General features: G+C 73.4%; 53 protein-coding genes (1 of these 53 cut by a window edge). 27 read left to right on the top strand and 26 right to left on the bottom strand.

What is annotated here, in order from left to right; genetic code table 11:
• The first annotated feature begins 349 nt into the window (after positions 1–349).
• On the top strand, positions 350–1,117 hold the full coding sequence (locus VK501_RS22385) for a DUF4839 domain-containing protein (protein WP_324341392.1): 768 nt from the start codon (positions 350–352) through the stop codon (positions 1,115–1,117).
• A gap of 344 nt (positions 1,118–1,461) precedes the next feature.
• Here VK501_RS22385 and VK501_RS22390 read toward each other — a convergent pair whose 3' ends face one another.
• Positions 1,462–1,983: a hypothetical protein gene (locus VK501_RS22390; RefSeq protein ID WP_324341394.1), complete on the bottom strand. Its 522-nt coding sequence runs from the start codon at positions 1,981–1,983 to the stop codon at positions 1,462–1,464.
• A 242-nt stretch (positions 1,984–2,225) separates the two neighbouring features.
• Positions 2,226–2,549 carry a hypothetical protein gene (locus VK501_RS22395; RefSeq protein ID WP_324341396.1) on the bottom strand — a complete coding sequence of 108 codons (324 nt, stop codon included), beginning with the start codon at positions 2,547–2,549 and terminating at the stop codon, positions 2,226–2,228.
• Between the two features lie 15 nt (positions 2,550–2,564).
• Between VK501_RS22395 and VK501_RS22400 the strand changes: the two genes are divergently transcribed.
• Together VK501_RS22400 and VK501_RS22405 are read left to right on the top strand one after the other, a co-directional pair.
• Complete coding sequence (locus VK501_RS22400; protein ID WP_324341398.1) at positions 2,565–3,071, top strand: DUF2171 domain-containing protein; 507 nt, start codon at positions 2,565–2,567, stop codon at positions 3,069–3,071.
• Positions 3,072–3,237: 166 nt separating this feature from the next.
• On the top strand, positions 3,238–3,462 hold the full coding sequence (locus VK501_RS22405) for a hypothetical protein (RefSeq protein WP_324341399.1): 225 nt from the start codon (positions 3,238–3,240) through the stop codon (positions 3,460–3,462).
• A gap of 406 nt (positions 3,463–3,868) precedes the next feature.
• Here the strand turns inward: VK501_RS22405 and VK501_RS22410 are convergent, their stop codons facing one another.
• From VK501_RS22410 to VK501_RS22420, 3 genes are all read right to left on the bottom strand, one after another.
• Positions 3,869–4,849, bottom strand: coding sequence for a YihY/virulence factor BrkB family protein (locus tag VK501_RS22410; protein WP_324341401.1), 981 nt, complete (start codon positions 4,847–4,849; stop codon positions 3,869–3,871).
• A 219-nt stretch (positions 4,850–5,068) separates the two neighbouring features.
• Entirely contained in the window at positions 5,069–6,511 is a 1,443-nt protein-coding gene (locus VK501_RS22415) for a DUF2252 domain-containing protein (RefSeq protein ID WP_349261053.1), read from the bottom strand.
• Between the two features lie 101 nt (positions 6,512–6,612).
• On the bottom strand, positions 6,613–7,056 hold the full coding sequence (locus tag VK501_RS22420; RefSeq protein WP_324341402.1) for a DUF7144 family membrane protein: 444 nt from the start codon (positions 7,054–7,056) through the stop codon (positions 6,613–6,615).
• A 368-nt stretch (positions 7,057–7,424) separates the two neighbouring features.
• On the opposite strand from VK501_RS22420, the gene VK501_RS22425 reads away from it, so the two are divergent.
• Entirely contained in the window at positions 7,425–9,005 is a 1,581-nt protein-coding gene (locus VK501_RS22425; RefSeq protein WP_324341404.1) for an MFS transporter, read from the top strand.
• A 47-nt stretch (positions 9,006–9,052) separates the two neighbouring features.
• On the opposite strand, the gene VK501_RS22430 is transcribed toward VK501_RS22425, so the two are convergent.
• From VK501_RS22430 to VK501_RS22460, 7 genes are all read right to left on the bottom strand, one after another.
• Entirely contained in the window at positions 9,053–11,089 is a 2,037-nt protein-coding gene (locus VK501_RS22430) for a phage holin family protein (RefSeq protein WP_324341406.1), read from the bottom strand.
• Positions 11,090–11,179: 90 nt separating this feature from the next.
• Complete coding sequence (locus VK501_RS22435; protein ID WP_324341408.1) at positions 11,180–12,526, bottom strand: chloride channel protein; 1,347 nt, start codon at positions 12,524–12,526, stop codon at positions 11,180–11,182.
• A 27-nt stretch (positions 12,527–12,553) separates the two neighbouring features.
• Entirely contained in the window at positions 12,554–12,949 is a 396-nt protein-coding gene (locus tag VK501_RS22440; RefSeq protein WP_324341410.1) for a DUF7144 family membrane protein, read from the bottom strand.
• A gap of 113 nt (positions 12,950–13,062) precedes the next feature.
• Positions 13,063–14,976 carry a glycoside hydrolase family 15 protein gene (locus VK501_RS22445; protein ID WP_324341412.1) on the bottom strand — a complete coding sequence of 638 codons (1,914 nt, stop codon included), beginning with the start codon at positions 14,974–14,976 and terminating at the stop codon, positions 13,063–13,065.
• A 70-nt stretch (positions 14,977–15,046) separates the two neighbouring features.
• Positions 15,047–15,841, bottom strand: a complete 795-nt coding sequence (locus VK501_RS22450) for an MBL fold metallo-hydrolase (protein WP_324341415.1) — start codon at positions 15,839–15,841, stop codon at positions 15,047–15,049.
• Entirely contained in the window at positions 15,772–16,599 is an 828-nt protein-coding gene (locus tag VK501_RS22455; protein WP_324341417.1) for a YhjD/YihY/BrkB family envelope integrity protein, read from the bottom strand. Before VK501_RS22455 ends, VK501_RS22450 begins: the two co-directional genes overlap by 70 nt.
• A 1-nt stretch (position 16,600) precedes the next feature.
• Positions 16,601–17,014: a hypothetical protein gene (locus VK501_RS22460; protein ID WP_324341419.1), complete on the bottom strand. Its 414-nt coding sequence runs from the start codon at positions 17,012–17,014 to the stop codon at positions 16,601–16,603.
• Between the two features lie 110 nt (positions 17,015–17,124).
• On the opposite strand from VK501_RS22460, the gene VK501_RS22465 reads away from it, so the two are divergent.
• The 8 genes from VK501_RS22465 (at position 17,125) to VK501_RS22500 (ending at position 25,178) form a co-directional block, all read left to right on the top strand.
• Positions 17,125–17,547 (top strand): DUF6325 family protein, encoded by a 423-nt coding sequence (locus VK501_RS22465; protein WP_349261054.1) that lies wholly within the window; start codon positions 17,125–17,127, stop codon positions 17,545–17,547.
• A gap of 16 nt (positions 17,548–17,563) precedes the next feature.
• Positions 17,564–17,839: an SHOCT domain-containing protein gene (locus VK501_RS22470; RefSeq protein WP_324341423.1), complete on the top strand. Its 276-nt coding sequence runs from the start codon at positions 17,564–17,566 to the stop codon at positions 17,837–17,839.
• A gap of 168 nt (positions 17,840–18,007) precedes the next feature.
• Positions 18,008–20,167 (top strand): LuxR C-terminal-related transcriptional regulator, encoded by a 2,160-nt coding sequence (locus VK501_RS22475; RefSeq protein ID WP_324341425.1) that lies wholly within the window; start codon positions 18,008–18,010, stop codon positions 20,165–20,167.
• Between the two features lie 86 nt (positions 20,168–20,253).
• Positions 20,254–20,691: a DUF7144 family membrane protein gene (locus tag VK501_RS22480; protein ID WP_324341427.1), complete on the top strand. Its 438-nt coding sequence runs from the start codon at positions 20,254–20,256 to the stop codon at positions 20,689–20,691.
• Between the two features lie 131 nt (positions 20,692–20,822).
• Positions 20,823–22,661, top strand: a complete 1,839-nt coding sequence (locus tag VK501_RS22485) for a sensor histidine kinase (protein ID WP_324341429.1) — start codon at positions 20,823–20,825, stop codon at positions 22,659–22,661.
• Positions 22,658–23,818 (top strand): PAS domain-containing protein, encoded by a 1,161-nt coding sequence (locus tag VK501_RS22490; RefSeq protein WP_324341431.1) that lies wholly within the window; start codon positions 22,658–22,660, stop codon positions 23,816–23,818. The genes VK501_RS22485 and VK501_RS22490 overlap by 4 nt, the downstream gene beginning before the upstream one ends.
• A 174-nt stretch (positions 23,819–23,992) precedes the next feature.
• Positions 23,993–24,673, top strand: a complete 681-nt coding sequence (locus VK501_RS22495) for a hypothetical protein (RefSeq protein ID WP_324341433.1) — start codon at positions 23,993–23,995, stop codon at positions 24,671–24,673.
• 118 nt (positions 24,674–24,791) lie between these two features.
• The gene (locus tag VK501_RS22500) at positions 24,792–25,178 is read left to right on the top strand and encodes a DUF1622 domain-containing protein (RefSeq protein WP_324341436.1); all 387 of its coding nucleotides are present in this window, start codon (positions 24,792–24,794) and stop codon (positions 25,176–25,178) included.
• 14 nt (positions 25,179–25,192) lie between these two features.
• Here VK501_RS22500 and VK501_RS22505 read toward each other — a convergent pair whose 3' ends face one another.
• Positions 25,193–26,347 (bottom strand): hypothetical protein, encoded by a 1,155-nt coding sequence (locus VK501_RS22505; RefSeq protein ID WP_324341438.1) that lies wholly within the window; start codon positions 26,345–26,347, stop codon positions 25,193–25,195.
• Positions 26,344–27,063: a hypothetical protein gene (locus tag VK501_RS22510; RefSeq protein ID WP_324341440.1), complete on the bottom strand. Its 720-nt coding sequence runs from the start codon at positions 27,061–27,063 to the stop codon at positions 26,344–26,346. Before VK501_RS22510 ends, VK501_RS22505 begins: the two co-directional genes overlap by 4 nt.
• A gap of 4 nt (positions 27,064–27,067) precedes the next feature.
• On the opposite strand from VK501_RS22510, the gene VK501_RS22515 reads away from it, so the two are divergent.
• Positions 27,068–27,298, top strand: coding sequence for a hypothetical protein (locus VK501_RS22515; protein WP_324341442.1), 231 nt, complete (start codon positions 27,068–27,070; stop codon positions 27,296–27,298).
• A 118-nt stretch (positions 27,299–27,416) separates the two neighbouring features.
• On the opposite strand, the gene VK501_RS22520 is transcribed toward VK501_RS22515, so the two are convergent.
• The 4 genes from VK501_RS22520 to VK501_RS22535 are packed head-to-tail and all read right to left on the bottom strand — an operon-like array spanning position 27,417 to position 31,249.
• A complete protein-coding gene (locus VK501_RS22520; protein ID WP_324341444.1) occupies positions 27,417–28,040 on the bottom strand; it encodes a TetR/AcrR family transcriptional regulator in 624 nt (207 codons plus the stop codon).
• A gap of 19 nt (positions 28,041–28,059) precedes the next feature.
• Positions 28,060–29,208: an acyl-CoA dehydrogenase family protein gene (locus VK501_RS22525; RefSeq protein WP_324341446.1), complete on the bottom strand. Its 1,149-nt coding sequence runs from the start codon at positions 29,206–29,208 to the stop codon at positions 28,060–28,062.
• The gene (locus tag VK501_RS22530; RefSeq protein WP_324341448.1) at positions 29,205–30,431 is read right to left on the bottom strand and encodes a lipid-transfer protein; all 1,227 of its coding nucleotides are present in this window, start codon (positions 30,429–30,431) and stop codon (positions 29,205–29,207) included. The genes VK501_RS22525 and VK501_RS22530 overlap by 4 nt, the downstream gene beginning before the upstream one ends.
• Entirely contained in the window at positions 30,428–31,249 is an 822-nt protein-coding gene (locus VK501_RS22535) for an SDR family NAD(P)-dependent oxidoreductase (RefSeq protein WP_324341450.1), read from the bottom strand. Before VK501_RS22535 ends, VK501_RS22530 begins: the two co-directional genes overlap by 4 nt.
• Positions 31,250–31,372: 123 nt before the next feature.
• Between VK501_RS22535 and VK501_RS22540 the strand changes: the two genes are divergently transcribed.
• Positions 31,373–31,834: an FAS1-like dehydratase domain-containing protein gene (locus VK501_RS22540; RefSeq protein WP_324341452.1), complete on the top strand. Its 462-nt coding sequence runs from the start codon at positions 31,373–31,375 to the stop codon at positions 31,832–31,834.
• Positions 31,831–32,262 carry a MaoC/PaaZ C-terminal domain-containing protein gene (locus VK501_RS22545; RefSeq protein ID WP_324341454.1) on the top strand — a complete coding sequence of 144 codons (432 nt, stop codon included), beginning with the start codon at positions 31,831–31,833 and terminating at the stop codon, positions 32,260–32,262. The genes VK501_RS22540 and VK501_RS22545 overlap by 4 nt, the downstream gene beginning before the upstream one ends.
• Before the next feature lie 12 nt (positions 32,263–32,274).
• On the opposite strand, the gene VK501_RS22550 is transcribed toward VK501_RS22545, so the two are convergent.
• Complete coding sequence (locus VK501_RS22550) at positions 32,275–33,972, bottom strand: AMP-dependent synthetase/ligase (RefSeq protein ID WP_324341456.1); 1,698 nt, start codon at positions 33,970–33,972, stop codon at positions 32,275–32,277.
• A 101-nt stretch (positions 33,973–34,073) separates the two neighbouring features.
• Between VK501_RS22550 and VK501_RS22555 the strand changes: the two genes are divergently transcribed.
• Complete coding sequence (locus VK501_RS22555; protein WP_324341458.1) at positions 34,074–35,222, top strand: helix-turn-helix domain-containing protein; 1,149 nt, start codon at positions 34,074–34,076, stop codon at positions 35,220–35,222.
• Between the two features lie 6 nt (positions 35,223–35,228).
• Here VK501_RS22555 and VK501_RS22560 read toward each other — a convergent pair whose 3' ends face one another.
• The gene (locus VK501_RS22560; RefSeq protein WP_324341459.1) at positions 35,229–36,443 is read right to left on the bottom strand and encodes an alpha/beta hydrolase; all 1,215 of its coding nucleotides are present in this window, start codon (positions 36,441–36,443) and stop codon (positions 35,229–35,231) included.
• Between the two features lie 182 nt (positions 36,444–36,625).
• Here VK501_RS22560 and VK501_RS22565 point away from each other — a divergent pair, with 182 nt between their 5' ends.
• From VK501_RS22565 to VK501_RS22605, 9 genes are all read left to right on the top strand, one after another.
• Entirely contained in the window at positions 36,626–37,051 is a 426-nt protein-coding gene (locus VK501_RS22565) for a hypothetical protein (RefSeq protein ID WP_324341461.1), read from the top strand.
• Between the two features lie 40 nt (positions 37,052–37,091).
• A complete protein-coding gene (locus tag VK501_RS22570) occupies positions 37,092–38,627 on the top strand; it encodes an ABC transporter substrate-binding protein (RefSeq protein ID WP_324341508.1) in 1,536 nt (511 codons plus the stop codon).
• A gap of 15 nt (positions 38,628–38,642) precedes the next feature.
• Complete coding sequence (locus tag VK501_RS22575) at positions 38,643–39,584, top strand: ABC transporter permease (RefSeq protein ID WP_324341463.1); 942 nt, start codon at positions 38,643–38,645, stop codon at positions 39,582–39,584.
• Positions 39,581–41,506 carry a dipeptide/oligopeptide/nickel ABC transporter permease/ATP-binding protein gene (locus VK501_RS22580; RefSeq protein ID WP_324341465.1) on the top strand — a complete coding sequence of 642 codons (1,926 nt, stop codon included), beginning with the start codon at positions 39,581–39,583 and terminating at the stop codon, positions 41,504–41,506. Before VK501_RS22575 ends, VK501_RS22580 begins: the two co-directional genes overlap by 4 nt.
• The gene (locus VK501_RS22585; RefSeq protein ID WP_324341467.1) at positions 41,503–42,357 is read left to right on the top strand and encodes an ATP-binding cassette domain-containing protein; all 855 of its coding nucleotides are present in this window, start codon (positions 41,503–41,505) and stop codon (positions 42,355–42,357) included. The genes VK501_RS22580 and VK501_RS22585 overlap by 4 nt, the downstream gene beginning before the upstream one ends.
• 29 nt (positions 42,358–42,386) lie before the next feature.
• The gene (locus VK501_RS22590; protein ID WP_324341469.1) at positions 42,387–43,337 is read left to right on the top strand and encodes an alpha/beta hydrolase; all 951 of its coding nucleotides are present in this window, start codon (positions 42,387–42,389) and stop codon (positions 43,335–43,337) included.
• A 115-nt stretch (positions 43,338–43,452) separates the two neighbouring features.
• Complete coding sequence (locus VK501_RS22595; RefSeq protein WP_324341471.1) at positions 43,453–44,202, top strand: SRPBCC family protein; 750 nt, start codon at positions 43,453–43,455, stop codon at positions 44,200–44,202.
• Positions 44,202–44,543 (top strand): YciI family protein, encoded by a 342-nt coding sequence (locus VK501_RS22600; RefSeq protein ID WP_324341474.1) that lies wholly within the window; start codon positions 44,202–44,204, stop codon positions 44,541–44,543. The genes VK501_RS22595 and VK501_RS22600 overlap by 1 nt, the downstream gene beginning before the upstream one ends.
• 5 nt (positions 44,544–44,548) lie before the next feature.
• Positions 44,549–45,787: an RNA polymerase sigma factor gene (locus VK501_RS22605; RefSeq protein ID WP_349261055.1), complete on the top strand. Its 1,239-nt coding sequence runs from the start codon at positions 44,549–44,551 to the stop codon at positions 45,785–45,787.
• An 80-nt stretch (positions 45,788–45,867) separates the two neighbouring features.
• Here the strand turns inward: VK501_RS22605 and VK501_RS22610 are convergent, their stop codons facing one another.
• The 5 genes from VK501_RS22610 to VK501_RS22630 all read right to left on the bottom strand — a co-directional run bounded on the left by VK501_RS22610 (position 45,868) and on the right by VK501_RS22630 (position 52,488).
• A complete protein-coding gene (locus VK501_RS22610; protein ID WP_324341476.1) occupies positions 45,868–46,215 on the bottom strand; it encodes a hypothetical protein in 348 nt (115 codons plus the stop codon).
• Positions 46,216–46,309: 94 nt separating this feature from the next.
• A complete protein-coding gene (locus tag VK501_RS22615; RefSeq protein WP_324341478.1) occupies positions 46,310–46,993 on the bottom strand; it encodes an FHA domain-containing protein in 684 nt (227 codons plus the stop codon).
• A 6-nt stretch (positions 46,994–46,999) separates the two neighbouring features.
• A complete protein-coding gene (locus VK501_RS22620) occupies positions 47,000–48,304 on the bottom strand; it encodes a heme peroxidase family protein (RefSeq protein ID WP_324341480.1) in 1,305 nt (434 codons plus the stop codon).
• A gap of 97 nt (positions 48,305–48,401) precedes the next feature.
• A complete protein-coding gene (locus VK501_RS22625; protein WP_324341482.1) occupies positions 48,402–48,722 on the bottom strand; it encodes a hypothetical protein in 321 nt (106 codons plus the stop codon).
• Between the two features lie 10 nt (positions 48,723–48,732).
• Entirely contained in the window at positions 48,733–52,488 is a 3,756-nt protein-coding gene (locus VK501_RS22630; protein WP_324341484.1) for a protein kinase domain-containing protein, read from the bottom strand.
• Between the two features lie 73 nt (positions 52,489–52,561).
• Here VK501_RS22630 and VK501_RS22635 point away from each other — a divergent pair, with 73 nt between their 5' ends.
• Complete coding sequence (locus tag VK501_RS22635) at positions 52,562–53,482, top strand: NADP-dependent oxidoreductase (protein ID WP_324341486.1); 921 nt, start codon at positions 52,562–52,564, stop codon at positions 53,480–53,482.
• A gap of 3 nt (positions 53,483–53,485) precedes the next feature.
• Here the strand turns inward: VK501_RS22635 and VK501_RS22640 are convergent, their stop codons facing one another.
• Entirely contained in the window at positions 53,486–55,834 is a 2,349-nt protein-coding gene (locus VK501_RS22640; protein ID WP_324341488.1) for a sensor domain-containing phosphodiesterase, read from the bottom strand.
• 217 nt (positions 55,835–56,051) lie between these two features.
• Here VK501_RS22640 and VK501_RS22645 point away from each other — a divergent pair, with 217 nt between their 5' ends.
• Positions 56,052–56,233: the start of an alpha/beta hydrolase gene (locus tag VK501_RS22645; RefSeq protein WP_324341490.1), read on the top strand. The gene runs 643 nt beyond the window's last position; 182 of the gene's 825 nt are visible here — the first part of the coding sequence; it begins with the start codon at positions 56,052–56,054; its stop codon lies beyond the right edge, outside the window.

A 56,233-nucleotide genomic window follows, 5' to 3' on the forward strand; every position in this document is an offset into this window, starting at 1 on the left:
CCCCACCGAGACGGTCTGAACCGGCCCCCGCGCACACGCCCACGACTCCGACCTACTCACACACCCGCGACAAGACGGCCAACCGGCCGATCACGCCGCCCACCCCGCCCACGCGCGATCAAACGGTGGATCGAGGCTTAGGTTGTCTGCTCAAGGAAGCGTGCGGTGCGGTCGATGTCTTCGATTGCCAGAAATCTTGGAGTCCGTGCGCTTAGGCGCGGTCGAAAACTCAGGAGCTCCGTCCCGAATGTCAATCCCGCCGCCTGGCTACGAGACGCCCCAGGCGTCGCCGCCGCCTCCTCTTCCCCCTGCGCCGCACGGTGCTCCGCTCCAGTACGAGTTCAAGTCCGTGCAAGCGCTGCGCGGCAGGGAGAGCAGCGCGAAGGCAAAGTCGCAGGACCAAGGCTGGGAACTCGTCTCCGAGAATCAGGGGACGCTCCGGACGGAGCTCAACTTTCGCCGGGTGAAGCCAAAGACGTTCGGCGCCCACCTCCTGAGCATCGCCGCGACCTTCCGCCGATTGCGGCCGAAGACGCAGTCGGTCTTGGTCGCGTCATTCGCACTGATCTTGGTTGCCGGCATCATCGGCGTCGTTGTCGGGACACAAGGCGGAGGCGACACCCCCAATCCGAGCGCGGAGCAGACCACGGTTTCTACCGCGCCACCCGCCGAACCGACGTCCGAAACCTCGGAGCTCGACGCATCTCGGTCAAGTGGGCTTGCCGACGAGCAGGTCTTGACTGCCGACAACAGTGAGAAGTTTGCGGCGCTGCTGGGGGTCCCGGACTACTGCGATGAGAGGGTCGCATCATTTGCGACCGAGTACGGCGGCAGGACCATCGAGTTCGACGGTTCCATCGCAAACATGGCGAATCACGGCGACTACGACACGCGATACGACATCCTCATCGCCCCCGGGAACAGGGGACCGCAATCGACGGTGGGGCCGGCCTTCAAGTTCGAGGATGTGAACGTCTTCGACCTGAATCTCACCGGCGCCAAGACCTCGGACCCCGTCGGCGAGGGCGACCGTTTCCGCTTCGTCGCTCAGGTCGTCGAGTACAACCCGAACTCATGCCTGCTCTTCCTTGAGCCGGTTTCCACCGGAGTCCGTTAGCTCGGCGTTCGCAACCCTGCCGTACACCCCTCGCCATCCTCACCACTTGACAGCATCGAGCTTGCGGTGGGTAGGGGCCGAGGCGGCCACCTGAACTGCCGCGTCCCCGACCGTTCCTTGTTCAACCAGCGGGATGTCATCCCGGCGAAGTAGCTGCGCTTCCGCTTTCCATGCCCGGCGACACTCCGGGCCGGCGCCAGTCGCCGCTCCCGGATATGCCTCAAAGCGACAGGCCCTGGGCCCGCGCTCGGGGGCTGGTACGCGAATGCTCGCAACTTCGCCGTGCGCTGTCGGGTCCGCGGCACGTCCCCGGTGCCGCGTAGCACGGCTACTTCCTCAATCGTTTATCCCGTTGCCGAGTCCTCTACGGTCCCGGCTTGTCCCAGGGAAGTGCGGAACGCGGCGCTCTGCGTGTCGAGTGCGTAGCGCCGCTCATCGAGATGTCGAAGTGCACTGATGGCCGCAGCTTCGTCGCCCGTACGCAACTCAATCTGGGCCAGTCGCGCTTCCCTCACGAAGGCGTCGTATTCGGCCCGACGCAGCGCGTGGAAGGTCTGGCGGGCAACCGGTGCAACGAGTGTCATGGCCGTCGTGGCGAACGCTGAGGCGAACGCCAGGAGCGCCGCCACCCAACTCGGAGCGTTGGTGAGTGCCGCAGAGCCGGCGGCCAAGGCCCGTGTCCCAGCGGGTATGCCGAGAACGTACGTCGCTGTTCCGGCAAGGCGCCGGCGCCGCTCATGTTGGTCACGCTCGCGTCGCGCCTCATCAGCGTGTCGCGCGAGCTCAGCGTCTACGCGTGCGACGCGCTCGCTCGCGGACTCGGTACCGAGCGGCGGTGCCGCAAGGTCATCATGGAGCTCGTCCATCGGGGCCACCCTAACGACGCCGGAATGTCGGTTGCGTCGTGCGCAGCAAAATCCCACGGTCTGCGGTGCCTCATCCCCAAATCGAGGCGCCCCACGCTCCACCGGTTGCGGGAACAGGCACTGGCCGCAACAGCGCCACGCCGGCGACTGCGGCCACATCAGCCGCTTCTGCTATCGCCTGGGACCGGCAGCGCTTCAGGTGGACTGGACCCGGTTCTTCGGACAGCTCCGGGCTCGCGGGGCTAGTCGTTGATGTTGGGGTTGTTGGGGGTGGTGGTCTCGAACTGGGCGGGTGACCCTCCACATGACCGGAAAGGTGCCGGCGGTCTCCACCACGACGCGATGCGCACGGGCCAGTGGAGCGCGCTCGTCGGCATCAGCAGGCCGATCACCCGCTTGGGATGATGATCCGGGGCGGGCGCGTCTGCTTCCATCGTCGCATGAGGCTCGGGCTCGGCAGCGTCGTTCATTGCACGGACGCGCCGTTCGGCGAACTCGCCGACGTCGTCGTCGACCCGGTTTCGCGCCGCGTCACGCACCTCGTGGTGCAGCCGCACCATCGTCACGACTGCGCGCGGCTTGTGCCGGTCGAGCGAGCGAGCGCCGCCGGCGACGGGGTCGCGCTGGACTGCTCGATCGCCGACATCGAGGCGCTCGAGCCGCTGCAGGAGTCGGCCTACCTGCGCGTCGGCGAGTTCCCGGTCTCGGATCCGGACTGGGCCATCGGCACTCAGGACGTGCTCGCGCTCCCGCTGTACCAGGAGGTGGACGGCATGGGGAGCGTGATCGACCCCGACCCGCATGTCACCGTCAACTACGACCGCATCCCGAAGCATGAGGTCGAGATCCGCCGTTCGAGCGCCGTCATGTCGGCCGACGGGCATCGCCTCGGCCACGTCGACGGCTTCCTGGTCGGAAGCGGCGAGACGGCGGACATCGTGCTGGAGCGCGGTCACCTCTGGGGCCGACGCGAGATCGTCATCCCCGCGGCCGCGGTCGCGCGCGTGGAGAACGACTCGGTCACTTTGAGCGTGACCAAGGACGAGGTCGAGGCACTCGCCGCGCGCCGCGTCCACCGCTGGTACTAGGGGTCCGTATGGGCGCGCTGCCGGTTATCCGCTCGGTTCCGTGGGCGGAACGGGCGGCTGAGGGCCGGGGCCAGGTCTCGTCGAACCGGCGTCGGGTGCGCCATCCGAGGCCTGTGCGTCCGCGTCGGCGCTCTTCGCGCCGCCGCGACGGCGCCCGAGCTCGAAGATGGCAACCGCAAGCCCGAGAACCGCGAGCGCGATCAGCACCCAGCCCGACCATGACACCTTCCCGGCGCCCGACTCGTCGGCCGTGGTCGAGGCGGGCGCGATCGCCACGCTGGTCACGGTGGTACTCGGCGCGGCCTGGGTGACCGTCGTCGTTGCGGTGGCGGTGACGGTCGCCGTCTGCGGTTGGGTGGCCGTCGTCTGCGTTCCAGTGGCGGTTCTCTGAGCCTTCTGGGTCGTCGTCTGCGCGCGCGGACTCTGGGTCGCCGCCGTCGACACGGCCTGCTCGGCCTTCTGAGCGAGCGTGCCCGAGCCGCCGGACCCGCACGCGCTGACCGCCCAAGCGAGGACGCTTCCGGCGACGAGCGCGAGGGCCAGGCTCACGACCGGTCCGGAGACCGCCGTGCTCACGGCGTCGCTCCCGCCGGCCGATCCGGCGCGCGCATCCAGAGGTGGTGGAGGTCATAGGACGCTGCCGTAGCGAGCAGCGCGTCGAGCTTCTCGCTCACTGCAAGTCTCCGCGTTGAGGTTCGTTGACGCCGACCGTAGGCGCGACCTCCGGGCGCGGCATCGTCCGAACAAGGTGACGTGCCTTTCCATCCCGCCGAGTCGCGCGCATGCTTGGCAGGAACCTAGGCGCCGCTGCTGCGGCGCCAGACCGCTGCGTTGAGGAACGCCGACGCCACGACAATCCGGGAGATCAGGAAGAGCCACAGCAGCAAGGTGGCGGCGGACCCCAGCGAACCGTAGAGCGCCGGGGCCCTGGTGAGTTTCGGCGCGAAGTAGTAGACCGTCGCGACCTGCAACGCGGCGTGGCCGATCGCGAACAGCGCGGCGCCGGGCAGGAGCGCCCGCCAGGTCGCGCCGGCATGAGGCAGCAGCAGTGAGAGGCCGAGCCAGACGCCGCCGGTGATCGCGAAGGAGACGGGGATGAGCAGCAGCGCCAGGGCTGCGTCTTGCTGTCTCAGGTAGGTGATGCCGGTCGCGATCGCGAGCGTGACGACGATGGCCGCGGAGAAGATCGCGCCGTCGCGGGGCAGACGCGCAGGCCGGCGGAAGGGCTCCTCCCAGGCCAGCACGTGCGCGATCCGCAGCGCGCGAACGAGGCTCATCGACGTGTACAGCATCAGCACGATGCCGATCGCCAGCAGCGCGGCGGCGCCCTGATCGGACTGCCGCGTGGCGTCCGCGACGGTGCTCGCGACCGAGGCGGCGAGGCCGAGCTCCTGGGCGACGCGATCGGGCGAGGCCCCGCCGGTGGGCCGCACGAGGCCGACCAGCGCGGCGACGAACAGCGCCGCCGGCAACAGCCAGAGGAAGATCCGGAAGGCGATCCCGCCGGCCAGCAGCGAGCCGGCCCGGCGGCGGTCGAGATCGCCTGCTTCCAGCGCCGCGTCGACCAGCGCGCTGCGCGTGCGCAGCTCCTCGACGCGCCGTGCCGCCTCGTCGCGCGTCCTCAGCGCGCGCCAGCCGGTCGATCGCAGCCCATTGGTGACCGGTGCCTCCTTGCCCACCGGCGCACCGAGATCGATCGGGCTCTCATCGCCGGCCTCGGCCGACGCGGCGTCGGCGCGCTCACTCGGACCGCTCATCGCGCCCGTGTCGGGCGACATGCGACCCCGCACGCTCGCCGGCAAGGGCTCAGCCGCCGAATCGAGCCGAACCTCCTCGCCTCAGCCGACGTTCCGCGGACCGCGCGCGGACTCACCATGCACGGGAGTATCCGCGGGCATGGGACATCCGTGGTCACCTCCTTCGGATGAAGTTCGCGCGCCGCCCCGGACGGAGGTCGTCTCGATGCTGCCGGCGAGTGCGGCTCGACGACGCCCCGGCTACAGCCCCGCCTCCGCGGCGATACGGCCGTCGGCGACGGCCGCCTGCAGTGCGCGGTAGTCGCCTTCGTTCTGATCGGCGTAGGTCTCGGAGAAGTCCGCGATGGCGGTGTCGAACGTCGTGCCGGAGCCCAGGTAGCCCGCGATCGCGACCCGGTCGCCGGAGCGCGCGTGCGCGCGGGCGAGCGTCCAGCCGCACAGCTGCCCGTAGATACTCAGGCGCTCGGGGTCCATGGCCTCGATCACGGCCGAGCCCTTCCCGTCCCACAGCTGGCGGACGTAGAAGTCGCGGACCTCGCCGTCGATCCCGGTCACCCGTTGCCAGCCGAGGAAGATGTCGCTTGCGGCCTGCATGAAGCGCTGGCCATGGACGACCCGCTCGCCGTGGTTGCGGTAGTGGCTGGGGCCGAGGTGAGGCTCGAGCACCGAGGCCCCGGCCTCCTTGGCCTGGAGCATGAGCGGGTCGTCGCCGTCGCGGCCCTCGAGCAGGACGATCCATGCGCGGGTGCCGACGCTGCCGACGCCGACGACCTTGCGGGCCATGTCGATGAAGCGGTAGGTCTCCAGGAGGTGGCGGCGGTCCGGATCGAGGCTGCGCCGGTAGCCCGCCAGCAGGGCGCGCACCTCGGTCTCGACGACGCGCGCGTCATCCTCCTGCAGCAGCTCTGCGACGGGGACGACGAGCGGCGGGGCGCTGACGATCCGCAGGGTCCCGTTGACCCGCTGCGTGAGCTTGGCGACCGCGCTCATGCTGTCCTTGCGCCGGGCCTTGGCCGTTGTGCGGCGCACCGAGCGCACGTCGCTGGCGCGGACGGTGCCGGAGAGCTGACGGATCGTGTCGTCGACGTCCAAGCGCGCGTACCAGACCTCGAGGTTGCGCATTCCGGCGAAGCGGCGCATCGCCTCCCGGTACTGGCGCGTCGCGGCGGCGACGACCGCGCGGCGCTCGCGGTGCCTGAAGCCGCGGTCGCGCGCCGCGATCTCGAGGCTGGCGGCAAGGCGCTTGACATCCCACTCCCAGGGTCCTTCGTGGGTCTCGTCGAAGTCGTTGAGGTCGAAGACGAGCCGGCGGTCGGGCGCGGAGTACACGCCGAAGTTCGACAGGTGCGCGTCGCCGCAGAGCTGGACGCTGATCCCCGATGTGGGTGTGGCGGCGAGGTCGTCGGCCATCAGCGCCGCGGCGCCGCGATAGAACGTGAACGCCGAGACGAGCATGCGGCCGTAGCGGATCGGCACCAGCTCGGGGACGCGCGTGGCGTCCTCCTCGCGCATGACGTCCACGGGGTCGCGACGGTCGGCGGCGGGCGCCCACTCGGCGTGGTCGGAGCGCGGGGTCTCCGCGCGCGCGGCACGGCCCCGTGCCCGCCGCTCGGAGCTCGGCGCGGGCGTCTCAGGCGACCGCGCTGCGCGACGGCGCGAAGGGGGAATGGCAGTAGTGGTCATCGTGCCCTCGATCGAACCGCATCCAGCGCGCCGGCGCATCACCCGCTTCGGGCGACGGGAAGCTCGGGCAGATCCGGACTCGGCGCGTGGGAACGGCCGGCTCAGAGCGGTCGGTGCTGTCCGCCGTACGCGGCGAGCCCGTAGATGACGAGGATGTCCACGGCGAAGATGGCCATGGACAAGAACGGATAGGACGGGATCGACAGGAGGGCGCCGATGGCGTTGACGCTCGCCACGGCGATCCCGAACCAGACGCCGAACGAGTTGCCGTTCCAGATCGAGAAGGCCGCGCCCATCTGGAGGGCGCCGAGGCCCACCATGATCCACCCGTACGTGTTGAGGTCGCCGATGACGTACCTGGCGTCGTTGACGAAGAAGCTCGAGTCGGCGATGGCACCGATCCCGTAGATCAGGTTCAAAATGGAGAGGAGCGTCAGCATCATCCCGGCGAAGAGCACCCAACCGGCGCCGCTCGGCTCGTCGACCGCCGGCCGACCGGTCGGTCCCCTGGTTGCTCCCTGCAGGCCCTGGTCGAGCATCGACATGGGTACTCCTTGGTTCGTCATGGGAGGACGGCCGCGTCGCTGCGCGAGTGTCCTGTCCCTTGCATGCGATGCTGGCAGCATCGCCTTCGGCGGTCCATCTCGGCAATCGCGCACGCACCACAGTTGGCCAGGGTGTGGGCCTGCGTAGCGCCGGCGCGACGCCTTCGCTCAACGGGTTGTTCGGGATGACGGTGGTGGCGGGGCTCATCCGATCGAGGTGATGCGGCCCGACGAGGGGTGTCGTACGGTCGCTCGCGGCGCGTCCGGGAGACCCCGGGCGCACACGCTCGATACGCAGGAGTTGGCACGATGAGCGCGACCGTGGGTCTGCTGGGCTCGGTCAGCACGCCGTCACCGGCGCAGCGGCCATGAGCGCTCCACAGGAGGAAGCGGGGAACCCGCGGCTGTCGCTCCTGCTGGCCGCGGCGATGTTCGTGCTCGTCGTCGACACGTCGCTGATGAACGTGTCGATCGCGGCGGTCGTCAAGGATCTCGATACGACGGTGAGCGCCGTCCAGGGCGCGATCGCGCTGGAGGCCCTGGTCTCCGCCGCGTTCATCCTGATCAGCAGCAAGCTCGGCGACCTCTTCGGACGCAAGAGGGCGTACGTGTTGGGTCTGCTGGCGTATGCGATCGGCGCCCTGGCGATGACCCTCGCCCAGAGCCTCACGGCGATCATCGTCTTCTGGGCGCTCATCGGCGGCCTCGGCGCCTCGCTCCTGCTGCCGGCCATGCAGTCGCTCATCCATGGCAACTTCGAGGGAGCGGCGCAGAAGAAGACCTATGCGCTCGTCGGAGCAGCGGCCGCGATCGCCGCCGCGGTGGGGCCGCTGCTCGGGGGCTTCGTCACCACCTACATGTCCTGGCGTGTCGGCTTTCTGCTGGAGGTCGTCGTCATCGCGGTGGTGCTGTCGCAGATCGGGCTGGTCAAGGACGTCTCGTATACGGGACCGCGGCAGGTCGACGTGGTTGGCGCGGTCCTGTCGGTCGTAGGGATGGGCGGCGTGGTGCTGGGCATCCTGGTGTGGCAGGAGGGCGGCGATTACGTCGTGCTGCTGATCGCGATCGGCGCGCTCGCGCTCTGGGCGCTCGCCCGCTGGCTCGTCCGGCGCCAACGCGACGGCAAGGCGACGGTGCTTGATCCGGACCTGTTCCGGCTCCCGCATTTCAGGATCGGGATCACCGCGCAGATGCTGCAGAACATCACGCTCGGCGGGGCGATGATCGCGCTGCCGATCTTCCTGCAGATCAAGCTCGAATACGACGCCCTGCAGACGGGCCTGTCGCTCGCGCCGCTCTCCCTGACCATGTTCGCCGTCGCGATCCTGGCTGGGCGGAAGTCCGGCAGCCGGCGGCCCGCCAAGATCATCCGGACCGGGTTCGCGCTGAGCACGCTTGGCCTGGCGCTGATCATCCCGATCGTGCCCGAGGCGGACTCCGGCTGGTACCTCCTCATCCCGCTGGTGATCGCGGGAGCGGGGCTCGGCCTGCTGGTGTCGCAGCTCAACGACTACACGCTCGCCCCGATCGACGAGGAGCGGATCAGCGAGGCGGCCGGGGTGAACTCGGCGTCGGGGTCGTTCGGGCTGTCGTTTGGCCTGGCGGTGGCCGGCGGCGTCCTGCTCGCGACCCTCTCGCTGGCGTTCACCCACATGACGAACGCGAGCCCCGTGATCCCCTCCTCACAGCAGCAGCAGATTGCGCAGACGCTCGAGGACGACGCGCAGGTCGTGAGCAATGCCCAGCTCGAAAAGCTCCTGGTCGACGAGCCCCCGGCTGTCCGGGAAGAGATCCTCGGCATCAACAGCGACGCGACGAACCTCGCGCTTCAAGTGGCGCTGCTCGTGCCGATCCTCGCCGGGCTCCTCGGGCTGTTCGACTCATTCCGCATGGTGCGCCTACCGGACGTCGAGCCCTCAGCCTCCGTCGAAGCGACGGCTTTGGCCTGACCCGGGTTCCGTGGCACGTGGTGCGAGGCGGTCACTCTCGCGTTGCGTCAGGACCGCGCGGACGATGAGCTCGCCGCAACGGGCGCAGGCGCTGCGGCGGTCGCCGGCGCAGTCGCGCCGGCGCCCTGCAGCATCTGCCGCCACCCGCGCAGCACGCCGTGCACGGCGGCGGCGCCGACGATCGGCTCGTCGGGGAGCGGCAGCCGCGGCGGCGCGAGGATGAACGCGCGGGTCTGCGGGCCGCCGAGCCCGCCGTGGAACGAGATCAGCTCCTCGAACGCGCAGCCCTCGTCGATCATGGGGTCGTAGAAGCTGCCGACCATGATGTCGGCGACGTGGGCGAAGCCGTCGGTGCGGCGCAGGTGATCGGGCGCGGTGGGCGAGAAGGGCGCGAGCGGGTCCTCGCCCTCGACCCGCTGCTCGTCGAGGAAGCGTGCGCCGGTGGGGCCGAGCACGACGGCGCCGTGCTCCGCCGAGCGCACCAGCAGCCAGCCCACGTGCCGATGCTCGCGCAGCGCCGGGATCAGCTCGGGGTGACGCGCGTAGATCTCCTCCAGCGTGAGCCGCCGCGCGGGCCGCTCCATGAGGTAGACCAGGCCGAGGTTGCCGGAGCCGAGGACGACGGCGTCGCGGTCGCTGACGTCGTTCTTGGCCTTCTTGTCGGCCTTGCCGTGCTTGCCGCTGGCCTCGTCGACGGCCTGGTGGACCATCGCGTTCTGCTCGTCTCCGCCGGAGAACCCGGCGACGCGGCCGCCGGCCAGCGAGCGTTCGACGAGGTCGTCGAGGCCGTAGCCGTTGCGCTGCTTGAACGTCGCCCCCTGCGTCTGGCCGTGGTCGGACAGGACCACGATCTCGTACGGGCGCGGCGCGTACTCCCGCGCTCGCCGCAGCCGCTCGAACTGCCGGTCGAGCTTGCGCAGCGCCTCCATCGTGTCGGCGCGCTGCAGCCCTGAGTGGTGGGCGACCTCGTCGTAGCTGGAGAAGGTCGCGTAGACGGCGGGCCGCCCGCGCATCATGTCGGTCAGGACGCCGAAGACGATGAGGTCGCGCACGATCACGCACAGCGCCGCGCGCATGAGCGGGTAGTAGCCGCCGCGGTGGCCGCGCGGGCGCACGTCGCGCCGCGCCGCCCGCAGCGCCGCGGTCACCTCCAGGCCCACCTCCCAGAAGAACAGCACCAGCGCGCGGGTGACGTTGAAGCCGTTGGCGAGGAAGGCCCGGTAGCCGGGGTTGGCGCCGCGCTCGGCCTCCGCGCGGCTCACGGTCAGGATCACCTCGTCGGCCTCGCCGGAGAGCAGGTTGCCGCGGCTGGCGCCACCGTCGACGAGCAGTCCAACGCCGGTCGCGTGGCGCCGCTCGATCTCCGCGCAGTCCGCCGGCGAGGAGCAGACCATCATCAGGCCCGTCTCCTTCTCGACCCAGCGGAACGCCGGGATGTCCTCGTTGGAGCCGAGCAGGATCCCGGCCTGGCTGGCGCCCGTCTGCGACGAGAGATCGGTCTCCCATTCGGTCAGCCGGTAGCCCTCCTCGGCGATCCACCTCGCCATGTTCGGCGCGCTGCCGTCGCGCATGGCGTCGCGGAGGATCGGGAGCCCGAGGCCGTCGATCTCCAGGAAGAGGATCCCGGGCACGTCGGTCTGCGCGCCCGCGCCCTGGCGCTTGGCGATCCGGCGGGTGACGCGCAGCGAGTACTCGTCGTCGTCATCGGTGGCCAGCAGCGTCTGCAGCACCATGCTGACGGCCGTGATCAGCAGGGCCGCCAGCAGGGCGATGCCGAAGGAGTCGACCCGGACGTCGTTGTCGGGCAGCACCGCCGCGGCGACCAGCAGGACCAGCGCGTCGCCGATCAGGACCAGCAGGAAGCCGGCCACCAGCATGTACGGGAGCCGCAGGGCGGCGAGCGCGGGCGGCAGCACGGCGTTGAGGACGGCGATGGCCGCCGCGGCCGCGAAGGCCGCGCCGGTGTGGCCGAGGCTCACGCCCGGCAGCAGCCAGGCCGTGATCCACACCGCCGCCGCCGAGACGGCCCACGCGACGGCGAGGCGCAGCGGTCGCAGCCGGGGAGATCCGGGCTGCCAGCTCACGCCGTGGCCCGCGGGCCGTGCCGGCGCCCAGAGGTGACTGCGGTGCCCATGCCGCAGATGCTGCGGACCGCGCCCGACCGGGTCATCATCTCATCCGGGTGAATGGGTGAGCGACGGCGCCGGCGCCGCCCCGGCCGCAGGCGAGGCCGGCTCGCCGGCCGGCGCGGGCAGCGGCGTCAGCCGCGCGGTGATGACGTGGCTCACCACGACCGCCACGATCACCACGGGCATGACGTTCGTCCCGTCGGTGCCGAGCAGCAGCGTCGCCAGCAGGGTCGACGTGAGCGGCAGGGTGAGCATCGTGGTGCACATCGCCCCGATGCCCATCGCGACGGCCGGGATCAGCGGCAGGCCGGGAAGATGGGAGGCGGCGATGCCGGTGGCCGCGCCGAGGAACATCGCGGGGAACACCGGGCCGCCGCGAAAGGTGCTGAGCGACAGGGAGTAGGCGATGCCCTTTGCCGCGAGGAGCGCCAGCAGCGCGCCGACCGACCAGGTCGAGGCGCCGCCGATCAGCGGGCCCAGCGCGGTCTGCCCGGAGAACAGGACGTCGGACGCGGAGTGGTCGGTGGCCTGGTCGAAGCCGACGGCCAGCCCGCCGATCAGCAGGCCCAGCGCGGGCATCGTGAGGAGCAGGTGCTCCTCGGCGCGGGCCCGGACGGCGACCGCGAGCAGTGAGATCCCCCGGCCGAGGAACGGCGCGACGAGCCCGATGGCCAGTGCCCAGGCGAACCACGTCCCGGTCGGATGCCCGACCGGCGGCAGCCCGGGGATCGCGAGGCTGAGCGTGCCGAAGCCGGTGAGGGAGTCCAGCCCGACGAAGACCAGCGACCCGACGCCGGCCGCGAGCAGCCCGGGCAGGAGGACCAGGCCGAGCATCGGGCCGCCGAGGCCGCTGGCCTCCAGCAGGAGGAACGCGCCGAGCAGCGGCGAGCCCAGCAGCGAGCTGATGGCCGCGAAGCTGCCCGCGGCGGCGATGATCGCCGCGGCCTGCTCGGGCGTGTCGCGGGCGGCGAGGCGGACGGCCAGCACGCCGAGTCCGCTGCCCATGAGGATCAGCGGCGCCTCGGGTCCGAGCACGACGCCGAAGCCCAGCGACGCCAGCGCGGCGGCCAGGATGCCCGGCAGCTCGATCGGCGGCACCGGGCCCGTGGCTTTGAACCCGTCGGCCGGCGAATGGCCGCCGCTGCCGGGCAGGAGCGTGATGGCCAGCGCGGTCAGCACGCCCGCCAGGACGAGCACGGGCAGCGGCCACCAGGCCGGCACGGGGTCGTAGCCGAGCTGGTCGGGCAGGTCCTCGAAGATCGCGGTCTGCACCACGTCCACGAGCTTGAGGAACCCGTAGGCCAGCGCGGAGATGGGAACGCCGACCAGCGCGGCGAGCACCAGCAGCTGGACGTAGCTCCTGCTTCGCAGCAGCGCGCGAGGATCGGGCATGGGACCTGGGCCGCCGGCACGGCCCGGCTACTCGACCGCGGGCGCCCTCGCCAGCTGGTAGATGATGATGATGCTCAGCGCGAAGACGCTGAGCGACCAGAACGGGTAGGCGTCGATCGAGAGCAGCGACCCGATCGCGCTGAGGCCGGCGGCGAAGATGCCCATCCAGCGGCCGAACCCGCCGCCCGCGAACAGCGAGGCCGCAGCGGTCAACTCGAGCGCGCCGAGGATCAGCGTCACCCAGCCCCAGGTGTGCAGCCCGCTGATGATGTACGTGGCGTTGTTGGCGAAGAACTTCGAGTCGCTGATCGCCGCGATGCCCCAGATCACGTTCAGCACCCCCGCGATCCCGAGCATGACGCCGGCGAACATCCACCAGCCCGTCACCCGGTCCATCCGGTCCATCGTCGCCCTGCTTGCCATGTCGATCTCCTGAGTCGTTGGGACTGAGACCCCACGTTCTCCGCGATCGCTGGTCGGCGCATCGCCCGAACCGGGTGATGAGCCGGCGCGCCGGCGCGAAGTGCTGACGGAGCTCATCGCAGCTCGGCCAGGCGCTCGGCCAGGATGATCTGCGCGGCGGCCTCGATCAGCGCGAGGTGGGAGAACGCCTGCGGGAAGTTGCCCAGGTGCCGGCCGGTGCCGGCGTCGAACTCCTCGGCGTACAGGCCGAGCGGGGAGGCCACCCGCAGCAGGCGCTCCATGAGGTCGCGGGCGCGCTGCTGCTCGCCGACGATCGCCAGGGCCGACACGAGCCAGAACGAGCAGATCAGGAACGTCCCCTCCTTGCCCGAGAGGCCGTCGTCGGTCTCGCCCGTGCGGTAGCGCAGCACGTAGCCCTGATCGGTGAGGTCGCGCTCGATCGCCAGGACGCTGGCGCGCAGTCGCTCGTCGCCGGCGGGCAGGAAGCCGAAGATCGCGGCCAGCAGCGTCGACGCGTCCAGCGCGTCGGTGTCGTAGTGCTGGCGCAGCACGCCGTCGGCGGTCAGGCCGTGCTCCAGGATGTCGGCCTTGATCTCGTCGGCCGTGGCCTGCCACGTCGTGGTGAGCTCCGGGTCGCCGCGGATCTCGGCGAGCTTGGCGGCGCGATCCATCGCGACCCAGCACATCAACTTGGAGGACACGTAGTGCTGCGGGGCGCCGCGGGCCTCCCAGATCCCCTGGTCGGGCTCGCGCCAGACGCGCGTGGCGCCATCGGCCTGGGCCTGCACGACCGGCCACAGCCGCCGGGGCAGGCGCTCGCTGCGGCGGGTGTGCAGCAGGATGGAGTCCAGCGCCGCGCCGTACACGTCGTTCTGGCGCTGGTCGAACGCGCCGTTGCCCACTCGCACGGGGTGCGCGCCGGCGTAGCCCGACAGCTCGTCGCGGGTGCTCTCGGTGAGGTCGCGCCGCCCGTCGATCCCGTACATGATCTGCAGCGAGCCGTCCTCGTTGCAGGCCAGGTCGCCGATGAACTGCATGAACTCGTCGGCCTCCCAATCGAGGTTGAGCCAGTGCAGCGCCTGCAGCGTGAACGTCGAGTCGCGGATCCACGTGTAGCGGTAGTCCCAGTTGCGCTCGCCGCCGGGCGTCTCGGGCAGCGAGGTGGTGCTCGCGGCGACGGTCGCGCCCGTCGGCATGTACGTGAGCCCCTTGATCGCCAGCGCCGAGCGCTGGAGGGCCGACCGCCAGCGGTGGTCGGGGATGCGTGCGTGCTCCAGCCAGGAGCGCCAGAAGCGCTGCGTCTCGTCGAGCCGCGTATGCGCGTCGTCGCCGTCGGCCGGCGACTCGAGCGCATCGGCCCAGGAGAGCGAGCAGAAGATGCGGTCGCCGGCTGAGAGCACATGGCGCGCCCGCACGCGGTCGCCTTCGATGCCGAGCGCCATGTCGGTCCGCAGGCGGATGGTCACGCCGGCGCCGCTCGCGTCGGCCTGGTGTCGCTCCTCGCCCGCGATCGACCAGTGCGCCGGGACGCGGCCGTAGTCGAAGACCGGCTCGCAGACCAGCTCCACCTCGGCGGTGCCGTCGATGCACTCGACCGTACGCACGAGCACGTGCTCGGCGTCGTCGTCGGTCGGCGGTCGCGTGTGCGGGGTGATGACGTCATCGGCGCGTCGCGGGCCCATCGTCAGCGCGTCGCGGACGACCAGCCAGCCGCCGGGAACCTGCCACGTCGTCAGGAGCGTGTTGGTCCCGGGCTCGTACTCCCGCGAGGAGGGCACGTTGATGCCGAACGGGCCGAGCCGGAACGAGCCGGCCTCGCGGTCCAGCAGCGTGCCGAAGACGCTCGGCGCGTCGAAGCTCGGCACGCACAGCCAGTCGATCGCCCCGTCGGGTGCGACGAGCGCGCCCGTGTGGCAGTTGGACAGGAAGGCGTACTCCGCGATCGGCGGGAAGGGGGAGGGCGCCGCGGCGCTCTGCGGGGCGGGGTGGGCGTCGGTCGCCCCGTTTGCCGTCACTGAGGTGGCCATCGTGGGTCTGCCCTTTCGCGTCGGTCGTCCGGCTCGGCGCAGATGCTCCGGTCGCGGGCACCCGGGGTCATCACCTGATCGGGATGAACCGCGGGGGCCGGGCGCCGGCGGGGTGCACCTCGATCGAGTGTCCCGGTGCCAGCAGCTCGGTGCGCACCTGCGGTGCGAGCCGCGCCACGCGCTCGGCGAACGCGGGGCCCGGCTCGCGGAGCAGGTGGCCGTGGCGGCGGCCCAGCCCGGCGGGCAGGAACGTCGCCCAGTGGATCGGCACGGCGACGCGGGGCCGCAGCCGCGCGGCGGCGCGTGCGGCGCGCTCGGGGTCCATGTGGCCCGATCCGACCCCCGGGCCCCAGCCCCAGACCGGCAGCAGCGCGACGTCTAGCGCGTCGGCGCCGATGCGCGTCATGCCGTCGAAGAGGTCGGTGTCGCCGGCGAAGTAGACCCGCGCGTCGCCCTCGACCACGAACCCGAGCGCGTCGGCCGGGGCGCCGCCCACCGGACGGCGGCGGCCGTCGTGGCGTGCCGGCACGGCGCGGACGCGGACGTCCGGCGCGACGTCGACGACGTCGCCGACGACGACCTCGCGCACGTCGGCGCGCCGTGCGCGCCCCAGGGCGGCGCGCGTGCCGCGCGGCCCGATGACCGGCACGTGCGGCTCGATGCGGCGCAGCGTCGGCACGTCGGCGTGGTCGCGGTGAAGGTGCGACAGCAGGACGGCGTCCAGGCCGCTGGGCAGCTGCGGAACGGGCCCGTGGCGCACGAGATGCGCCACGCGGCCGCGCAGGACGGGGTCGGTCAGGACCCGGGTGCCGGAGAAGTCGACGAGGACGGTGGCGTGACCGAGCCAGGTGAGACGGGTCGCCATGTGGGAACCGTGATGTAGGAGCCGATGGCCGCCGCGGTCACCAGCACGAAGCCGGCGGCCCACAGCAGCGACAGGAGGGCGAACGCGACGCCGATGACGCCGAACTCCGAGGCCGACGAGCCGATCGCCCGCGGCGCGTAGATCGCGGCGCCGATGCCGAGGATCGTCATCCCGATCGCCGACAGCGCCGCCTGCGGGACCAGCGCCCGCCACGGCACGCGGCGCGCGAGCAGGACGTAGGGCGTGACGAGCCACAACAGGAAGCTCGCGGCGAGGGCGGCGGCGGTCCCCAGCGGGGACGGCAGGTCGTCGCCGGCGACGGGGACCACCGCCCAGTACGCGGCGATGACCCCGATCCACAGCAGCCCCCAGCCGGTGCCCTTCATGCCGCGCCGAGGCAGGTCCCAGGCCCGCTCGAACGTCCGCTGCAGGGCCCGCGTGAACGCGAGGGTCGAGTACACGACGACGAGGCCGCCGAGGAGCGTGATGGTCGTGTCGTCGGCGGGGGCGTCGAAGGTCCGGTGGACCGCGTCGGCGCCGGCGCCGCTGAGGCCGAAGCGGTCGATCACGCCGTTGGCGAACGACTCGCCGCCGCGGGCGCCCAGGCTGGAGAGCACGATCAACAGCGGGATCAGCGCGCTGAACGCCTGCGCGCCGACGACCAGCGAGCGGTCGATGATCTCCAGCTCCAGCAGGCGCTCCAGAACCCCGCGGCCGGACCGCGCCAGCCGTGCGACGGCGGCGTGCCCGCCGGTCATCTCAGTTGAGCGTCACGAGGTCGACGCCGAGGCAGAGGCTGGCCAGCAGCGCCACGCCGAACAGCGGCAGCTGCACGCCCAGGAGCCCCGCCTCGAGCTCCTCGGCGCCCTGCAGCTCGCCGCTGACCGACCGCTCGTCCGACAGCAGCGCTTCGGCGCCCCAGAGGTCGGCGATCACGCCGACCACCGCCATCGCGACCGTGAGCCAGGCGGCCCAGCGCGGGCCGTCGAGGATGATGAACAGCGCGCAGAGCGCGACGCCGCCGATGGCGGCCACGACCTGCAGCCCCAGCCCCGGCGCGCCCGACAGCGCTCCCAGGGCGACCGGCAGCGCCAGGGCGGCGATGAGGATCCAGACCGTCAGCGCGACCCATTCCATGACGTCCAGGGTGCGGCGTGGCGGGCGCTGCTGCATCACCCGGAGTGGATGATGTCGCCGCGCCTGCGCGCTTCGAACATGGGTCGGTGCCGAGCCCGGCACACGACCGAGAGGAGCATGCCGTGAGCGAGGTAGAACTCGACGAGATGGGCCCGATCGACTACGTCATCCTGGAATGGCCGACGGAGCCTTCGGGCGACGAGGTCGCGCCGCTGCTGCTGGATCTGGTCGACCGGGGCATCATCCGGATCCTCGACATCGCGTTCGTCAGCAAGGACGAGGACGGCACGCTCACCGCGATCGAGATCGCCGACCTGGGTCCGGCCGCGGCGGCCTTCGGCGTGTTCGAGGGCGCCTCGTCGGGCCTCGTCGACGACGAGGACCTGCAGGACGCCGCGTCGGCGCTCGAGCCCGGTGCCTCGGCGGCCATCCTGGTCTGGGAGAACCGCTGGGCCGCGCCCGTCGCCATCGCGCTGCGCCGCTCCGGCGGCCAGCTGGTCGCCAGCGGCCGCATCCCCGTCCAAGCGCTCGTGGCGTCGCTCGACGCGCTCGAGACGGCCACCAAGTAAAGCCACAGGAGACACCATGCCCGGATTGCTTCGCGGGATCGCTCGCACCGCCGCGGTGGCCGGTACCGCCACCGCCGTCAGCAACCGCGTGTCGCGCCGGCAGGGCTCGCGCTGGGCCCAGCAGGGCCCGTCCGAGCCAGAGGAGCCCGCACAGGAGCCGGCGCCCGCGCCGCCCCCGGCGGCCGCGGCCCCGGACCCGCTGGCCCAGCTGAAGGAGCTGGGCGCCCTCAGGGACCAGGGAGTGCTCACGGAGTCGGAGTTCGAGACCCAGAAGGCCCGGATCCTGGCCTGATCCGCTTCGCGGCCTGTTCCGGGACCAGCCCCGGAACAGGACGTGCGGAGATCCTCGCCGCATGGTGGTGCGCGCCTCCCCGCAGCGCGCTGGCCGACGCCCTTGTCCGGCCTCGTCGGGGTGAGGACAGTGAGGCCGTCCCATAAGCCCACGGACTTCGAGGTGCTCGTGACTGGACCGCCCTCCGCTCTGCTGGCTCGCGCCGGCGCCGACGTCTCCCGGCCCGTCTCGTTCCTGCATGCGGCGGCGCCGCCGGTCCCCAGGCGCGTCGAGCCCCGCGTTCGCCTCGTGCGTCGCCTGCTGGCCACGACCGAGATGCGCGCCGTCGTGCTGAGCGCGCCCGCCGGCTATGGCAAGACGGCGGTGCTGCAGGCCTGGAGCGAGGTCGAGCCGCGGCCGGTTTCCTGGGTGACCGTGGACCGCCATCGGGTCGCCACCGGCGAGGCCGAGGAGGATCTGTCGCGCGCGGTCGCCGTCCTGCGCGACGGGCGCGTGCCGGCGGTGCTCGTCGTCGACGACGCCGACGTCGGCGGCGGCGCGATCGCCGCGCAGGCGCTCGAGGCCGCCGAGCTGGACCTGCCCGCGAGCGTGACGCTCGTGCTGTCGGTCCGCAGCGCCCCGCCGCCGGCGCTCGGACGGTTGCGGTCGGCGTGGCCGGTGCTGGAGCTGGACGCCGAGGACCTGGCCATGACCCGCAGCGAGGCGTCCGCGCTCCTGCAGGCCGCCGGCGTGCGGCTGGACGCCGCGGGGGTCGACACGCTGCTGGCGCGCACCGAGGGCTGGCCGTCGGGCCTGCGCCTGGCGACCGTGGCGATCGACGCCCAGCGCGACGTCGCCGACGCGGTCGCGCACTTCGGCGGCGACGACCGCGTGGTCGCCGACTACCTCCGTGGCGAGCTGCTCGCGGAGCTGCCGGCCGAGCGCGTGGAGTTCCTCACCGACACCTCGATCCTCACGTGCCTCGCCGGCCCGGTGTGCGACGCGGTGCTGGAGCGCGAGGACTCGGGGCGGGTCCTGTTCGAGCTGGGGCGCTCGGCGGCGCCGCTGCGCCCGACCGATCGTGCCGAGGAGCACTTCCGGCTGCACCCGCTGGTCGTCGAGATGCTGCGCGCCGAGCTGCACCGCGCCGATCCCGGGCTGGAGCGCGAGCTACACCGGAGGGCGAGCCTGTTCTTCGAAGAGGACGGCGACCTCGGCGCCGCCATCGACCACGCCGTCGCCGGCGCGCATTTCGACCGGGCGGCCGTGCTGATCTGGCGCGTGGCGCCGACCGAGCTGTTCGACGGGCGGGGCGCCGAGCTGGACGCGTGGCTGTCACGCATCGGCGAGGCGCGGATCGCACGCCGCCCGGCGCTGGCGCTCACCGCCGCGCTGAGCGCCCTGGCGCACGGCGACCGCGATCAGGTCGAGCGCTGGACCGCCGCGGCGCGGCGCCACCTCGAGCGCTCTCCGACCTCCTCGCTGTCGGTCGCCGTCGCGCTGCTGCGCGCGACCGTCGCCGCGGGCGACGCCGCCACGCTGCGCGACCGCGCCGACGACGCGCTCGCGCTCGCCCCCGACGGCAGTCCCTGGCGCGCCGTCTGCTGCCTGCTGCGCGGCGTGGCCCACGGAGCGACCGGGGACCTCGACGCCGCGCGGCGCGACCTGGACGAGGGCGCCCGCCGCGGCGCGGTCACCGTGCCCGGGATCGAGGCGCTGTGCCTGGCCGAGCTCGGACTGCTGGCGCTGCTCGAGGGCGACGCCGACGAGGGCGCCGTGCTCGCCGAGCGGGCGCGGACGCGCATCGACGCCCGCGGGCTCGACGACGCCCCGACGCGGGCGCTCGTCTGCGCGGTCGCCGCGTTCGCGCGGGCCTACCGCGGACGGGTGCAGGACGCGCGCGCCGACGTCGCGGAAGCCCTCCGGCTGCTGGGCTCGCTCGACGCGCTGGCGCCCTGGTACGACGCCCACGCGCGGCTGGCGCTCGCCCGGGCGCAGCTGCGCCTGAGCGACGTGACGTCCGCACGGGCGCTGACCGCCGAGGCAGCGCGGTTCGCCGCGCGGATGCCCGACGCCGTGTGGCTGCGCGCGTGGATCGACGATGCCTGGGGCCGCGCAGACACGTTCGCCGTGGAGGCGCTCGCCGGGCCGGCGTCGTTGACGACGGCCGAGCTGCGTGTGCTGCGGTTCCTGCCCAGCCATCTGTCGTTCCGCGAGATCGCCGGCCGGCTGCACGTCTCCGCCAACACCGTCAAGACGCAGGCGCACGCGGTCTACCGCAAGCTCGACGCGTCATCGCGCTCGGCGGCCGTGGCCCGCGCCCGGACGATCGGCCTGCTCGACGACTGAGCAGTTCACCCGGTTCGTACGATGCCGCGCCGGTGAGCACGCCATAGCTTCTCGATCAGCCATCCGATTCCACCAAGGAGCGTCGCATGTCGAGTCAGAGAACCATGCCCGCCGGGAGCACAGCCCAGGCCACCAGCGACGAGCTCGCCGACCGTTCGGGCTGGGCGACGTTCGCGGGGGTGATGCTGTCGATCGTCGGCGTGCTGAACATCGTCTACGGCATCGCCGCCATCGACAACGCCAACTTCTACATCAACGACGCGCGGTACGTCATCAGCGACCTCAACACGTGGGGCTGGGTGATGCTGATCATCGGCGCCCTCCAGTTCTGCGCCGCGTTCTCGATCTTCGCCGGCACCGAGTGGGGTCGCTGGGTCGGCGTGGCCACGGCCGGTCTGAACAGCATCGCCCAGCTCCTGTTCCTGCCCGCCTATCCGTTCCTGGCGCTCGCGCTGTTCTCCATCGACATCCTCATCATCTACGGGCTCATCGCCCACGGCGGCCGCCGTCACACCTTCGCCTAGAGCCACGGCCCCGCAGCCTCCCCGGGTCGCTCCGCGACCCAGTCGTTGAGCACTCCTGATTGCGCCGGTATACGGAGTGAGACAGAAGTCCGGTAGCGGACATTTCCGGCCCTGGGCGTTATGGTCGCGTCATGCGCCCGGGGCCGGTGTTCGGGGGTCGGTATGCGCGCGGGTCCTGGCCCGCCGTCTCGCCGGGCGGGCTGTCGGCGCTCGCGGGCGCCGGCGTGGCGGCCACGATCGGCGCGGTCGTCGTCGCGGTCCTGGCCGCCCCACCGGAACGCGAGGTCGTCGCCGGGCTCCTGCACGGCGTCGTCGTGGCGGTGCCGGTCGCGCTGGGCTGCGCGGAGCTGGCGCGCCGCCCCGGCGACCGCTTCGGGCTCCTGCTGGTGGTCACCGGCCTGCTGTGGTCCACCACGGCGCTGGCGGAGTCCTCCAACGCGGTCCTCTACAGCGCGGGGCGCGTGCTGGCGTGGTGCTCGGACCTCATGGTGCTCGTGCTCCTGCTGACCTTCCCGTCCGGACGCGTCCGGACCGCGAGCGAGCAGCGGCTGCTCAAGGCGCTGCTGGCGCTCCTCGTCGTCGGGTACCTGCCGACGGCGCTGCTCTTCGACCAGTACCCGCTTCCGACCCCGTACACCTCGTGCGAGCAAGGGTGCCCGGGCAACGCGTTCGACATCGTCTCGTGGGGCTTCGTCGACGACATCGTGCGCCCGCTGCGGGAGGTCGCGACCGTGCTCCTGTACGGAGCCGTGCTCGCGGTGCTGGTCCGGCGGTCGCAGACCTCGGGCCGGCTGCTGACCCTCGCGCTCGGGCCGGTCCTGCTCATGGCCGCGTTCCGGACGGTGGCGCTCGCGGTCTACCTCAGCGCCCGGGAGGCCGGGGTGACGGGCGCCGCCATCGACGCGCTCGGCTGGGTCTACCTCGCGACGCTGCCGCTGGTCGCGATCAGCTTCGCCGCCGGGATCGCGCTGCGGCGCTTCCAGGTCGCCGGCGTCCTGCGGCGGCTCGGTGGCCGGCTGAGCGCCCATCCCTCCCCCGCGGACCTGACCACGGCGATCACGGAGGCGCTGGAGGACCCGAGCGTCCGGATCGTCTACCGCGTCCCGGGGGAGGACGTGCGCTGGGCCGACGCGACCGGGTGGCCGGTGGTGGCCCCCGCGGCGAGCGACGACGTCGGCATGATCGACCTGCGCTCCCAGGATCGGGTGCTCGGAGCGCTGCTGTACGACGTCACCGCCGCCCCGGACGCGGCGCTGCTCGACGCCACGGCGGTCTACGCCGTGGTGGTGCTCGAGAACCTGTGGCTGGTCGAGCAGCTGCAGTCCTCGCTGAGCGAGCTCTCGGCCTCGCGCGAGCGCATCGTGGCGGTCGCCGACGCGTCGCGCCACGAGATCGAGCGCGACCTCCACGACGGGGCGCAGCAGCGGCTCGTGGGGCTGCGGCTGAAGCTCGCGGTGCAGACCGAGCGCCTGCGGCGCGGCGAGCCCGCCGAGGAGGCGGTCCTCAACCAGCTCGGTGACGAGGTGGAGGAGGCCATCGACCACATCCGCGAGCTGGCGCTCGGGATCTACCCGTCGGTGCTGGCCGAGCGCGGCCTGCCCCACGCCCTGCGCTCGGCCGCCCTGCGCTCGCCGGTGGCGACCTCCGTCCGGGCCGACGGCGTCGGGCGCTACCGGCGCGACGTGGAGAGCACGGTGTACTTCGCGTGCCTGGAGGCGATGCAGAACGCGGCCAAGCACGCCGAGGGGGCGACGGAGGTCTCGGTCGCCCTGTCGGCCGAGGGCGGCCTGTCCTTCGAGGTGCGCGACGACGGCCGCGGGTTCGACCAGGCCGCCGTGCCTCCGGGCACGGGCCTGCTCAACGTGCGCGACCGGGTCATGGCGCTCGGCGGGTCGGTGCGGATCGAGTCCGCGCCGCAGGCGGGCACGCTGGTGGCGGGCGTGCTGCCGGTGCGGGAGGATGAGGCATGAGCGGCTTGGGACGACGCCGGCGCGTGACCTCCGACCCCGAAGGGATGGCGGAGGCCGAGTTCGTGGCGACCGTGGTGGAGGAGCTGACCGAGCCGGTCGTGTCGATCGGGTCCGACGGGCTGGTGCGCTCCAACCGCCGCGCCCGCGAGCTGCACGGTCTCCCGGCGCAGCCGCTGCCGCGCGCCCGCTGGGCCGCACGGCACCGGGTCTTCGGGCGCGGCGCCGAGCGGGCGTTCGCGCCCGAGGAGCTGCCGCTGCTCCGCGCCCTGGACGGCGAGGAGGTGACGGCGGTCGAGATCGAGATCCGCCGCCCGGGCGACTCGGCGGAGGTCTTCGCCGTGAGCGCCCACCCGATCCGCCGCGGGCGGCGCGTGGTCGGCGCGCTCAGCGTCCTCCACGCGTGGTCGGCGGAGGAGCAGGCGTCGGGGTTCCCGTACGCAGATGTCCTGCAGCACGCGGCCGACGGCATCGCCGTGATGTGCGCGGTCACCGGAGCGTTCATCTACACCAACGACGCGTGGAGCGCCGCGCTGGGCTATGAGCCCGGCGAGCTGGCCGGACGGCACGTGTCAACCGTCAACGCGCCCAGCGACCGCCTCCCCCGCGGGATCGCGGCCGAGATGCTGGAGACGCTGGAGCGCGGCGGCGTCTGGCGCGGGGAGATGGAGCTGCGCCGCCGGGACGGCTCGACGGTCTGGTGGGAGCAGGTCGTGTCCCGCTACGACGACGACCTCGGGCGCCCGGCGTGGATCGTCGTGGGCCGGGACGTCGGCGCGCGGCGCGCCGGCGCGGCGGAGCTCCGCGACGCCGAGCGCCGGTTCCGCATGGCGTTCGACGCGCTGCCGGTCGCCGCCGCGCTGACGGACGAGGACGGCAGGGTGGTCGCGGTCAACGACGCGCTGGCCGCGCTGGCGGGCGTCGGCAGCGAGGAGCTTCTGGGCCGGGCGCTCGAGGCCGTCGCGGAGCCGCTCGACCTCGAAGCCGCGCGCGCCCTGATCACGGCGGGCCGTCGGGGGGACCTCTCGCGCTACCGCGTCGATGCGCGGTGCGGGCCAAGTGGAGCCGCCGTCGTCGTGACGACGACGATCGTCCGCGGCGTGGACGGCCGCGCGCTGCAGGCCGTCGCGGTCGTGGAGCCCGTGCAGGCGTCGTCGTAGGAGACTTGTGTCGCTATCGCGACTGGGGACCCACCTCCGGCGGCGACGGCTGGCCGTCGTGGGCCTCGGCCTCGCTGGCCGCCTACGGCACCCCTAGGCCGCGTCGCGGGGCCGGCGCGACATCGCCCGATCGGGATGACGTGGCGCGGGGGACGGGGTGGGAGCGTCGTGGGCGTGCCCCACGCCCATGCGCACGTCCCGCACGAGCTGACCGAGCGCGAGGAGCACCCTTCCGCCGTGTCGCGCATGGAGCGCCGGCTCGAGCTGGGGGCGGTGCTGCTCCTGTCGATCACGACGGTCGCCACGGCATGGAGCGGCTACCAGGCGGCGCGCTGGTCGGGAGAGCAGTCCCAGCACTACGCGCGCGCGTCGGCGGTCCGCGTCAAGGCCCAGCAGCAGAACACGGCCGCCGGGCAGCTGCGGATCGACGACCTCCTCTACTTCGACGAGTGGCTCAACGCCGAGCGGGGCGGGGACGCGAAGCTGGCGAAGGTCTACGAGCGCCGGTTCCGCCCCGCGTTCGTTCCGGCCTTCCGCGCCTGGATCGCACAGAAGCCCTTCACGAATCCGGACGCCGTCCCCGGGCCCCTGTACATGCCCGAGTACCGGTCCGCCGAGGCCGCCGCCGCCCGGCGGTTGGACGTGCAGGCCGACGGCCTCTACGAGACGGGCACCGAGGCGAAGAGCAACGACGACCGCTACATCCTCTCGACGGTGTTCTTCGCCGCCGTGCTTTTCTTCGCCGGCATCTCGCTGCGCCTCGCGTGGCGACCGCTGCGCACGTTCGTGCTCGGCCTCGCGACGCTCATGCTGCTCGCCGGCACGCTGTTCGTCGCGACCCTGCCGGTGGCCTAGGGGAACGCTGGCCCAGGGGGCCAGGTTCCCTTGCGGGTGTTCGCCCAGGGGGCGAAACCCGCGACCTGTTAGGGACCCGCCCTCCTAGAGCGTCGCCGGCGGGGTACGGTGGCCACCGATGAGCTACGAGGAGACGATCTCTGACGTCGTCAAGGTGGTCGAGGCCGTCGGCGCGGGGATCATGGTCCTCGGCGGGCTCGGCGCGTTCATGGTGTTCCTGCCTCGAGCCCTGCGCTCCGCCACGACGAAGGGCTCCTACGAGCTGCTGCGCCGCGACCTGGGGCGCTGCATCCTGCTGGGCCTCGAGGTCCTGATCGTCGCCGACATCGTCCGGACCATCATCGTCGACCCGACCATCGAGAGCGTCGCCGTCCTGGGCATCATCGTCCTCATCCGGATCCTGCTCAGCTTCTCGCTCGAGGTGGAGATGGACGGTGTCTGGCCGTGGCAGCGGTGGCGGGTCGCCGGCCGCGGTGACGCGGTGGCGCCGGCGGACGGCGAATAGGCCAGGCCCGAGCGTCAGCGCCCCAAGGCGAGCACGTCGAGTGGGAACGACGGCAGATCGACGGTGCGGATGACCTGGTCGCGCGTGGGGTCGAGGAGCAGGAGGCGTGGATCGGTCTGGCGGCCACCCTTGAGCGTCGCCTGAGCCAGCACGACCGCGCCGGATGGCGCGGTGGCGATGCGATGCCCGCACAGGCGTGGGCTGGCGGCCTGGCCGATCACGTGGGCCTCGCCGGTGACGGCGTCGATGACGCTCAGGCCGCGCCTGCCGAGGCATTCCGCCAGCACATACACCCGGCCGTGCGCTGCATCGCCCGCGACCTGGAGGAGGTGGTCGTCGATGCCGGCGGAGTAGCTGCCCACGACGCGGGCCGAGCGATCGAGCCGCAGGATCTCGGCGCTCCCGGTGGCGGCCAGCGCGCCGTCGGCATAGCGGTCGAGGAAGCCATGCACTTTGGACAGGCAGCCAACGCCTGCACTGGCCGCCCCGGTGCAGCTTCGCCGCCGGAGCGATGGCAGCTCCACGACGTCCGCGCCCGTCGTGCACAACCCGGCGTGCTGCGGGGTGCAGCCCCCGTGGTAGGACGTCAAGGCGTAGGACTCGTCGGCCGAGATCAGCGCGTCGAAGATGTACCAGTAGTGCCCCGCACGCGCCCGGACGCTCCGCGACCTCACCACTTTGCGCGAGGCGGGGTCGACGACCGTCACGGTCGGAGCGGCGCTCTCGTCGCGCCCCTTGCGCGGCGCCGGCGCGATGCCGAAGACGTACAGCCGGCCGCTGCGCGGGCCGATCGCGATGTCCTGGTAGGCCGTCGTGCGAGGAAGCGCGATGCGGGCGGTCACGCGCAAGCCCTGGGGGTCGACCACGAAGATGCTCTGGCGCCCGGTCCCGAACGGCGACAGCACCGCGAGCGTTCGGCCATCGGCGCTCAGCGCCAGCGACCGGCGCGCTTCCGCCGCCTCGGCGCGGCTGCCCGTCCGGATACCGGCGGTCACCTCGCCGGTGGCCGCGGAGATCGCCAGCAGCCGCCCGTCGCGCAGGAGCGTCAGGACCTGCTCGCTCCCGTCGCTCGCTCCGGCATCGGCGCGCTGCCCCGGGGCCGACGTCGCGGCCGCCACGACCGCAGCCGCCACGATCCCGACGGCGATGATCAGGCGCAGCGGGCTCACGCGACCTCGAGCTCCTCGCGAAAGTCGGCGATTGTGTCCTGCAGCGCGACGTGGCCGGGATGACGGGCGCCGCGCAGGTCCGCCCACGGCACGTAGCTGCGCTTGTCGAAGTCATACGTCTTCCACGCGTAGTGCACGAAGCACGGACGCGCAGGAGCCTCGAGCGGTGGCATGCTGGCAAGGTAGCCCTGATCCAGCCGCAGTCCCACCTCGCGGCTGGCCAGTGCGAACGCCCACAGCTCGCAGTTCCATCCGAGCGCACGGCGGGCCGCGTCGTCGGCTCGGAGCCGCAGCGTCCAGCTGCACCACGCCGGCGTGACGCGGGCCAGATCGGCGACGCGCATCACGAAGGGGACGACGGGGACGCGGACCCGGTCCGGCGCGCGGACGTAGCGGCGCAGCGCGGCGGCCCCGGAGGGCTGCAGCGGATAGCGGCCATCGTCGGCCACGGGCAGGTGGCGCAACGCCCCGAGGTCCAACGCCCGCACGAAGATCATGTCCGGGTCGACGTGGAGCACGACATCGTCGTCGGCCGGCTTCGCCCGCTCGAGCCAGCGCGCGATCGCGAACGGTCGGTTGTACGGCGGATAGTCGTCGCCTTCGACGACCTCTTCGTGGTCCAGGGCCACGAAGGACCCCGTCTGGCCGACCTGCGCGTGGCTGTAGGCGAGCAGCTGCAATTGCCAGGCGAGGTACGCGGAGTGATCGACGCTCACCAGTGTGATCACCGTCGGCGCGCTTCTCAGCGGCACACCGGCCGCGGGTGCCGCCGTCTACGGCGCGTACGGCGGCGTGCGTGCGCTGAGCGTGGTGGCCATCCTGCGCGCCAGCCGCGGGACCCGCGGGGCCGATGTGCGCGACCGCCTGCTGTCCTGGCGGCCCCGCGCCGAGCAGCTCACGACCGTGTGGATGATCGGGGCTGCGAGCGCCAGCCTCGCGGTCATCGGCTGATGGTCGGCGCCAGGGAGCGGGCGAGGTCCCTGGCTTCGGCCTGCCGCGCGAGCTCCGCGAGCGCCTGCTGACGCTCGTGCAGTCGAGCGCCGCGCGGCGTTGACGCCGGTCCGCGCCGTCAGGCGTCGTGATCGCCCGGGAGGAGGCGAACGAGCTCCCGCCGCGCGAACGCCCACTGCCGCTCGACGCCGGCCGGCGGGTGTCCTAGGAGCCGGAGCATCGCGATGCCGCGGATGGTGCCGAGCGCCATCGCCCAGCGCTTGGCGAACGCGGGATCCGCCGCCAGCTCGTCGCCGAAGATCTGGTGCGACGACTCCTGGACGGCGCGGCTCATGGCCCGCTCCTGCTTCTGGACGACACGCCGGAGCTCCTCGTCGCGATGCGCCGCCAGGCTGAGCTCGACGATGGCGGCGAAGAGCGGGCCGCTGAACTGCTCGAAGATGACGTCCAGGCTCCGCTCGCGCCGGGCGCGGCCGCGCGGCGACCGTTCGATCTGCGCGCTCAGCTCGGTCAGCTGCCGGTTGGCCAGGTGCTGGACCGCCTCCAGCACGAGGGCCTCCTTGGACGGGAAGTGATGCTGCTGGGCCCCGCGCGACACCCGGGCGCGCAGCGCGACGCCCGTGCTCGTCAGGCCGGCGTAGCCGCGGTCCAGCAGCTCGTCGACCGCGGCGTCGAGGAGCTGCTGGCGGGTCGCGTGGCTGCGTTCCTGCTGGGGTTCGAGTGCGGGTTGGCGGGACGCCATCGCCCGGATCCTGGCAGGCCTAGAGCCCGTAGGTGGACCCGATGATCTCGCGCTGGATCTCGCTGGTCCCGGCGTAGATCGTCATCGGCAGCGCCTTGCGCACCAGGTGCTCCATCTCGTACTCGCGCGCGTAACCGGCCCCGCCCATCATCTGCATGCCGTCGAGCGCCATCCGGCGGGCGAGCTCCGAGGCCTTGAGCTTGGCCATCGACGCCTCGCGCGGCATCGAGCGCCCGGGGTCGCGCTCGGCGCGCCGGGCGACGTCGTAGATCAGCAGCCGCGTCGCCTCGAGCTCCGTGGCGAGGTCGGCGAGCCGGTGCTTGAGCGCCTGGAAGCTCCCGACCGGGCGCCCGAACTGGTGGCGGCCGCGAACGTACTCCAGCGTCTCGTCGAACGCGCGACGCGCCACGCCGAGCATCCAGGCGGCCCCGACGAGCCGCTCGAAGTTCAGCCCGGCCATGAGCTGCGACCAGCCTTCCCCGACCGTGCCGACCACCGCATCGTCGCCGACGCGCACGTCGGCGAGGAACACGTCGTTGCTCTCGCGACCGGCCATCGTCGGGATGCCGCGGATCTCCACGCCGGCCGCGTCGGCGGGCACCAAGAACATCGAGATGCCGCCGTGCTTGGGCGCGCCGGAGTCGGTCCGGCAGACGACGAGGATCTCGTCGGCGTGGTGCGCGCCGGTGATCCACGTCTTCTGGCCGTTGAGGATCCAGCCGCCGTCGCCGCGGACCGCCGACGTGCGGAGCGAGCCCACGTCCGACCCCGAGCCCGGCTCGGACATCGCGATCGCCTTCGGCCGGCCGGCGACGACGCTGCCCAGCACGCCGGCGCGCTGCTCCTCGGTGCCGAACTTCTGCACCGTCGCGGCAGTGATCAGCGTCACCCCGATGGCGAAGACCGGCACGAGGCCGTACTCGAGCTCCTCGAGCAGCAGGCAGCCGTCGACGACGGTCCCGCCGGCGCCGCCGTAGGCCTCGGGGATCGTCGCGCCCAGCCAGCCGAGGCTCGCGAGCTTCGCGTACACCTCGGGGCTGTGCGTGTCGGCGCCGTCCGCGGTGACGCGATCGCGCTGCGCCCGCGTCCCGCACTCCCGGCGGGCGAAGTCGCGCACCGCCTCGACGAGCGCGCGCCGCTCGTCGCTGAGGCCCTCGACGGAGCTCATCGGTCGGCCGGCTGGTAGACGGTCACGACGGCGGCGCCGCCGAGGCCGATGTTGTGCTGCAGCGCGACCCGCGCGCCGTCGACCTGCCGCCGGTCGGCGGCACCCCGGAGCTGCCAGGTCAGCTCCGCGCACTGGGCCAGGCCGGTCGCGCCGAGCGGGTGGCCCTTGCTGATCAGCCCGCCCGACGGGTTGACGACCGGGCCGGCGCCGCCGTAGGTGGTCGCCGCGGCGTCGACGAGCCGGTGTCCCTCGCCCTCTGCGGCGAAGCCGAGCGCCTCGTAGGTGATGAGCTCGTTGGCGCTGAAGCAGTCGTGCAGCTCGCAGACGTCGACCTCGGACGGCCCGACCTGCGCCTCCTCGTAGGCCCGGCGACCGGCCTCGCGTGACATGTCGAGCCCGACGATCTTCATGCAGTCGGTGTCGCCGGCGAACGTGGACGCGAGGTCGGTGACGAGCGCCTGGCCGGTGATCTCGACGGCGCCGGCCCAGAGGTCGTGGGCGTCCACGAACCGCTCGGAGCAGACGATCGCCGCCGCCGCGCCGTCCGACGTCGGCGAGCACTGCAGCTTCGTCAGCGGTGCGTGGACCATCCGCGCACCGAGGATCTCCTCCAGCGAGTACTCGTCCTGGAACTGGGCGTAGGGGTTGTCGACCGAGTGCTTGTGGTTCTTCCATCCGATCCACGCGAAGTGCTCCGGCGTCGAGCCGTAGCGCTCCATGTGGTCGCGGCCCGCGTTGCCGAACATCTGCGGCGCGAACGGGCCGGCCTCGGCCGGCCGGAGCGCGGCCATCGCCGCCTGGTGGCGGTCCATCGGGTTGGTGCGGTCCGGGAACTTCATGCCCAGCGACCCGCGTTCCATCTTCTCGAATCCGATGGCCAGCGCGCACTGGACGATGCCGTGCTTGACGGCCAGGCGGGCGAGGTGCAGCGCGGTCGACCCGGTCGAGCAGTTGTTGTTGACGTTGACGACCGGGATCCCGGTGGTGCCCAGGCCGTAGACCGCGCGCTGGCCCGCCGTGGAGTCGCCGTAGACGTAGCCGGCGTACGCCGCCTCCACGGCCTCGTAGCGCAGGCCGGCGTCCGCGAGGGCGCGCTGCCCGGCCTCCTTCGCCCAGTCGGGGTAGTCACCGTCCTTGGTGCCGGGCTTGTCGAACTTGGTCATCCCGACGCCGACGACGAAGGTGCGCTCGCCGGCGGCCGCGGCGCTGCTGCGGCCGGTCATGCCGGGCCCATCGCGAACGGGAGGCCGCCGGTCACGTTGAGCACCTGGCCCGTGACGTAGTCGCTCCACGGCGAGCACAGGAACGCGATGCCGCCCGCCGCCTCGCGGGGCGTCGCGGCCCGGCCGAGCGGGACGAGGCCACCGAGCGCCGAGCGCACCTGCTCCGGCACGCCGACGGCGATCGCGCGCCCGCCGACGTCGATGACCGAGGTCTCGGTCTTGGGCTGGGTCAGCCGCGTCTCGACGAAGCCGAAGGCCACGGCGTTGACGTTGACGCGGAAGCCGCCCCACTCCTTGGCCAGGGTCTTCGTCAGCCCCAGGACGCCGGACTTCGCCGCAGCGTAGTTGCTCTGGCCCGGGTTGCCGAAGGCGGCGAGCGAGGCGACGTTGACGACCTTGCGGAACACCTCGCGGCCCTCGGCGCGCTCGGCACGGGCCGGCTCGCGCAGATGCGGGGCCGCGGCGCGCAGGATGCGGAACGGAGCGATCGTGTGGATGTCGAGCATCGCCTGGAAGTCGGCGTCGGTCATCTTGTGGACCGGGGCGTCGACGGTGTAGCCGGCGTTGTTGACGACGATGTCGATGCGGCCGAAGGCGCCGACCGTGGCGGCGACGAGCGCGTCCGCCGCGCCGTCGGCGGTGACGTCGCCGGCCCAGACCGCCGCCTCGCCGGGCAGCTGCTGCGCGGCCTCGTGCGCTGCATCGGCGTCGAGGTCGGCGACGACCACCTGAGCGCCCTGCTCGCTGAGGATCTCCGCCGTCGCGCGCCCGATCCCGCGCGCGCCTCCTGTGATCAACGCGACCTTGCCGGCAAGCACGTGGGCTCCTTCGTCGGGCCGCGACGCCGTCGTCGCGGCACTGGGACGTCCAAGCTATCAAAAACCAGCGCTGCTGATTGTTTCTGTGTAGGCTTGCCCGCAGGACGACCCCGAGGAGGATCGATGATCGACCGCAACGCCGTTGGGCAGGACCTTGGCTCCGTGCGCTTCCCGATCGAGCGCGGCAAGCTCGCCGAGCTCGCACGCGCCTTCCACGAGCCCGACGGGCTCTGGCACGACCCCGACGCAGCGACGCAGGCCGGCCTCGGCGACGTCCCGGTGCCGCCGACCGTCACCGTGCTCGCCGACCACTGGCGCGAGCACGGCGCGCTGGAGCACGCGATCGCGCTCGCCGCCGACCTGGACCGGCTCCTGCACGGGGAGGCGTCCTGGGAGTACCTGGCGCCGGTGCGCCTCGGCGACGAGCTGACCGCGCGCTCGCACGTGACGGACCTGACGACGCGCGAAGGACGGCGCGGCGGCGCGATGACGCTGGTCTCGATCGAGACGACGTTCCACAACCAGCGCGACGAGCTCGTCGTGCGCCGGCAGGACACGCTGATCGAGACCGGGGAGGCCACATGACCGCGCCCATCGTCCCCGCCGCGCCGGTGCGACTCGCCGTGGGAGACCGCATGCCCAGCGAGCACGTCGGCCCGCTCACGCGCACCGACTTCGTCCGCTACGCGGGCGCGGGCGGCGACCTGAACCCGATCCATCACGACGAGCCGGCGGCCCGCGCCGCGGGGATGCCGTCCGTGTTCGGGATGGGCATGTTGCACGCGGGGATGCTCGGGACCCGTCTAGCCCGCTGGGTGGGGACGGGCAGCGTCAGGTCCTACACGGTGCGCTTCACCGGCCAGGTGTGGCCGGGCGACCGGCTGGCCTTCGTCGGGCGCGTGGCGCGCATCGACGAGGGTCCGGAGCACCGCATCGCCACGCTCGAGCTCGAGGTGCTCCGCGCCGACGGAACCGGCGTGCTGACCGCCTCGGCCACGGCGATCGTCGCGTGAGCGCCTCCGGCGTCACGCGTAGAGCCGCTCGATGACGTCGGCGTACTTCTCCGCGATCGCGGCGCGCTTGAGCTTCATCGTCGGCGTCAGCTCGTCGCTGCTGGCCTGCCAGTCGTCGGGCAGCACGTGATAGCACTTGATCTGCTCGACGCGGGACAGCACCGCGTTGCCCCGCTCCACCGCGGCTGCGAGCTCGGACGCGAACGCCGGGGCCGCGATCAGGTCGGCCGGGGCGTGGTCGGCCAGGCCGTGCGCTGCGGCGAACGCCGCGGCCGCGACGGCGTCGATCGTGATGAGCGCGGTGACATACGGCCGCCGGTCGCCGATGGCGACCACCTGGGCGAGCAGCGGGCTGTGGGCCTTGATCGCCGCCTCGATGTTCGACGGGGACATGTTCTTGCCGCCCGAGCTGATCATGAGCTCCTTCTTGCGCCCGACGATGCTCAGGAAGCCGTCCGCGTCGAACGAGCCGAGATCGCCGGTGTGCAGCCAGCCGTCGGCGTCGATCGCCTCGGCGGTGCGCACCGGGTCGTCGCGGTAGCCGCGCATCACGAGCGGGCCACGCACGAGGATCTCGCGGTCCGCGGCGATCGTGACCTCCGTGCCCGGCAGCGGCCGGCCGACGCTCCCCAGGCGCGTGTGCTCCGGCGTGTTGGCCGTGCAGATGACCGAGGTCTCGGTCATCCCCCACATCTCCCGGATCGGGATGCCGATGCCGTGGAAGAACTCGAGCACGTCGCGGCCGACGGGCGCCGCTCCGACCAGCGCGGCCTCCAGCCGGTCCAGGCCGAGCCGCTGGCGCAGGGCGATGGCGGCGTCCTCGTCGGCGGGCGGCTCGATCGCCGCCTTGAGCTTCTCCCAGATCCTCGGGACCGCGAAGAGCCAGGACGGATGGACCTGCGCCACGACGCCGAGCACGCCGGCGGGGTCCGGGCAGGTCGTCGTGCGCCAGCCGAGCAGCATCGGCATGTAGTGGCTGAGCATCCGCTCGGCGACGTGGGCCATCGGCAGGTAGGACACGACGTCGCCGCCCTCGCGCGGCAGCGGGAACACCGCGTCCAGCGCGCGCAGCTCGCAGAGCAGGTTGGCGTGGGTCAGCTCGACGCCCTTCGGCGGTCCGGTGGTCCCCGACGTGTAGATGACGGTCAGCAGGTCCTCGGGCGTCACTGCCTGCCAGCGCTCGTCGAAGTCGAAGCCGGCCGGTGGCGGGAGCTGCTGCACGTGGCGCAGCGTGGTGGCGCCCGGGCAGCGGTCGCGGTCGGCGACGACGAGGTGCTCGACCGTCCCCTCGCGCGTGGCCTCGCGCAGGCGGCCGAGGAACTGCTCCTCGCAGAGGACCACGCGCGCCCGCGCGTTCGCGAGCACCTCGCGGATCTGCGGCGCCGTGCTCGTGTTGTAGATCGAGAAGGGGATCCCGCCGAGGTGCATGACCGCGGCGTCGAGCAGGTGGAACTCGGGCCGGTTGACCATCATCAGCCCGACCGTCTCGCCGCGCTGCAGGCCGAGCCCGGCGAGGCCCGTGGCGATCGCGCGCACGCGGGCGGCGTACTCGGCCCAGGTCAGCGACTCGCCGCCGTCGGGCTCCCGGAGCGCCGTCTCGGTCGCGTGGTCCGCGGCGGTCTGCTGGAAGGCGTGGCAGAACGTCGCGGCCGACCCGAGCGGGTCGGGGCGGGAGACCTCGGCGCCGGCGGGATCCTGGAGATGGCTCATGAGCGCCCACGCAACCAGGTGCGAGCGCGCATCCGAAGCCGATCGCGTCCACATTGTCGCTTGCCACTCCCATCCCGGTTGGGGCATAGTCGAAAGCCACTGTGAGCGAGGGCTGGGAACCGATCCGCCGGGCGATCAACGAGCTGCTCGCCCAAGAGCAGGAATGCGTCACCCACATCGTCACCGCGGTGCGCAGCAGCGTGCCCGAGTACGCCCAGCTCGCGACGACCGACATCGCGCCGGGGGTGCAGACGAGCGTGCGCGTCACGTTCCCGGCGCTGCGCGACCGGCACATGCCGACCGAGGCGCAGGCCGGGGTGCTCGATCGCACCGGTGAGCGGCGCGCGCGCCAGGGCCTGGGGGTCGAGCCGGTCCTCCGCGCGATCCGCTTCGGCATCCATGCCGGCTGGGAGCTCGTCGCGGAACGGGCGCGCTCCCACGGCGCGCAGGCGGCGGAACTGCTCATGGCCCACGAGCAGTTGTGGCTGCTCAGCGACCTGATCGCCAGCCGGACCGCCGCCGCCCACCGCCGCGCCGAGCTGCGGCTCGTGCGCCGCGAGCACCAGCACCACGTCGACATGGTCCGCGGCGTGCTGCTCGGGCGCTCACGACCCGACGAGCTGGCCAACCAGGTCCTGTCCCTCGGGCTCGACCTGGACCACCCGTACGTGATCTGCCGGGCCCGCACGCTGCCGCCCGGCACGCTCGACGAGCTGGAGACCGCGCTGCTGGCGACCGGCGACGACGACCGCGAGCCGGTCCTCGCCTCGCTCGAGCGCGACGTCATCGGGCTGCTGCCGTGGCGGCCGCAGATCGATCCCGAGACGACGCGCGCGGTCATCGGCGTCAGCGAGCCGATGGCGATCGGCGACGCGCCGCTGGGCTTCCGCCTGGCGACCCGCGCCGCCCAGAGCGCGCTGCGCTTCGGCCTGACCGGCGTCCACGACCTGCGCACGATGGCCGTCCGCGCCGCCGTCGCCAACGACCCCGACCTGACGCGCGCGCTGGTCGACGCGTTCGTCGAGCCGCTGCGCAGCGGTCGCGAGTTCGATGCCGAGCTGGAGCGCTCCGTCGTCGCCTACCTCGAGCACAACCTCCGGCTCGAGCGCACCGCCGAGGCGCTCAACGTCCACCCCAACACGCTGCGCCAGCGTCTACGGCGCTACACCGAGATCACTGGCGCAGACCTGCACCGGGTCGACGACCTGGTGAGCGTGTGGTGGGCGTTCCGGGAGCGCGAGCTCCGCTAGCTCCCGCTAGGGGCAGGGCGCCGTCGGGATCGTCAGGTCGGCGGGAAGGGCCGCCTGCTGCACGCACCCGCCGGCCGTCGTGATCGTGACCGACGTGGTCGCGCCCGTGACCTGCAGGCGGGCGCCGTCGCGCTGGAAGCGCACGACGCCGTTGGGCGCCGGGGCGAACTGGTAAGCGAGGTCCCAGAGCCGGCCGCGGGTCGCGACGGTGTCGCTCGCCCACGAGGTCGGCTGGTCGCCGACCGGGGCGAACAGCCCCCAGGCGATGGCCCGCCGCAGCTGGTCGCGGAAGTACGTCCACCCGTGCAGCCCATGGGTCGGCTCGTAGGTCGCGGGCACGCCCGCGGCGCTCAGCGCGGCGGCGTACGTGTCGGTCATCGGCCGCAGCAGCGCCGCCTCCTCGACGCCGCCGACCAGGAGCTCGGCGAGATCCGCGAAGCCGCGGCTGTCGGCCGTGCCGTCGCCGGCGGTGAGGAACACGCGGGAGTGCGCGAGGTTGCCGGCCACCCGCGACGGGTTGTGGCCGGTCGCATAGAACCCGTCGGCCGGGCCCTCGACGTCTCCGAGCCAGCCGCCCGACACCAGCGCCATAAGGTCGGGGAGCACGAGGCGCTGCGTGTCGACGAAGCCCGAGAACACGCCGACCGAGCCGAAGAAGCCGGGGAGCCGCCCGCCGAGGTAGGCGGCGCCGAGGCCGCCCATCGAGACGCCGACGATCGCGTGGTAGCGGCGCTCGGGCCGGACCGGGTAGCGCTCGAGGATCTGCGGCACGACCTGGTCCAGGAGGTAGGACTCCCACGACGGCGCGCCGCGGTTGCCGCCGTTCCACCAGTCCGCGTACCAGCCGCGGCCGCCCTCGGGCATGACGACGATCGCGTTCAGCCCGGCCGCGGTGTGGACGATGTCGCCCTGCGCCGGCGCCGCCCAGCCGCGGTAGTCGTCGCCGAACCCGTGCAGCAGGACGACGAGCGGATACGTGTGGCTGGGGTCGTAGCCGTCGGGCAGCAGCACGTTGGCGCGCGGGGGGCCCGGGTAGGGCAGCCACTGCTGCGGCACCTCGCCGGCGCGGTCGGGCAGCTCGATGGTCTCGAGCGTGCTCGCGCCCGCCGCGGTGGTGAGACCGGCTGCGCTCGCGCCGAGGCCGGCGGCCACGGCGCACGCGGTGAGCAGGGCGCGCCTGCCGCGCCGTCTGCGGATGATGCTGCGGTCGGGTTCGCTCATGGCGCGACACTAGGAGCGGCGCCGCGAGCGACTCCAGCGCCGCGCCCCGCTTATGTGCGAACCGCACGTCCAGAGGCGCTCAGGAAGTGGACAGCGCCAAGCCGCGCTCGTGATCGTCCTGGGGCGCGCGACCTCGTGTTAGGAGTGCCTCCGCTGGGTCACATCGACGGAGGAGCAGCGAGATGGAACGAGTTCTCAAGGGTGCGGCGATCGGCCTGGCCGTGGCGGGCGTCGCGACCTTCGCCGGCGCGTCGCGCGACGTCGCCGACACGGCGCTTGCGGCGAGCAGCAAGGTCAAGCTGACGGTCCACTGCGGGTTGAGCGCGGGCAGCGCGTCGGCGCTCACCGGGACCTACACCGGCGGCGCGTTCGGCAAGGGCAAGATCACCGGGATCCTCACGGCGCCCAACGCGACGATCACCTTCAAGAACAGCAAGGGGACGGCCACGGCCTACGCATCCGGCAAGCTCACCAGCAAGGGGCGCTTCGCCGGCAACTGGCACTGGACCGGCGGGACGCGCGCCTACAAGAAGATCAAGGGCAAGGGCCACATCGAGGGCACCGTGGACTGCCAGCCCTGGACGCTGACCGGCACCGCGGCGTTCTAGGCGCGACACGTTGACCAGGGGGAGGCGACCGGTGAGCAGGATGTGCGTGGTGGCGACGGCGGCGCTGGCGATGGGCGCCGTCGCCGCCGGGTGCGGGTCGGGCTCGGGGCAGACGAGCCCCGGCGCCGGGAAGGGCGGCACGCTGAACGTCGCCTACGGGCTGCCGGCCAGCAGCCTGAACCCCGCCGAGATCGACCAGGCGTCGGAGTGGTTCGTCGACCTGGCCTACGACCCGCTCATCGGCATGGACGCCAAGGGGGCGCCCACGCCGGCCCTCGCGACGTCGTGGCGGTACGTGGGAGCGGGCAACCGCCGGTTCGAGCTCACGCTGCGTGAGGGCGTGCGCTTCAGCGACGGCGGAGTTCTCAGCGCCCAGGGCGTCAAGGCGCACCTCGACTACGTCCGCAAGGCCAACGGCCCCAATGCGCAATACCTCTCAGGAGTCAAGGCGATCACGGCGGTGGGCGTCCGGACCGTCCGGATCGACCTCAAGGTCCCCAACCCGCTGATGGCCACCATGTTGTCGCACCAGTACGTCGTCGGCGACGTGATCAGCCCGAAGGCGCTGCGTCGGCCCGACGCGCTGAGCACGGCGTCGGCCGGCGCCGGACCGTACGTGCTGGACACCAAGGCGACGGTCTCGGGCGACCACTACACCTACCGCGCCAATCCGACGTACTGGAACAAGGCGCAGATCCACTACGACCGCGTCGTGATCAAGGTCATCGCCAACGCCAACTCGACGCTCAACGCGCTCAAGACTCGGCAGGTCAGCGTCGCCGGCGGCGAGTTCACGACCGTCGGGGGCGCCGAGCGCGCGGGGCTGACGATCAAGTCCACGCCGCAGGTGTCGATGGGGATGCTGCTCGCCGATCGCGCGGGCACGCTCGCCAAGCCCCTGGCCGACGTGCGCGTGCGCCAGGCCATCAACTACGCGCTGGACCGTCCGGCGATCGTCAACGCGCTGTTCGGGCGCTACGGCCGCCCGACGACGCAGACCACCAACGGCCAGGGCTTCGACCCGGCGCTGGACCGCTACTACCCGCACGACCCCGCGAAGGCGCGGGCGCTCCTGGCCGCGGCGGGCTACCCCGACGGGTTCACGCTGCCGCTGCTCAGCTCGGCGCTCGCCGGGGGCGACGTCATCGCCCAGGCGATGGCCGGACAGCTCGACAAGGTCGGCATCAAGCTGAAGATCTCGAGCACGAGCAACCTCAGCCAGTACGCGAACAAGCTCTTCGGCGGCGACTCGCCGGCCGCGGTCATCGGGTACGGGTCCCAGCCGATGTACCTCGAAGGGCCCGGGCTGTACCTGCCCAAGGCCACGTTCAACCCGTTCGGCTCGCAGGACGCGACGGTCGACGCGCTCTACGCCAAGCTGACCACGGCGGCCGCGGGCGAGGCCGACGCGGTGAGCCGGCAGATCCAGCGGCGGCTCGTCGAGCTCGGCTGGTTCGCGCCGGTCGGCTTCGCGCCGCTGGTCTACTACGCCGACAAGAGCGTCGACCCGGACTCGCTACGGACCAGCCCGAACGCGCCGATCCCGCCGATCGCCGAGCTGCGGCCCGCCGGCTAGACGGGGCCGGACACCATGGTCCGCTTCGCCACGCGCTGGCTGGTCACCTCGCTGCTGCTGCTGCTCTTCGTCTCCGCGTTTACGTTCGTGCTGGTCTCGCTGATCCCCGGCGACGCGGCGCGCAGCATCCTGGGCCAGAGCGGCAGCCGCGAGCAGTACCTGCAGCTGCGCCAGCAGCTCGGTCTCGACGACGCGCTGCCGGCGCAGTACTGGCACTGGCTGCACGGCGCGGTGCAGGGCGACGTCGGCTCGTCGATCACGAGCGGCGAGCCGGTCGGCTCGATGCTCTCCGGACGCATCGGCGTGACGCTGTCGCTCGTCGCGAGCTCGGTGGTCGTCGCGGGCGGGCTTGGTGTCGCGCTCGGCGTGGCCGGCGCGCTGCGCGGCGGCTGGATCGGCCGCGCGATCGACGTGCTCTCGCTCGCGGGCCTGGCGCTGCCGAGCTTCTGGCTCGGCCTGGTGCTGGTGGCGATCTTCGCGGTGAAGCTGGGCTGGCTGCCCGCGACCGGCTACACGCCGCTGGGCGACTCGCCCGTCGACTGGCTGCGCTCGCTGGTGCTGCCCGCGGTGACGATGGGCGTCGGCTGCGCCGCGGTGATCGCCAAGCAGACACGCGACGCGATGCGCGAGACGCTGGCCAAGGACTACATCTTCGCGCTGCGCGCCCGCGGGGTGAGCGAGCGATCGGTCATCTACCGCCACGCGCTGAAGAACGCCGCGATCCCGGTCACGACCGTGCTCGGGCTGGTCGTCGCCGGGCTCTTCAGCGCGACCGTGCTGGTCGAGCAGGTCTTCGCGCTCCCCGGCCTCGGCAGCCTCGCGGTGCAGGCGACGGCCGACCACGACCTGCCCGTCATCGAGGCGCTCGTCCTGTTCTTCACGGCCATGGTCACGACGGTCAACCTGCTCGTGGACCTCGCCTACGTGCGGCTGAACCCGAAGGTGCGCGCGGCGTGATCGGGGCGGCGCTGCGCCGGCCGGCGCTCACGGTCGCGCTCGGGTTCCTGGTGCTCGTCACGATCGCCTGCGTCGGCGCGCCGCTGTGGGTGCCGACCGACCCGCTCCAGCAGGACCTGGGCGCGATCCTCCAGCCGCCGTCGAGCGCGCACCTGCTGGGGACCGACGGCCTCGGACGCGACGTCCTCAGCCGGCTGGCCTCGGGCGGGCGGGTCACGCTGCTGGGTGCCCTGGAGGCCGTCGTCGTCTTCCTCGCGCTCGGCGTGCCGCTGGGCCTGCTGGCGGGCTACCACGCGGGGCGCTTCGACACGGTCACCACGCGGGTCGCCGAGGTCCTGCTGTCGGTCCCGGCGATCATCTTCCTGCTCGTCGTCGTCGCCGTGTTCCCGGCCAGCCAGCTCGCGACGATGATCACGCTCGGGGTGCTCGGCACGCCGAACGTGTTCCGCGTCGTGCGCGGCAGCGCCCGCGCGGCGAGCCAGGAGCTGTACGTGCGCGCGGCGCAGACGGTGGGGCTGACGTCGGGTCAGGTGCTGCGCCGGCACATCGCTCCGGCGCTCTCGGGACCGATCATCGTGCAGACGTCGCTGTTCGCCGCGACCGCGGTCATGACCGACAGCGCGCTCGCGTTCCTCGGCTTCTCCGTGCAGCCGCCGCAGCCGAGCTGGGGCGGCATGATCGCCGAGGCGTCGGCGGTGATCGACGCGGACCCGTGGCTGCTCGTGCCGCCCGGGGTGCTGATCGCGCTGGTGGTCCTGGCGCTCGGCATCCTCGGCGACGGGGTGCGGGACCTCGCCGCCCGAAGCGTCGCGTCGGTGGAGCGACCGCGGCGGCGGCCGCGGCGGGCGGCGCCGGCCGCGCCGCGCGCTCCCGGCCCGTCCGCGGGACCCCCGGCGCTCCTGTCGCTGCACGGCGTCACCGTCGCGTTCCCGGCGCCGCACGGCGAGGTGACGGTCGTACGCGACGTCGCCCTCGACGTCTGCGAAGGCCAGGCGGTGGGCATCGTCGGCGAGTCGGGCTGCGGCAAGTCGGTCGTCGCCCGCGCCGTCCTGGGGCTGCTGCCCGGCGGTGCGCGCCTGACCGATGGGTCGATCCGCTTCGACGGCCGCGAGCTGGCCGGGCGCTCCGAGCGCGAGCTGGGCCGCGTGCTCGGCGCGCACGGCCGCGAGCTGGCCCGGCGCTCCGAGCGTGAGCTGGGCCGCGTGCGCGGCGCGCAGATCGGCTTCGTGCCGCAGGATCCGATCGCGACCCTCGATCCGGCCTTCACGGTCGGACAGCAGCTGACCGAGGTGGTGCGTCGCCATCGCGGCGGCTCGCGCCCCGGCGCGCGGGCGCGCGCCGTGGCGCTGCTGGCGATGGTCGACCTGCCCGATCCCGAGCAGGTGGTTCGCCGTTACCCGCATCAGCTGTCGGGGGGCATGGCGCAGCGCGTCGGCATCGCGCTGGCCCTCGCGGGCGAGCCGAAGCTGCTGATCGCCGACGAGCCGACGACCGCGCTCGACATGACCGTGCAGGCCGAGGTGCTGGGGCTGCTGCGCGACCTGCGCGAGCGCCTCGGCATGGCGATCGTGCTCATCACCCACGACTGGGGCGTGCTCGCCGACGTCTGCGACGACGCCGTCGTCATGTACGCAGGCGAGGTCGTCGAGGTCGCGCCGGTCCAGTCGCTCTTCGCGGCGTCGCTGCACCCCTACACACGGGCGCTCATCGCGTCCAACCCGCTGCTGGCGCGCGCCGGAGAGCCGCTGCCCGCGATCCCGGGCCAGGTTCCGGCGCCCGGCGCCTGGCCGGCGGGCTGTCACTTCGTGCCGCGCTGCCCGCTCGCCGTGCCGGCCTGCTCCGGCGAGCTTGTGGCGCTCGGCGGCCCCGGCGGCGCGCACCGCACGCGCTGCCTGCGCCACGAGGAGCTCGCGCCGCGATGAACGCCGCGCCGCTGCTGGAGATCGAAGGGCTCGTCGTGCGCTACCGCACGGGACGCCGGACGCCGCCCGTGGTCGCCTGCGACGGCGTCGACCTGAGCATCGACGCCGGCGAGATCGCCGGCCTCGTCGGCGAGAGCGGCTCGGGGAAGAGCACGGTCGCGGCCGCGGTGCTCGGCCTGGCGCCGGTCGCGGCGGGCACGATCCGGTTTCGCGGCGAGGACATCACGCACGTCTCGGGCGCCCGGCGCCGGGCGCTCGCCCAGCACGTCCAGGTCGTCTTCCAGGATCCGTTCGGCTCGTTGAGCCCGCGCCGGACGGTCGGGCAGACCCTGAGCGAGCCGCTGGAGGTGCATCGCCGGCTCGGGCGGGCCGAGCGCGCCGCGCGGGCGTCGGCGATGCTCGAGCGCGTCGGGCTGTCGGCCACCGCCGTCGACCGCCGGCCGGCGGAGCTGTCGGGCGGCCAGCGCCAGCGCGTGGCGATCGCCCGGGCGCTGATCCTCGAGCCCGAGCTGATCGTCTGCGACGAGGCGCTCAGCGCCCTCGACCTCTCGGTCCAGGCGCAGGTGCTCAACCTCCTGCAGGAGCTCCAGCGCGACCTCGGCGTCAGCTACCTGTTCATCGCCCACGACATGGCGGTCGTCCGCCACCTCGCCCGGCGCGTCACGGTCATGCGCCGTGGGGTGGTGGTGGAGCGCGGCGACGCGCAGCAACTCTGGGACGCGCCGCAGCACCCGTACACCCGGGCGCTGCTGGCGGCGATCCCCGATCCCGATCCCGCGGCGCAGCGGCGCCGCAGGCAGGCGCGCGAGCCCGGCACGACCGACGACCTTCCGCGGGCGCAGGCCCGCTGACGTCCACCAAGCAAACCAAGGACCACACCATGCAGCTCGATCCACTGCTCCAGACGTTCGTCGACGCGGTGAACGGCGCGGAGCCGCCGCGCGTTCCCGAGGACCGGGCGACGATGGAGGAGGTCAACAACGTCATGTTCGCGCAGTTCGGCGAGCCCGCGCCGCCGGTCGCCGACGTGCGTGAGCTCGAGATCGTCGGGCCCGATCGCCGCGTGCGCGCCCGCCTCTACCACCCCGGAGGCGACGAGCCGCTCCCCGGGTACATGTTCCTGTTCGGCGGCGGCTGGTGGCACGGGTCGATCGACATGGCGGCCAACGACGCGGTCTGCCGCGAGCGCTGCGTCGGCGCGCGCTGCGTCGTGCTGGCCGTGGACTACCGCCTGGCGCCCGAGCACCCGTTCCCGGCCGGACTCGAAGACGCGTATCTCGGGCTGACCTGGCTGGTCGACCACGCGGCGGAGCTCGGCATCGACCCGCAGCGGGTCGCGATCGGCGGCGGCTCGGCGGGGGCGTCGCTGACCGCGGGCCTCGCGCTGCTGTCGCGTGACCGCGGCGGCCCGCGGGCCGCGCTGCAGATCCTCGAGGCCCCGGCGCTCGACCTCACGCTCAGCCAGCCGTCCGTGCCGGGGATCTGCGCGTCGCTCGGCATCGATCGCAAGCTGCTCACCGACCTCGTCGCGCTCTACGTGCCGCGTCCCGAGGACCTCGAGCACGCCTACGCGTCGCCGCTGTTCGCCGAATCGGTCGCAGACGTGCCGCCCGCGTTGATCATGGTGTGCGAGCACGACGTCCTGCGCGAGAGCGGCGAGGCCTACGCGACGCGACTCGTCGAGGCGGGCGTCCCCGCGAGCTGCGTGCGCTACTGCGGCCAGCTGCACACCTCGCCGCTGCTGACCGGCGTGCTGCCCGCGGCACGCGTATGGCGCGAGCAGGTGATCGGCGCTCTGCGCGGGCTGCACGAGGAGGGGCCGCGGCTCTGAGGTACGCGCCATCGAAAAGTTCGCGCCCGCTGTCGATTTCGGCGCGTCCCGCGTGTCGTTGGTGTACAAGGGCCGTCAGGCGCGGCTCGACACGACAGCAACGGAGGCGGATGAGATGGGCAAGGAGTTCGAAGTGCGATGGGAAGGCGAGCTGCCCGCCGGCCCCCAGGACGTGTGGGAGGCGGTCACGCGGCATGCCGACGGCTGGCTCTGGAAGATCGAGTACGAGCCGTGGGTCGGCGGCGCCGAGCGCGGGCTGACGACGGGCGGCGGCACCGTGACCGCCTGGGATCCGCCGCGGCACTTCGCCACGCGCACCCGCCCCGAGGCCGAGCGAGACGGCCCCAACGAGCTCGACTACCGGCTCGAGCCGAGTGGCGCCGGGACGCACCTGCGCTACGTGCACCGCGGCGTGTTCGGCGAGGACGACGACGACGACCGTGAGCTCGACCAGTGCCGGCAGCACACGGCGTTCTACAACCACTCGCTCGGCGAGTACGCCCGCCACTTCTCCGGACGCGAGCCCGTCTACGTCGCCGCCGATGGTCCCCAGGCCTCCACGCAGGGCGGCTTCGCCGCGGTGCGCCGGGCGCTGGGCCTGGCCGGGGACGTCGCCGCCGGCGACCGCGTGCGCCTGACCCCCGCCGGCCTGGAGCCGATCGACGGCGTCGTCGACTACGCCACGCACGCGTTCCTCGGCGTGCGCAGCGCCGACGCGCTCTACCGCGTCTACGGCCGCGACGCCTGGGGATACCCGGTCGGCGTGGCGCACCACCTGTTCGCCGCCGGCGCCGACCGGGCGGCCGGCGAGCAGGCATGGAGCGACTGGCTGCGCAGCGTCTTCGCGACCGCGGGGGTGGCGTGATGCCCCAGTACGCGGTGTTGATCTTCGAGCGCGTGGCGCCGGAGGACCTCCCGCCGGAGGTCATGGAGGCCCACGGACGGCTGCCCGAGCGGATCGCCGCGCTGGGCGGGCGGGAGGTGGCCGGGATGGCGCTCCAGCCGAGCGAGACGGCGACGTCGATCCGCGGCGGCGTGGTGACCGACGGCCCGTTCATCGAGACCAAGGAGGTGCTGGCCGGCGTGTTCGTGATCGAGGCGCGCGACCTCGACCACGCGCTGGCGCTGGCGAAGCTCACGCCGATCGCCGACGGCGGCGTCGAGGTCCGGCCGCTGCTCGGCTTCGAAGTGGCGGAGGCGAGCTGAGCCCGATCGAGGAAGGTGTCGTCGAGCGGGCGGTCGCCGACGCGCACCGTCGCGAATGGGCCTACGTCCTGGCCGCGACGGTGCGCGTGACGCGCGACCTCGACGCCGCCGAGGAGGCGGTGCAGGACGCCTACGTCCAGGCGCTGCGCACCTGGGCGCGCGGCGGGGTGCCCGACCGGCCGGGCGCGTGGCTGACGACGGTCGCGCGCCGCACGGCGCTCAACGCGATGCGCCACCGCCAGACGCTCGAGACCAAGCTCCCGCTGCTGCTGGAGCCCGAGGAGGCCGAGATGCCCGAGCCCGACGGCGACACGATCCCCGACGACCGCCTGCGGCTGATCTTCACGTGCTGCCATCCGGCGCTGGCCCAGGAGGCGCAGATCGCGCTCACCCTGCGGCTGGTGTGCGGCGTCGCGACGGCTGACATCGCCCAGGCGTTCCTCGTCGCGGAGGCCACGATGGCCGCGCGCCTGACCCGCGCCAAGAAGAAGATCGCCGCCGCGCGGATCCCCTACACCGTGCCGTCGGGCGGCGACCTGGCCGAGCGCGTCGACGCGGTGCTGACCGTCATCCATCTCCTCTACGCGACCGGGCACACGGCGCACTCGGGCGAGGACCTCGTGCGCGACGAGCTCACCGGCCGCGCGCTCGACCTGGCGCGCATGCTGGCGCTGCTGCTGCCGGCCGACCGCGAGGCGGCCGGGCTGCTCGCGCTGCTGCTCGTCCACCACGCCCGCCGCGTGACGCGCACCGGCGCGCACGGGCGGCTGCTGCGCCTCGAGGAGCAGGATCGCTCGGCGTGGGACCGCGACCTGATCGCCGAGGCCGACCGGCTCCTCGTCGCCGCGCTGCGCGCCGGCCCGGCGGGGCGCTTCGTGCTGCAGGCGGCGATCGCGGCGCTGCACGCCCAGGCCCCCAGCTCCGCGGAGACCGACTGGCCGCAGATCCTCACCCTCTACGACGAGCTGCTGCGGATCTGGCCGTCGCCGGTCGTCGCGCTCAACCGCGCGGTGGCGGTGTCGATGGTCGACGGACCCGAGGCCGCGCTGGCCGAGGTCGAGGCGCTCGAGCGCGACGGCCGCCTGGCCACGTACCGCTATCTGCCCGCGACCAAGGCCGATCTCCTGCATCGCCTCGGCCGCGACGCCGAGGCGGCCGACGCCTACCGGGCGGCGCTGGCGCTCACCGGCAACGCGGTCGAGCAGGAGTTCCTGGCGCAGCGCGTGAGGTCGGTTGGCCGCTGAGGAGCCTCGCACGGCAACGGAAACGGAGCGGCCCGGGCTCCGGGCCGCTCCGCATGCCGCGACCTGTTGATGAGCGCCCCTCAGCGCGAGAGCGCGTGCGTGCCGGGGCGGCGGCGGACGCCGACGACCGCGCCGAGCGCGATCAGGCTGAGGCCGGCCGCGCCGCCGGCGACGATGGCGACGTCGCCCCAGTCGGTCCCGCTGTCTGCGGGCTGGTTCGCCGACGAGGTGCCGGCCAGCGAGCTGGAGAGGTCGCGGACGTCCGGGGACCGGAGGTCCTGGACGTGCGGGCCGTGGACCCGCAGCGGGGCGGCATCCTGCTGGTCGGGGCTGCGCCAGTCCTCGCGGGCGACGGCGGCCGTGGGGGCGGCGACGGCGATGAGCGCCAGGCTCAGCGCCGCGCAGCGGGGGAGACGGTGGTGGCTCATGGTGTTCCTCCTGAGTGGTGCGGACGAGGAGGTCAGCATCGCCCGGCCGAGGGCCTGCGCCGATCCCCGAGCGGGTGGAACCGGCTCCCCCTGGCTACCGTGGCGCGGGCGGGGTCAGCGTGACGACGCCCGTCGCCAGCGCGCGCTGGGCGAGCACGGCGCGCTTCTGGTGCTGGGGCAGCTCGACGATCGAGAAGGCCTCGAAGAGCGCGTGCAGGTGGCTCTTGACCGTCTCGACGCCGAGGACCAGCTCCTCGGCGATCTGCCGGTTGGACGCCGGCACCGCGAACGAGCTGTCGGCGTACGGGCGGCACAGCGCGGTGAGCACGCGCAGCTGGGCCGGCGAGACCCGCGGGACCGGAGACGGCTCGGACGTCGCGGTGCGCAGCGACTCGCGGCCGGTCGGGCTGCGGAACACGAGGACCGTGTGACCGAGCACGATCGTGTCGCCGTCGCTCAGCCGCCGGCGACCGTGCACGGGGTCGCCGTCGATGGACGAGCCGTTGCGCGAGCGGCCGTCGTCGACGAACGTCCACTCGTCGCCGACGCGCTCGAGGCTCGCGTGCACGCGCGACACCTCGCCGTCCCACGGCAGCGGCACGTCGCTGGCGGCGCTGCGGCCGATGGTCAGGCGGCCCGGCTCGCCGCCGAGATCGAGGATCCGCTGCGCGCCGTCGCCGTCGCGGAGCAGCAGGAACGGCCGCTGCCGGCGTTCGGCCGCGATGCGCTCCTTCAGCTCGGCCGGGCTGGCGCGGTGCAGCGCGTGCGGCAGGTCCATGGCGTCTCACTCCTCGCCGTCCAGGGTGAAATGCACCAGATCCCCCATCGTGAAGTCTTCCGCAGTGGCGCCGGGCAGCTCCGGCGTCCACTCCGGCCATTGGCGCCGGTAGGACTGCGGATCGCCCTCGAGCAGGCCCACCATGACCTCCGCCACGATCCGGCCGCCGACCGGCCCGAGGTGCTCGCCCTCGCCGCCGCGGAGCTGGGCCTCCAGCAGCACGTAGTACCAGAGCGGCGTCGCGTGCAGCATCGCCTCGCGCGTGGTCGGGTCCAGTCGCCGGGGCAGCGGGTCCAGCAGCTCGTCGTCGGTCAGCGGCTCCTCGCCCATCGCGTTGGCGACGTCGCGGCCGGCAGGCAGTCCCAGCGCGCGGCCGCGCTCGAGGTTCCGGCGCGCCAGCGCCGTTCCGTCGGGCAGCTCGGACAGCGCTTCGGACAGGCTCAGGTCGATCTGCATGCTCGAGGTGGGCGGCCGCGCCCCCGCAAGCCTGAAGAAGCGCTCCCAGTCGATCTCCAGCTCGCGGGGCAGCCGGCGGGCGCCGCCGAGGTGACGGCCGGACCGTCGGCGGGGGCGGAAGACCGGCACCGCCGGGCCGTCGTTGAGCTTGTAGCTCTCGCGGACCATGCTGTGCCCGAAGCGGAACGCCGCGCCCGAGAACTCGACCGGCATGAACGGCTCGTCGCGCCAGGCGAAGGCCCCGTGCTCGTCGGGCAGCGGGTGGCCGACGATCCGCGGCAGGAAGTCGTGCATGACGATCCACTGGTAGTGCCAGCGCACGATCCGCTGCGCCTCCTCGAGCAGCTCCGCGGCGGCCAGGGACGGCCGCGCGGCGTCCACGACGTCGACGACGCGGTTGTGGAAGCGCAGGAAGAGCAGGTGCAGCTGCGCGATGATCAGGTTCTCGTCGTTGCGCGCGTCGCCGATCAGGGCGCGATGCTGGTGGTTGCGCGGCAGGTCGAGGCCGGCCGCGGCGGCGTCCGGAGGATCGGCGTCGACGAGCAGCTTCACGCCCGGGGCCGGCGCGGCATCCCAGTCGTACAGGAACGGCTGGTCGGCGGGTCCGGAGCCGTAGACCGAGTCGAGGTCGAAGCGCGGCGTGCGGAAGTTGACGAGCGCGGAGGGATCGTTGTCGCGCTGGAGCTTGGACGTGGGGTCGAACGTGATGTCGTGGTCGAGGAACTGCCCGAGGTACGTGTAGCCCGCCGGGATCGTCCGGTTGTTCCCCGAGCTGCCGGCCGAGCGGACGAGCGTCGAGGCGAGCGTCCCGATCGGCTCGGCGCCGGGGTCGCGCCGGGGCAGGTCGGGGAACATCCGCCCGAAGCGCCCCCCGCGCCCGCCCGGCAGCCGGACCTGGCCGCGGGGGACCGTGGCACCGTGCCGGGCGACGCGTTCGATGGGGGAGGCGGGACTAGACGTCGCCGCTCGATGCGATCGAGAAGCTGCCCTGCCAGACGAACGGATCGCAGGGGGCCGGCCGCAGCGCGACGCCGACGACGAACACGTCGTCGCCGACCGCCACCGGCGGTGCTGCCACGGGAAGCTGCACCTCCCAGGGCGTGAGGTCCGGGTCGGGCACGCGCGCGGAGACGAGCTGACCGTTGTGCGGCACTGCGACGTGGATCTCGCTGAGGTCGGGCGGCTGCGACCGGCCCTCCACGAAGAGCGCCTGCCCGCCGGTCGCCGGGTCGGTCCCCAGCGTCACCCGGGTGAAGTTCGAGTTGAACGCCATCTGCGTCCCTTCAGGTCGAATGCTGGAGCAGCGACCGGGCGCGTGCCGCACCCACGACGTTGCCTTTCCGTTCGTAGAGCGAAAGGGCGGACCGGGCGGCTCGGCCGGACTCCTCGGGTCGGGAGCACCTGCTGAGCACGTGTGCGAGGTCGAGCATGGCATCGCCGCGGTGCGAGAGCAAGTCCGTCGGCTCCACGAGCGCGACCGCCTCGCGCGCCAGCGCCTCCGCCTCCTCGCAGCGTCGGTCACCGGCGGTGATGCGTGCCTGGACGCCGCGCCAGATCACCTGGGTGATGAGATCGTCAGCCGCCTCGTCGGCGGCCGCGGAGCGGCAGAGCTCGCGGGCCTCGCGTACGCGGTCCTGGGCGAAGACCGCCTGTGCGAGCATCGCGGTCGTCGTCGCCGCGAGCCGCGCGTCGCTCATCGCCGCGAGCGTCTCGAGGCCCTTGCGCAGCGGCACCTCGGCGAGCACCGGCTGGCCGGCCAGCAGTCGCACGAGCGCCTCGTGGTGCGACACGCTGGCGCCCAGGCTGCCGAGCTCCTGCAGCGTCTGGTTGGCCTGGAGCAGGAGGCGCTCGGCCTGCGCGAAGTCGCCGCGCATCGCATGGAGCGAGGCCAGCGGGTTGACGATCGACGCGACGGCCACCGGGCTCGCGCCGACGCGGTCGCGGAACTCGACGCAGCGGAGGATCGCCGCGTCGACGGGGGTCGGCCCGAGCACGGCCGCGGTCGCCCGCCAGCCGAGGATGCCGAAGAGCTCGCGGTCGTCCCCGGCGCGCCGGGCGTGGTCGGCCGCCTCGCACCACGCGTGGTCGGCGCGCCCGACGCGGCCCGCGATCCAGGCGGTCTGGGCGCGCAGCGACCACGCGCGGCACGCGCCGAGCTGGTCTCCCGCGCGCAGGAGCACGGGCAGGGCCGCGTCGACCACCGCGCGTGCGGGAGCGGTCCCGGCGCTCGTCTCGGTCTCGAGGCGCACGAACTCCCGCTCGACCCGGGCGCGCGCCTCGACGCCTGGCTCGGGCGCACCGGCGATGGCCTCGTCCAGGACCTGCGTGGCCTCGGTCATGCGGCCGGCCTCGAAGAGCGACGCTCCGAGGGCGGGCAGGAGCGCGCCGCGCGCCGCGTCCTCGTCGCCGACGAGCGCGATGGCGCGCTCCAGCAGCGTGCTCGCCGCCGCCGGGTCGCCGCGCGCCAGCGCCGTCCGCGAGGCGGCCTGCAGCCGGGCGACCGCGCGCGCGGCGACGGCCCGCTCGCGTGCGCCGCGCCGGCCGAGATCGGCGGCGAGCCGGCAGGCCTGCTCGAGCTGGTAGCCGACGACCTCGTCCGCCGCCCCCGGCCGCTCCTCCAGCCACTGCGCGATGCGGGTGTGCAGCTCGGCCCGCAGCTGCTTGGGCAGGCCCGCGTAGGCCGCCTCGCGGATGAGCGCATGGGTGAAGCGAAATGCGTCCTCGCCGGCGAACTCGGGCCGGTCGGCCCCGACGAGCCCCTTGCGCGCGAGCGCGACCAGGCGCGTGCCCACGCCGCGCCGCTCGCCGTCGGGCAGCAGCGCCGCGACCGCGCCGGCGTGGAACGTCCGGCCCTCGACGGCGGCGCGCTGGAGGAGCATCCGCTCGCCGGCGTCGAGGCGGTCGATGCGGGCCGCGAGCACCGCCTGGATGCTCGCCGGCAGGTCGTCCTCGCCGTGAGCGGGGTCCACGGCCGCCAGCTGCTCGACGAAGAGCGGGTTGCCCTCGGCGCGCCGCGCGATCCGGGGTGCGAGCTCCGCGGCCCCGAGGCTCGCGGCAAGCGCGCGGGCCTGCGCGTCGGGGAGCGGGTCGAGCACGAGCACCGAGCGGTTGGGCTGCGGTGCGGCCCACGCCGGACGCGCCTCGAGCAGCTCCGGGCGGGTCAGGCACAGCAGCAGGATCGGCGACCCGCTGGAGAGGGCGACGACGTGGTCGAGCACGTCCAGGAGCGCGGGCTGCGCCCAGTGGATGTCCTCGACGGCGACGACGAGCGGCCGGTCGCGGGCGAGGCGCTCCAGCAGCCGCCGCAGCGCCCACGCGGTGTCCTCGATCTGCACGGGCTCGTCGGACAGGCCGATCGCGCCGGCGATGCCGTGGATGGCGGGCTCGTCGCCCTCCAGCAGCGCCTCGATCCGCGCGCGCGGGTCGCCGCCGAGGCCGCGCACGAGGTCGCCCAGCGCGCGGTAGGTCGTGCCCTCGCCGTAGGCCGGGCAGCGCCCGGCGAGCACGGTGGCGCCGTCGCCGAGGGCCGCGACGAGCTCGCCGGCGAGCCGTGACTTGCCCATGCCCGGCGGACCCACGACGGTGACGAGCCGGCAGACGCGGTCGTCGCGGACCTGCGCGAAGGCGGCGTGCAGGGCGCCGAGCTCCTCGTCGCGGCCGACGAACGGCGTCTCCGGCAGGCGCAGCAGCGCCGGCTGCTCGACGCGCAGCTCGACCATCCCACCGGTCGTCGGGTCGATCTCCGCGTGGCGGGCGAGGGCGAGGCGGATGTGCTCGCCGAGCAGGATCTCGCCTGGCGCCGCATGCTCGGCGAGACCTCCCGCGGTCGTGATCGCCGCACCGGTGGCGATCGGCGCGCCGCGCCGGCCGGCGGCGAGGAAGACCTCGCCGGCCTCGATCCCGACCTGCAGCTCGGCGCTCGCGGCGCGCAGCCCGACCGCGGCGCGCGCGGCGCGCAGCGCGTCGTCGTCGTGGGACTCGGTCACGCCGAAGAGGCCCACGAGGGCGTCGCCGAGGTAGCGCTCGACCGTGCCGCCGTGCTGCTCGACGATGGCCGCGCAGCGGTGCAGCAGGCCGTGCAGCGCCTCCGGGTCGGCGACGCCGGCGCGCGCGGCGAGGACCGTCACGAGGCGGCGGGTGTCCGTCGCGACCGGGGCCTCTGCGGCCGGTGCGTCCTGGGGTGCGTCGCAGCCGGCGAGCGCGGCGCCGACGTCGGCGGCCGACGCCGGCCGCTGCGTCGGCTGCTTGGCGAGCAGCGCGAGGATCAGCCGGTCGAGCGCCTGCGGGACCGCCGGCTCGTGCTCTGACGGCGGCAGCGGGGCCGCCGTCAGATGCTGCGTAAGCACGTGGGCGGGGTCGTCGGCCATGAAGGGCGGCCGACCGGTGACGAGCTCGTAGAGGGTGACGCCGAGGGCGTAGAGATCGCTGGCGGGAGCGGGGTCGGCGCCCTGGATCTGCTCGGGCGACAGGTAGCGGACGGTCCCCAGCAGCACGCCCTGCGCGGTCAGCCGGTCGGCGCCGAGCTCCTGGGCGATGCCGAAGTCACCGAGCGCGGCGTGGCCGTCGGCGGCCAGCCAGACGTTGTCGGGCTTGACGTCGCGGTGCACGACGCCGTGGGCATGGGCGTGGGCCAGGGCGGCGGCGATCTCGCCGCCGATCCGGATCGCGTCGGCCAGGGGCGGTCGCGCCTGGTCCAGCGCGTCGGCGAGCGAGCCGCCGGGCATCGCGCGCAGGACGAGGTATGGCACGCCGTCGAGGTCGCCGGTGTCGTAGACCGTGATGACGTTCGGGTGGTCGCCGAGCCGGCCGGTGACCCGGGCCTCGCGCTGCACGCGTGCGCGGGCGGCCGTGCCGTCGCCCGCGCCGACGACGATCGCCAGCGCGACCTCGCGGTCCAGGCGCTCGTCGTAGGCGAGATAGACCTCCTTCGAGGCGCCGCGCCCGAGCCGCGCGCGCACCCGGTAGCGACCGGCGACCACCTGTCCGCCGCCCGAGAGCGTCGAAGCGAGGGTCGGCGAGTCGCCTGTCGAGTGGTCCATGCGTTGGCCCCGGGCGCAGCGTACAGCCGCACGCGGGACCGACCGCGGTTGCGACGTGTGGTGTCATGAGGCGATGCCTCGCGCAGTGCGGTTCGATCGCTACGGCGGCGTCGAGGTCCTCGAGGTCGTCGAGGTGGAGCGGCCCGTGCCCGGGCCGGGCGAGGTCCTGGTGCGCGTCGCGGCGGCCGGCATCAACCCGGGGGAGGCCGCGATCCGCGAAGGGGCGATGCGCGACCGCTTTCCCGCGACGTTCCCGTCGGGCGAGGGCAGCGATCTGGCCGGCACCGTCGAGGAGGTCGGCGATGGCGTCGACGCGTGGACCGCCGGCGACGAGGTGATCGGCTTCACCGACGACCGCGCCAGCCACGCCGAGCTCGTGGTGGTCGACGCCGGCAACCTGACGGCACGGCCGCCCGGCGTCAGCTGGGAGCAGGCCGGTGCGCTCTTCGTGGTGGGCACGACGGCGTTCGCCGCGGTCCGCGCGGTGGGGCTGTACGAGGGCGAGACGGTCGTGATCTCCGGCGCGGCGGGCGGCGTCGGGTCCCTGGCGGTGCAGCTGGCCGCCGACACCGGCGCCACGGTCATCGGGCTGGCCGGCGAGCCCCATCACGCCTGGCTCGCCGAGCACGGGGCGATCCCCGTGACCTACGGCGAGGGTGTCGCCGATCGCATCCGAGCCGCCGCCCGCGGCACGGTCGACGCGTTCATCGACACCTACGGCTCGGGCTACGTCGACCTCGCCGTCTCCCTCGGCGTCGCGCCCGAGCGGATCAACACCATCATCGACTGGGCGGCGGCGCAGCGCGTCGGCGCCAACACCGACGGCAACGCCACGGCCGCCCGCGCCGACGTGCTCGCCGACCTCGCGGGCCGCATCGCCGCCGGGGACCTCGAGATCCCGATCGCGCAGACGTACCCACTGGATGAGGTTCGCGAAGCGTTCCGCGACCTCGCGCAGCGCCACACGCTCGGCAAGATCGTGCTGGTGCCCTGAGCCTCAGCCGGCGAGCCCGAGCAGGGCGGCGTCGCGCTGGCGCGCGAGGAGCTCCAGCATGCGGTCGGCCGGCTGAGGCTGCGCGAAGAGGTAGCCCTGCGCGATCGGGCAGTGCAGGGCGGCCAGGAACTCGAGCTGCTCGGCGGTCTCGACGCCCTCGGCGACGACGGTGAGCCCGAGCGCGCGGGCCATCCCGACGACCGCCTCGACCATGTGCCGGTCGCGGTCGTCCTGGCGGTCGCGGTCCAGCCTCGCGATGAACGAGCGGTCGACCTTGAGCTCGTCGATCGGCAGGTCGTGCAGGTAGGACAGCGACGAGTAGCCGGTCCCGAAGTCGTCGATGGCGAGGTGGACGCCGAGCGCACGGAGCCGCGCGAGCGCCGACGCGCCCTGCTCGAACTCGCGCACGAGCGAGGACTCGGTGATCTCCAGGCACAGCTGATCCGGCGGCAGGCCGGTGTCGGCCAGCACCTGCGCGACGAGCGCGGGGAGCTGCTCGTCGCGGAGCTGGTCGACGGCGACGTTGACCGACATCCGCAGCGGATGGCCGGCGGCCGCCCACTCGGCGGCCTGCGCGCAGGCGCGCTCCAGCACGAGGCGGCCGATGGCCGCGATCTGGCCGGTCTCCTCGGCGACGCCGATGAACTCCATCGGCGAGACGAGCCCGCGCTCGGGATGCTCCCAGCGCACGAGCGCCTCGGTGCCCATGATCGTGCCGGTCTCGACGTCGACCAGCGGCTGGTAGTACACGAGGAACTCGTCGCGCTGCAGCCCGTGGAGGATCTCGCGCTCGACGGCGAGGTGCCGGGTGGCGCGCTGCTGCAGCACGCCGTCGAACTCGTAGGCGTCCTGTCCTGTGGCCTTGGCCTCGCGCATCGCGCTGTCGGCCTCGCGCAGCAGCTGGTCGGCGCTCGTCGCGGACCGGCGCGCACGGGCGATGCCGATCGAGCTCTGCAGCACGATCTCGCCCTCGGGGCCGCGGAAGGGCTGCCGGAGGCAGCGCTGCAGGCGCTCCACGACGTCGGCGACCTCCTCGGCGGTCACGTCGTGGCAGAGCACCACGAACTCGTGGCCGCTGAAGCGGGCCAGCGCGTCGCTGGCGCGCAGGGTCCGTGACAGCCGCGCCGACACCTCGACCGAGATGCGGTCGCCGACCTCGTGGCCGAAGCCGTCGTGGACGATGTCCAGGCGCCCGATGCCGATCCACAGCACGGCGACGCAGGGGTCGCCGTCGCCGTCGGCGCGCAAGGCGCCGTCGAGGCGGTCGCGCAGCAGCAGCTTGTTGGGCAGTCCGGTCATCGGGTCGTGCGTGGCCTGGTGCACGAGCTGGGCGTTGTGGCCGGCGCGGACGTCCAACATGGAGTTGAACTCGCGCGCCAGCCGCTGGAGCTCGGCCGGACCGGCCTCGTCGACCCGCGTGCCGTCGGGCGCCCGGCCGGCGCGGGCGACGGCCGCGGTCACGGTCCGCAGGGGTCCGGCGACGCGGCGGTTCAGCAGCCACACCGACGCGGCGAGGACCAGCAGCGCCAGCAGCCCGACGAGCGCCTGCCGGCTGAGCGCGCCGCGAGCGTCCGCGAGGACCGCCGACCGGCGCTCGCCGGCGTAGACGCGCCACGGGGCGGCGGCGACGTCGGCGGACGCGAACAGGCGCCGCGACCCGTCGATGCCGTCCCAGTCGCCGGTCGCGCGCCCGCCGGGGAAGCGCGTGGCGCGCGAGCCGCGCGGAGCGCTCTCGGAGGTGGTGACCACGGCGTGCGTGGCGCGATCGACGATCGTGAAGCTCTCGTGCCGGATCCCGGCGACGTCGCGCGCCAGCGCCGGGGCGGCCGGCGGCACGTGCGCGAACAGCGCGACGGTCCCGACCGTGCGCGTGCCGCGCCGGATCGGTGCGGTGATCACGACGGCGGCCGTGTGCGTCGCGCGGTCCTCGGCGCGCCAGTCGACGGCCGTGCCCTTGGCGCGCAGCGCGGCGGGCAGCCAGGCGCTGCCGGCGTGCACCTTCGCCGAGGTGACCTGCGGCGACGGCTTGGACGTGCAGGCGACCCGGCCGTCGGCCGCCACGAGGTCCAGCCGCACGCTGGTGAAGGCGCCGGCTCCGTCGGTCGTCAGCTGGCAGGCCTCGGCGCTGACGAAGACCTTGTCGAGCCCGGGCTGGGCGGCGAGCCCCTCGACGGTGGTGCGCCCGGTGGCGATCGCCGACGCGATCGAGTCTGCGGCGCGCCGCGACTGGAGCGCCATCTCCCGCGTCGCGTCGTCGCGGGCCTGGGCGGAGCTCCACGCGAAGCCGTAGCCCGTGGCCGCGACGACCGCGAGGACGAACACGCCGACGATCAGCAGCAGGTAGGCGCGCACCGGCCATGGCCGTGCCGTCGACGCACCATCCGCCGTCCCACGTCCTGCCGACCGCCTCCACCGCATTCCCGCTCCCTTCAGCGCGACATCTGCACTCAACGGTGAGACTTCGGCGCAATCGTCGCCGGACTTGAGCGCCGGGGCGCCAGACCCACGGTCGTCGGACCATTCGGGCGCGTGCCACTCAGGGCGTCCGTCACGAACTACGCTGCGGACGATGCCCCGCCGGATCATCGCCGTCGCCCTGGTGGCGGCCGTCGCCGCGGCCGGGATCGCGTACCGGTTCTGGCCCGGGGACGTGCACACCGGGTCGTCGGCGGCTCACGGGGCGAAGATCATCCGCTACGACGTGGCATCGCGCTATGTCCACCGGACGCTGCCGCAGACGGCGGCGACCCC

The organism is Baekduia sp., from assembly GCF_035318805.1.
GTDB lineage: Bacteria > Actinomycetota > Thermoleophilia > Solirubrobacterales > Solirubrobacteraceae > Baekduia.

Excerpts from the sequence above, each read along its gene's own strand:
- VK501_RS22630 (WP_324341484.1), bottom strand. The coding sequence starts at position 52,488 with ATGGACCACTCGACAGGCGACTCGCCGACCCTCGCTTCGACGCTCTCG.
- VK501_RS22445 (WP_324341412.1), bottom strand. The coding sequence starts at position 14,976 with ATGGCCACCTCAGTGACGGCAAACGGGGCGACCGACGCCCACCCCGCC.
- VK501_RS22455 (WP_324341417.1), bottom strand. The coding sequence starts at position 16,599 with ATGACCGGCGGGCACGCCGCCGTCGCACGGCTGGCGCGGTCCGGCCGC.
- VK501_RS22560 (WP_324341459.1), bottom strand. The coding sequence starts at position 36,443 with ATGAGCGAACCCGACCGCAGCATCATCCGCAGACGGCGCGGCAGGCGC.
- VK501_RS22405 (WP_324341399.1), top strand. The coding sequence starts at position 3,238 with ATGGCAACCGCAAGCCCGAGAACCGCGAGCGCGATCAGCACCCAGCCC.
- VK501_RS22410 (WP_324341401.1), bottom strand. The coding sequence starts at position 4,849 with ATGTCGCCCGACACGGGCGCGATGAGCGGTCCGAGTGAGCGCGCCGAC.
- VK501_RS22485 (WP_324341429.1), top strand. The coding sequence starts at position 20,823 with ATGCGCCCGGGGCCGGTGTTCGGGGGTCGGTATGCGCGCGGGTCCTGG.
- VK501_RS22435 (WP_324341408.1), bottom strand. The coding sequence starts at position 12,526 with ATGCCCGATCCTCGCGCGCTGCTGCGAAGCAGGAGCTACGTCCAGCTG.
- VK501_RS22490 (WP_324341431.1), top strand. The coding sequence starts at position 22,658 with ATGAGCGGCTTGGGACGACGCCGGCGCGTGACCTCCGACCCCGAAGGG.
- VK501_RS22460 (WP_324341419.1), bottom strand. The coding sequence starts at position 17,014 with ATGCAGCAGCGCCCGCCACGCCGCACCCTGGACGTCATGGAATGGGTC.
- VK501_RS22545 (WP_324341454.1), top strand. The coding sequence starts at position 31,831 with ATGACCGCGCCCATCGTCCCCGCCGCGCCGGTGCGACTCGCCGTGGGA.
- VK501_RS22450 (WP_324341415.1), bottom strand. The coding sequence starts at position 15,841 with ATGGCGACCCGTCTCACCTGGCTCGGTCACGCCACCGTCCTCGTCGAC.
- VK501_RS22520 (WP_324341444.1), bottom strand. The coding sequence starts at position 28,040 with ATGGCGTCCCGCCAACCCGCACTCGAACCCCAGCAGGAACGCAGCCAC.
- VK501_RS22420 (WP_324341402.1), bottom strand. The coding sequence starts at position 7,056 with ATGTCGATGCTCGACCAGGGCCTGCAGGGAGCAACCAGGGGACCGACC.
- VK501_RS22530 (WP_324341448.1), bottom strand. The coding sequence starts at position 30,431 with ATGACCGGCCGCAGCAGCGCCGCGGCCGCCGGCGAGCGCACCTTCGTC.
- VK501_RS22615 (WP_324341478.1), bottom strand. The coding sequence starts at position 46,993 with ATGGACCTGCCGCACGCGCTGCACCGCGCCAGCCCGGCCGAGCTGAAG.
- VK501_RS22480 (WP_324341427.1), top strand. The coding sequence starts at position 20,254 with ATGTCGAGTCAGAGAACCATGCCCGCCGGGAGCACAGCCCAGGCCACC.
- VK501_RS22575 (WP_324341463.1), top strand. The coding sequence starts at position 38,643 with ATGGTCCGCTTCGCCACGCGCTGGCTGGTCACCTCGCTGCTGCTGCTG.
- VK501_RS22465 (WP_349261054.1), top strand. The coding sequence starts at position 17,125 with ATGGGCCCGATCGACTACGTCATCCTGGAATGGCCGACGGAGCCTTCG.
- VK501_RS22610 (WP_324341476.1), bottom strand. The coding sequence starts at position 46,215 with ATGAGCCACCACCGTCTCCCCCGCTGCGCGGCGCTGAGCCTGGCGCTC.
- VK501_RS22470 (WP_324341423.1), top strand. The coding sequence starts at position 17,564 with ATGCCCGGATTGCTTCGCGGGATCGCTCGCACCGCCGCGGTGGCCGGT.
- VK501_RS22620 (WP_324341480.1), bottom strand. The coding sequence starts at position 48,304 with ATGTTCCCCGACCTGCCCCGGCGCGACCCCGGCGCCGAGCCGATCGGG.
- VK501_RS22500 (WP_324341436.1), top strand. The coding sequence starts at position 24,792 with ATGAGCTACGAGGAGACGATCTCTGACGTCGTCAAGGTGGTCGAGGCC.
- VK501_RS22625 (WP_324341482.1), bottom strand. The coding sequence starts at position 48,722 with ATGGCGTTCAACTCGAACTTCACCCGGGTGACGCTGGGGACCGACCCG.
- VK501_RS22590 (WP_324341469.1), top strand. The coding sequence starts at position 42,387 with ATGCAGCTCGATCCACTGCTCCAGACGTTCGTCGACGCGGTGAACGGC.
- VK501_RS22565 (WP_324341461.1), top strand. The coding sequence starts at position 36,626 with ATGGAACGAGTTCTCAAGGGTGCGGCGATCGGCCTGGCCGTGGCGGGC.
- VK501_RS22540 (WP_324341452.1), top strand. The coding sequence starts at position 31,373 with ATGATCGACCGCAACGCCGTTGGGCAGGACCTTGGCTCCGTGCGCTTC.
- VK501_RS22440 (WP_324341410.1), bottom strand. The coding sequence starts at position 12,949 with ATGGCAAGCAGGGCGACGATGGACCGGATGGACCGGGTGACGGGCTGG.
- VK501_RS22635 (WP_324341486.1), top strand. The coding sequence starts at position 52,562 with ATGCCTCGCGCAGTGCGGTTCGATCGCTACGGCGGCGTCGAGGTCCTC.
- VK501_RS22550 (WP_324341456.1), bottom strand. The coding sequence starts at position 33,972 with ATGAGCCATCTCCAGGATCCCGCCGGCGCCGAGGTCTCCCGCCCCGAC.
- VK501_RS22600 (WP_324341474.1), top strand. The coding sequence starts at position 44,202 with ATGCCCCAGTACGCGGTGTTGATCTTCGAGCGCGTGGCGCCGGAGGAC.
- VK501_RS22425 (WP_324341404.1), top strand. The coding sequence starts at position 7,425 with ATGAGCGCTCCACAGGAGGAAGCGGGGAACCCGCGGCTGTCGCTCCTG.
- VK501_RS22415 (WP_349261053.1), bottom strand. The coding sequence starts at position 6,511 with ATGACCACTACTGCCATTCCCCCTTCGCGCCGTCGCGCAGCGCGGTCG.
- VK501_RS22570 (WP_324341508.1), top strand. The coding sequence starts at position 37,092 with ATGTGCGTGGTGGCGACGGCGGCGCTGGCGATGGGCGCCGTCGCCGCC.
- VK501_RS22585 (WP_324341467.1), top strand. The coding sequence starts at position 41,503 with ATGAACGCCGCGCCGCTGCTGGAGATCGAAGGGCTCGTCGTGCGCTAC.
- VK501_RS22595 (WP_324341471.1), top strand. The coding sequence starts at position 43,453 with ATGGGCAAGGAGTTCGAAGTGCGATGGGAAGGCGAGCTGCCCGCCGGC.
- VK501_RS22525 (WP_324341446.1), bottom strand. The coding sequence starts at position 29,208 with ATGAGCTCCGTCGAGGGCCTCAGCGACGAGCGGCGCGCGCTCGTCGAG.
- VK501_RS22390 (WP_324341394.1), bottom strand. The coding sequence starts at position 1,983 with ATGGACGAGCTCCATGATGACCTTGCGGCACCGCCGCTCGGTACCGAG.